We start from the raw sequence: 48,557 nt of genomic DNA on the forward strand, positions 1-48,557 counted from the left end.
GCGGCCGGGGCCGCCTTCGGCTCGCACGGGTCCGGCATCCGCCCCTGCGACGTGCGGCGGCGTCGGGTCGACCGCCTATGATCGCAGGATGGTCGAGCATGCGTCCGAGGCCGTGAGCACCTTGCGATCGCTTCGGCTGCGCGCGATGCTGTCCCAGGAGGAACTCGCCTACAAGGCCGGCGTCAGTCCGCGCACCGTCCGGGGCATCGAGCTGGGGCAGGTGCGGCCCCAACCGGGCACGCTGCGACAGCTCGCCGAGGCGCTGGAACTGGGACCGGAGGCCCGGGCGCTCCTGTCGGAGGCCCCCTTCCGGCCCGCGGCCGCGCCACGCGAGCTCCCGAAGGTCCTGGCGGCGTTCGCCGGACGCGACGACCACCTGGACGAGGTCCACACCGCGGTGGAGGGCGGCGCCGCCGTCATCGCGGTCCACGGCATGGCGGGTGTGGGCAAGACCGCGTTCGCGGTGCGGGTCGCCCGGGACCTCGCCCCGCGCTGGCCCGACGGGCAGATGTTCATCGACCTCCACGGCTTCGCGGAGGCGGTGCCGACGCCCGACCCCGCCTCAGTGCTGACACGCGTGCTGCGCGGCCTCGGCGCGACCGACCGGTCCCTGCCTTCGGACATCGGCGAGCTCACCGCCCGCTACCGCAGCGTCCTCGCCGACCGCCGGGTGATCCTGGTCTTCGACAACGCGGTGGACGCCGCGCAGGTCGAGGCGCTGCTGCCGGGCACGCCGAGCAGCCTGGTCCTGGCGACGAGCCGACGCGACCTCTCGGCGCTGGCGGGCGCGTACGCCGTGCCGCTGGAGCCGCCGCAGGAGCGGGAGGCCGCGGCCATGCTGACCGCCGCCCTCGCCGGTCGGATCACCGAGGACGAGGCCGTGGCGCTCGCGGACCGGTGCGGGCGGCTTCCGCTGGCGATGGGGCTCGCGGCGGCGCGCCTGCGCAGCCGCCCGCAATGGCGCGTCCAGGATCTGCTGGCGCGGTTCACCGACGACGAGCGGCGGCTCGACGTGTTCGAGATGGGCCACCGCGGCGTCGCGGCGGCGCTGCGGTCCTCCTACCTCGAACTCGACACCGAGCAGCGGCGCCTGCTGCGCCGGCTCGCCCTCGTCCCCGGCGACGACGTCGACGTCCACGCGGCCGCCGCGTTGTGCGAAGCGGACGAGCACCGGGCGTCGGTCCTACTTGAGTCTCTTGTGGACGTCCATTTGGTGGAGACCAGGACGCCGGGCCGGTACCGGCTGCACGACCTGGTGCGGCTGTTCGCGTCCGGGCTGGCGAACGGCGAGGACACCGCGCGCGACCGCGATGACGCCCTGGCGCGCCTGTTCGACGTGTACCTCCACTTCGGCTACCACGCGGCGGCGCGGGCGGTGCGGGACGCCCCGCGCTTCGCCTCCGGCGCGGCGGCGCACGACCTCGGCCTGCCCGGCTTCGCCGACCGCGACGGCGCGCTGGCGTGGTTCCGGGCCGAACGCGCCAATCTGGAGTCCGCCGCGGCGGCGGCCGCGCGCGCCGGCCTCCACGAGCGGGCCTGGCACCTGGCCACGGCCTTCGGCGCCTTCTTCATGTACCACCGCGACCCCGCCGCCCACGCGGCCGCCAACGACATCGCCCTCGCCAGCGCCCGTGAACTCCAGGACACCTGGAAACTGGCGTACGCCCTCGGCGACGCCGGACGCCGGCTGGGCATCGAAGGCCGGCTCCGGGACGGGATCGGCCACCTCGAAGAGGCCGTCGTCCTCAAGCGGGGCTTGGGCGAGCGCGGCGACGCGGCGCTGACGCTCGTCAACATCGGCGTCCTGCACCGCCGTTCGGGCCGCTTCGCCGAGGCGCTGGCGGTGTACGAGGAGGCGCTCGAGCTGGCGGCGACCACCGATGACGCGATGGTCGCGGCGATCGTCGGCATGAACATGGTCGCTCCGCTGATCCGCCTCGGCCGCCTCGACGAGGCCGAACGCCGGCTGGCGGAGGCCGAGGAGCGGATCGACCCCGAAGACGACCACAACCGCAACCGCGTCCAGGTCTTCCGCGGCGCGCTGCTCCGCGAGCGGGGGGACGCGGGCGGGGCCGCCACGGTGCACAGGGCCTGCCTGGACGCCTGCCTGCGCGAGGGCGTCCAGGCCGGGATCACCGCGACGCTGATCGAACTCGGCGAGGACCTCAGCAGCCTGGGCCGCCACGCCGAGGCCGTGGAGCGGTTCGAGCAGGCCGCGGCGTGGTCGGAGGACATCGCCGACAGCTCGTACGAACGCGCGGCCCGCAACGGACTCGGTCGCGCCCTCACCGCGGCGGGCCGCGCGGCGGAGGCGATCGGCCACCACGAGCGGGCCGCGGCCCTGGCCGAGTCCCAAGAGGACGCCTACGAACTCGCGCAGGCCCGCCGGGGCCTGGCCGAGGCCCGCGGGCGCGAGGGCTCGGCCGGGTAGCCCGGACGGGCTCGGCGGCGGGCCGAAACGTCGATATCGGACGATCCGGCCCGCCTGGGCGGCGGGCCGAGGCGGTGCCGGCGCCCCGTCCGTCGGGTCAGCCGTTCTCGATGTGCTTGTAGCGACGCGGGACGTAGCCCTGGTTCTGGAGGATGTTGGCGTCGATGCGCTTGTGGCGCATGTCCAGCGCCGGGGTCGCCAGGTCGTAGTACCACATGTAGCCGCTGTCGATGCTCCACGAGTCGAACAGCATCACGTGGTTGTCGTAGGCGTTGACGATGTCGCCGGCCTTGAGCTCCCTCCAGAGGATCTGGCGGGAGATGTTCGGGAGGGTGCGCGTGCTGTGCCCGGGGGCGGGGCTGTGCCAGCACATCGACACGAAGCCCGAGCAGTCGGTGCGGTAGCGGTGGCAGCCGTGGACCGCGTCGGCGACGGTGGCCCCCATGTCGTACTGCACGTTCCGCTCGAACCACTCGTGCGCGCGGTTCATCACCTGCGAACGCTTGATCGGTCCGTTGTAGTCGGCGTGCGCCGCTCCGGCGAAGCCGAGGGCGCCGACCGCCGCCGCGGCCGGGAGGAGCACCGCGGTCGTCAGCAGGCGCCGCCGCGACGGGTTCGCTCGTTCGGTGTCGGTCATGGGGGTTCTCCTTCGAGGGGGAATGGTCCGCGGTGCCGGGCGGCACGCTCCACTCAGTCAAGCAATGCGGCGACACCTGATCGAGGCAAGCGAGCGGCAACCTACGGGCGGTTCTCAGGGCGCGCGACCGGGAACGCGGACCGGCGCCTCACCAGTAGATCGCGCAGGCGGTGGCCATGGAGTCGCTGACGTCCCCGTACTCGGCCAGTGAGTGCGCCGTCGCCTTGACCGCCCACCACAGGCGGGGGCTGTCCGCCCAGTGCTCGCGGACCGTCGCATACGCCGAGGGGTCGGCGGCGAGCGTCTCCGCGTCTCCCAGGAACGCCTCCTCGCCGGCGTCGCAGCGCTGCTCGTCCGCGGTCGCGATCTCGGGGACGTCCCCAGTGGAGGTGAGCACGTAGTCGACGTCCGATCCGCTGGACGCCTCGACGCCGAACACGCCCCGCAGAGTCGAGAGGGCGTCCTGCTCCCCGGCGTCGCCGATCGCCAGGGCCGCTTCGGGAACGTTGAGGACCAGGAAATTGTCGTGCCCTCCGTCGAAGAAGAACCAGAGGTTGACGCTCCCCGCCGCGCCGTCGACCGGGGCGGTGGTCTCGACGATCTCCTCCTCGATGTACAAGGTGAGGTCGAGGGCGGCACTGCCGGTGTCCAGCAGCTCGACGAGTTCGGCCGTGGCGGGGTCGGTCGCGCGGAACAGACCCATCGATTCGCGGAAGACCTCGGGTTCCGGCTCCGTGGTCGGCTCCTGCGCCGGGGCGGCGTCGGCGGTGTCCGTCGCCGCATCGGGCTCGGGATCGCCACCGGTGCAGCCGGTGAGCGCCAGGACCGCAGCGGCTGCTGCGGCGAGGGGGGTGATGGAACGCATGGGCGATCGCCTCCGTAGTGCGTGGCTTTGACCGTTCACAACGATACGGACACCGGGCAAGGGCGCTCGCCGATGAAGTCCTCCTGCGAGGGGATGGTCCGGTTCTCACCCCAGGGTGCCGATGAACCCCATGGCCGCCAGCAGGAATACGAACAGCGCGAGCCGCGCGATGAGGACCCGCGGGCGCGGGGCCGGCCCGTCGCGGAGGACTCGGACGCCCATCGGCACGAGGGCGACCGCGAGGCCGCAGGCGGCGACCACGGACAGCGGCGTGGTGCCCTTGAGGACGCCCAGCGGCAGCAGCGCCATGGAGGCCAGTGCGGCGGCCCGCGCGGTGCCGAGCAGGCCGGACCCGAACGCTTCGGAGCGGAACGCGCCGATGGCGAGCACGATCCATCCGGCCATGATCGCGACCGAGAACGCGCTCATGAGGTGCCAGGCCCCGTAGGCGTCGGCGACCGCGCCGGTGGCCGCCTCCGGCCCCTGGTCCGCGGCCAGCTGGAACGCGAGGTGGTCGGCGCCGGCGTGGAACGTCCGGGCGAACAGGCCGAAGAGGGCCATCGCGCCGCCCCACAGCGCCCAGTGGGGGCGGGTGCGGCCGATGCGCGCGGTGAGGACGGCGACGGCCGGCCACAGCAGCATGTTCCCGGCGAGGAAGCAGGTGTAGGAGGCGGTCATGAGCGCCGGGTGGGCGGCGAAGGCGCGCAGCTGCTCGGGGAAGAAGAAGTCGTGTCCGCTGCGGAGCAGGACGCCGGTCAGGAGCAGCATGGGCGCGGCGACGAGGGCGGTGCCGCCGAGCCAGCGGCCGGGGAAGGTCGTTTCGGTCATGCCGCAACGATCGGCGGGCGGGGCCGCGGCCGCGTCAGAGCAGGGGCTGGGATCGGGGGTCGGCCCGAGGTATGACGACGCCGGGGCGGGCGGGCGCTACCGTTTGGCCGTGTCCTCTCGCCGGAGCCTGCTCGCACTCGACGCCGCCGCGGCGGCCGCGGTGTGCGCGGCGTATCTCGTGTTCGCCTCGTTCGACGGCTCGGACGGCGCGCCGGTCTTCACCGGACCGGCCTGGCTCGCATGGGTCACCGCCGCCGCGGTCGGCGCGCCGATCGCGGTGCGCCGGATATGGCCCCTGCCGTGCGCGGCGGTCGTCGTCGCGGGCTGCGCCGCCGCCGCGCTGCTCGACCTCACGCGCGAGCCGTTCGTTCCGGCCGCCCTCGCCCTGTACGCGGTGGGCGCCTCGACCGGTCTCCGGCGGTCGGTGCCCGCGCTGCTCGCCGCGCTCGCCGTGCTCGGCGCCGGTCTGTTCGCGGGCCTGTACGTCGTCACGCCCTCTGAGGGCCTCTCCGGCGCCCTCGGGTTGACCGGCGCGGTCGGGGTCGTGGCCGGCGGCGGCTGGGCCGCGGGCGCCGCGGTCCGGCGCCGACGCGAGGACGACCGCCGGACCCGCGCCGGCGAGCAGGTCCGCCTGGTGTCCGAGGAGCGGATGCGCATCGCCCGGGAGCTCCACGACATCGTCTCCCACAACCTGAGCCTCATCGCCGTCCAGGCCGGCGTCGCCGGCCACGTCGCCGACGCCCGGCCCGACCGGGCCCGGGAGGCCTTGCGCTCCATCGAGTCCACCAGCAGGGAGGCCCTGACCGAGATGCGGAGCGTGCTCACCGTGCTGCGATCGGACGCCGCGGCCGGCGACCTCGGGCCGGTGCCGGGCCTGGACGGCCTGGAGGCGCTCTTCGAGCGCGCCCGCGCCGCGGGCGTGCGCGTCAGCTCGGAGGTCGACGTCCCCGCGCGGCTGCCGGCGGGCGTCGCCTTGGCGGTGTACCGGGTCGTGCAGGAGTCGCTGACCAATGTGACCAGGCATTCGCGAGGAGGGCACTGCTCCGTGAGCGTGCGGCACGACCGCGGCGCCGTCACCGCGGAGGTCGTGGACGACGGCCCGCCCCAGTCCGGCGGGGAGCCCGGGCACGGCCTCATCGGCATGCGCGAGCGCGTCCTCGTGTACGGCGGCTCCTTCGCGGCCGGGCCCGCGCCCGGCGGCGGGTTCGCCGTCAGGGCGGTCCTGCCCTATGGGAAGGACGCGACCCGATGACGGTACGGGTGCTCATCGCCGACGACCAGGCGCTGGTGCGCGGCAGCTTCCGGCTCCTGGTCGACTCCGCGCCCGACCTCGAGGCGGTCGGAGAGGCCGGTTCGGGAGGCGAGGCGGTCGCGCTCGCGGGCGCGACCCGGCCCGACGTCGTCGTCATGGACGTCCGCATGCCGGGCATGGACGGCATCGAGGCCACGCGGCGCATCGGCGCCGACCCCGCGCTGTCCGAGGTGCGCGTGCTGGTGCTGACCACGTTCGACCTCGACGAGTACGTGCACGCCGCCCTGCGGGCGGGCGCGAGCGGCTTCCTGCTCAAGGACGCTCCCCCGGCGTCGCTGCTGGCCGGCATCAGGACGGTCGCGGCAGGCGAGGGCGTCCTCGCCCCCACCGCGACCCGACGCCTCATCGAGGAGTACGGCCTCCGGCCCGAGGCCGGGTCGGCGGCCGGCCGGCGCCTCGAGGCGCTCACCGAGCGGGAGCGGGAGGTGCTCGTCCTCATCGCCGCGGGCCTGAGCAACACCGAGCTGGCCGCCCGGCTCTTCATCAGCATGGCGACGGTGAAGACCCACATCAGCCGCCTCCTCGCCAAGCTCCGGGCCAGGGACCGGGCGCAGCTCGTGATCGCCGCCTACGAGTCCGGGCTCGTCAGTCCCGGGACGGGCCCCGACCGATCGACGGACCGGCGCCGGGTCTGAGACCAGGGGTCCGGGCCGACGCCGCATCGGACCGGTCCGGACCGGGGGCGTCGGCGCTGGGGCGGACCGCTGCGGCCCGGCAGAGGCTCGCCGTCGCGCTGTCAACGAGAGCGCAAGGCGCGCAACGGGTCACGGTTCCGCGCCCGTCTCCGGTCAGGGGCGTCTTCCGGGCTCCGCGCCGACGATGAGCGATTCGACGACCTCGCGGACGGCCGAGACGTCGGGCGTCGCGCCGAGCTCCCCGGCGAACAGCAGGTGGCCGGTGCCGATCAGGGTCATGGCGAGCGTGCGCGGATCGGTGCGCGGGTCGATACGCCCGAGGCGGCGTTCGGCGTCCAGGTAGGCCGCGAGGCGGGCGCCGGCCTCGGTGAGGATCGGGATGCCGCGCGGGGTCGTCTCCCGCAGCCGGGACCGCAGGCCGTCGCGGGAGATCACGGCGCTCGCCAGGCCCAGGTTCACCGGCGTGAAGACGCGAGTGAGGGCCTCGGTCAGGTTGGCGGCGAGGGTGGCCGAGCCCGCCGACGCGGTGAGCGCGCCGATGGCCGCCTCGACCCGGGCGATGCGGTCGCGGACGAGTTCGGCGAGGAAGTCGTCGAAGTCCGCGAAGTGGCGGTGCAGCACGCCCTTCGCGACCCCGGCCTCCTCGGTGACGGCGCGGCTGGTCAGGGCGCTGGCGCCGTCGCGCTCCAGGACCCGCTCGGCGGCGGCGAGGAGCCGCGCCCGGGCGTCGTGCAGGGCCACACCGGTCGGCAAGGGTCCTCCTTCGGGCGGGCGGCGGCGGTCGCGCCCGCATTGGTGGGCGCCCGCCCAGTCTACCGCCGCCGCTCAGCCCTACTCCCCGACCAGGTCGTGCAGGTAGTCGGACACGGACCGGTCGTCCCAGGCGCCGCCGGTGAGGGCGATGTGGCCGTCGGGCCGGATCAGGACGAGTCCGTCGCGGTCGACGCCGTAGAGCCGGTGCGCCTCCCCGGTCTCGTCGAAGAGCGCGCCTCCGCTGCCGTCGCGGGGAGGCCCTGCGAGGATGCGGTGGGTGCGGACGTCGCCGCTTCGGCTCCCGTCCGCTCGCGGCGCGGGCCGGGGGCCGAAGACGAGCAGCGTGAAGTGCGGGCCGCGGAACAGGTCGAACAGCCGCACGTCCGCTCCGGTCGCCGGATCGGCGCAGCGGGCGTCGGGGGCGCGGTCGCCCGCGCGGACGCCGAGCGCCTCGTCCAGGTCGCGGGCCAGGCCGGCGCCCCGGTAGGCGATGCTCAACTGGCTGACGTCGCTGAACGGGTCCTTGCCCTGGAAGGCGCCGGCCATGCGCTCGGAGACGCGCGCGGTGTCCGAGCCGCTCCAGTGCCGGCCCCTGGCGGTGGTCGAGGCGAGCACGTGCGCGGCGACCGGCAGGCGCTCCTCCTCGTAGGTGTCCAGCAGCGCGTCGGGGGCGCCGCGCAGGACGCCCGCGAGCTTCCAGCCGAGGTTGTAGGCGTCCTGGACGCCCGTGTTCATGCCCTGGCCGCCGGCGGGCGCGTGCACGTGGGCGGCGTCGCCCGCCAAGAGGACGCGGCCCTCCCGGTAGCGGTCGACCATGCGGATGTTGACCTGGTACACCGAGAGGTAGAGCGGGTCGGAGAAGCGCACCCCGGGAAGCCCGACGCGCTCCGCGAAGATCTCGGCGAAGGCCTCGACCGACGCCGAGGACGGGTCCTGGCCGCCGTCCTGGGGCAGGGGCGCGGTGAAGAACCACGTGTCGCTCTCGGGCATCGGCGCCAGGGTCAGCGCACCGCCGGGCTCCTGGATCCACAGGTGCGCGGCCGAGTCGTCCAGGCCGTCGACGCGGAGGTTGCCGAACAGCATCCGCTGGTGCTCCCACGTCTCGCCCAGGAAGCTGATCCCCGCCCGCCTGCGCACGGTGCTGCCGCCGCCGTCGCAGCCGACCAGGTACCGGGCCCGGAGGTGTTCGCGGCGGTCGCCGCTGCGGACGGTCGCCGTGACGCGGTCGCGGTCCTGGGCGAGGTCGACCAGTTCGCGGCCGAGCTCGACGCGGACCCCGAGGGAGGCGAGCCGTTCGCGCAGGACCGCTTCGGTGAACTGCTGCCCCACCATCAGGCTGCCGGGATGCGGCGCTCCGGGGACCGGGGGCGCGTCGTACATCATCACCTCGCGCACCACCTGCCCGTCGGGGCCGTAGAAGCGCGTGGGCAGGGGCGTCTCGGCGTGCTCGGCCAGGCGGTCGCGCACGCCGAGGTCGTCGAACACCTCCTGCGTCCGGGCGCGGACGCCCCGGGCCCGCGTGCCGACGGGGAAGGCGGCGGCGCGGTCGATGATCCGCACTGCGACGCCGCGTCGGGCGAGGTCGCACGCCAGTGTGAGTCCCACCGGTCCGGCGCCGACGATGAGGACGTCGGTCGTGGTCGAAGCCTCCATGGGCATCTGCTCCTTTCGCGGCGGCCTTATAGTGACCGCTTGCCCATTATTAGCGGGCAAGCGCCCACTTGTCAATTCGGGTCCAGCGGCGCACGTCGAACGGGACGAGGAGGCGGCGCGTGAGGTTCGGTCGCGGTCAGGGAGCGGCCGGGTCCGTCGCCTCGGCGAGGCGCGGACCGCCGATGGATTCCAGACCGGCGGCGGCACCGCGCCCGTTCGTCCCGGACCGGGCGGCGTGAGCGCGGCGGCGGCCGGGGTCAGCCCGCGTCGGCGTCCGGCCGGTTCCGGGCCAGGAGCGCGGCCTTGTACGCGGTCGCGACGCGCTCGCCGTCGAGCCATTTCTCGAGCCGCCGGGCCTCGGTCTCGATCGCGGCGCGCCCGGCGGGGCCGGGGTCGTGCGCGACGACCGTCTCGACCCGGCCGGACTCGTCCACGGCGTAGGCGCCGACGATCCGCCCGTCCCACCAGACGGTGGTGCCGCAGTTGCCGTTCGCGTCGAACAGGTCCGGCGCGAGGGCGGGGTCGAGGTACCAGTCGCGGTCCTTCCAGCCCATCGAGGTCGGGTCCAGTGCGGGCAGCAGCGCCGCCCAGGGTTCGACGGGCGGTTCGGGCTCGGTGTCGTCGGGCAGCACCCAGCCGGTCCGGTCGCGCTCCAGCCGCACCTGGACCGCGCCCAGGCCGCTGAGGGCCTGCCGCATCGCGGTCTTGGTCGCGCCGAACCACCACACCAGGTCCCGTTCGGTGACCGGGCCGAAGGTCCGCAGGTACGCCGCGGCGAGCCGCTCGTAGCCCGCTGCGGCGTCGAGGGGGTCGACCGGCGCGCCCAGCCACCGGTCCATCCGCGTCCACAGGTTCCGGTTGACCCGCCAGTGGCTGCCGTTGCGCCCGCGCACCAGGTCCCCGGCGGCGCCCATCCAGGTGACGACGCGCGGGGCGACGTGGGTGAGCCCGCCGTAGGACTTGTGCTCGTACATCGACAGCCGCCCGCTCAGTTCGGCGAGCTCTTCGCGCAGCTGCTTGGCGCTGAGCTCGGGGCCCTCGGCGAGCCGGTCCAGGATCGCCGCGCGGGCGGCCTCGATCCAGGACGCGGCGTCGTCGGCGACCTCGTTGCGTTCGAGGTCCTTGACCAGCGCGGCGTGCTCCTGCCGGGCGACCCGGGCGGCGGCGCTGCCGAGCGCGGCGGGCAGCAGTTCGCGGGGGAACGCGAACAGGGTGCGGCGCATCGCGAGCTGCTTGACCACCGACCGATCCTCGATCAGGGCGCGGTCCAGGTCGGGCCGTTCGAAGCCGTCGACGCGGGCGAAGAGCGACAGGTACGGGGTGGCCTGCTCGGTCGAGTGCAGGACCGTCATGGCCCGGACCGCCGCGAGCACGTCCCCGGCGCGGTGCCCGGCCGCGAGCGCGTGCCTCCGGGCCGCGCGCGCCCGGCGCTCGGCGTCGTCGATCAGTCGCATTCCGCTCCCCCGGTTCCCTCTGCCGCCGTCGGCAGCTCATCGTAGCCACCGCGCGGCCTCGGGCCGCCGAGCGCCCGCGCCGGAATGCGGACGCCGCCGGACCGGTGTCCCGGACGGATCGGGACATGCCCGGAAACCGGCGGTCCCGCATGGCGCGCATGGAGATGCGGTCGGTGTCGTCGCTGTTCACGCGGGTGCGGAAGGGGCCGGGACGGCAGGAGGCCGGGGCGGGACCGCCGCTTGCGCTCCGCCGGGGTCCGATGTGATCCTGGCAGTCGCAGGAGGAATCGAGCACCGCGATGCCCGTGCCGGTTCCCGTTCCCCCCGACCGGAAGGGATGCCGGTTTGCACCCTCGTATCCGAGCACTCGCCGCCGCCGCGTCGGCCGCGGCCGTGAGCGCCACGCTGCTGGCCGCCGCACCCGCCGCCGCGCATCCGCACGGCGTCGACTGGGGTCCGTGCGACGGCGCCGACCCGGCCGAGCCGGTCGAGTGCGCGACGATCGAAGTCCCCCTCGACTACGACCGCCCGCGCGGCGAGCAGATCGAGATCGGCCTCGCCCGCCGCCAGGCGGCGAACCCCGACGAGAGGCTCGGCACGATCGTCCTGGGCCCGGGCGGCCCCGGCGGCTCGGGCGTCCAGTGGGTGATCGACGGGAACACGCTGACCGGCGAGGCCGCCGAGCGGTTCGACCTCGTCGGCTTCGACCCGCTCGGCGTCAACACCTCCACGCGGGTGGTGTGCGACAAGGAGGCGGTGAACGCGGTCTCCTACCTGCCGCCGGAGGACGAGGCATCGTTCCAGGCGCTCGTGGACGCCAACGGCGCCCTCGCCGAGGACTGCCGCGAGCGCACCGGGGAGCTGTTCGACCACGTCTCCAACCTCGAGACCGTCGAGGACCTGGAACGCGTCCGCCGCGCCCTCGGCGAAGGCCGGCTCAACTACCTGGGCTACTCCTACGGGACGCTCATCGGCCAGCAGTACGCCGAGGCGTACCCGCACCGCATCCGCACCATGGTCCTGGACGGCAACCTGGACCACAGCACCGGTTCGGTCTGGGGGCACATGGCGCCCATGACCGCCGGGTTCGAGGAGAACTTCATCGCGTTCGCCGACTGGTGCGAGGCCGAACCGGAGTGCGCGCTCCACGGCGAGGACGTCGAGTCCGTGTACGCGGACCTGAAGGCGAAGTCCCGCAGCGGCGAGCTGATCGACCCGTACGACGGCTACCCGCTCGACTTCCAGTTCCTCACCAACCTGTACACGTTCACCGCGCACTTCCCGCAGGCCTGGCCCCGGCTCGCCGCCGACTTCGCCGCGATGCGCGACGGCGCGCGGTTCACCGGGGCCGCGGCCGTCCGGGAGGAACCGGTGCTGGTCGAGAACCCCGGCTTCCCGATGCGGTGCCAGGACTGGGACTGGGAGGTCGGGACGTACCAGGAGCTCGAGTCGATCATGGAGGGACTGGCCGAGGCCTACCCGAACGTGGAGTGGTCGCCGGCGAACTCGAATGCGCTGACCTGCATCGGCTCGGGCATCGAGCACGTCAACGAGCACCACGAGCTGGACGTCCCCCGCAGCGCGCCGCCGATCGTGTTCGTCGGCAGCCTGCACGACTACGTGACGGTGCACGAGTGGAGCAGGACCGCGGCCGAGCAGGCCGGCGGGCACCTCGTCACGTACGAGGGCTACTGGCACGGCGCGTACGGGTTCAAGACCGAGTGCGTCGACGACGCGGTGAACGCGTACTTCGTCCACCGCGCGGTGCCGGAGGCGGACCTGAGCTGCCCGAACGCGGACTTCCCGCGCTACGGCGCGTCGGAGTCCGCGCCGCCGGAGGCGGACCGGTACTGAGCGGCCCGCGCATCTCTACTCCTCAGTGGACGGCCGGGCGGGGCGCCGAGCCGCCCCGCTCCGGGACCGGCGCCCCGTGCGCCGCCGCGAGCACGCCCGACCGCCACAGCGCCGCCGTGGCGACGGCCGCGGGGGCGGCCAGGCCGAAGACGGGCACCAGGCCCGGCACCAGGTAGTAAGCGGCCAGCAGGACGCCGACGCCCGCGCCGGCGAGCGCCGCCGCGGCCGGGCGCCCCGCCGTCAGGACCAGGGCCCGGCGCAGGAGCGCGAGGGCGCCCTCGTCGAAGTGCGACTGGAGCGGCCAGACCAGGACCGTGAGGACCCCGAGCCAGACGCCGGCGACCGTGAGGCCCCCGGCGAGGACCGGCCCGAAGGCGCCCAGGTCGAGGTTCTCCACGACCCGCCGGTCCAGGACGAGGACCGCCCAGACCAGCAGGAGGAGGGCGCCGAGCCGGTTGGCGGGGGCGAACTCGCGGTGCCAGTGCCCGCCGAACCGGGCCCGCAGGCCGGCCAGCGCGGGCGGCTCGTCGGGGTCGGTGATCGCGCGGCGGGCGTCCTCGCGCAGCACGCCGTGCAAGGCGGCCGTGGCGGGGAAGGCGCCCAGGAGGACGCCGCCGCGCAGGGTCCACGCCAGCCAGAGCAGGTGCAGGCACAGCAGCCGCAGGCCGAGCCTGCCGAACCGCTGGTACCGGTCCAGGAAGGCCGTCATCCCTTCACCGCCCCGATCATGACGCCCTTCTCGAAGTAGCGCTGGAGGAAGGGGTAGAGGATGATGACCGGCAGGGTGGAGACGACGATGACGCCGTACTTGATCTGGTCGGCGTACTGCTGGGCGTAGCCGCCGGCCCCGGCCCCTCCCGCCCCGCCGGCGCCGCCCGAGAAGGCCTGGTTGGAGATGAGGATGTCGCGCAGCACGATCTGGAGCGGCTGGAGGTCGTAGTCGCGCACGAACACCAGGCCGGTGAAGAAGTCGTTCCAGTGCTGCACCAGGTAGTAGAGGCCGATCACGGAGAGGATCGGCATGGACAGCGGCAGGGCGATCTTCAGGAAGAACTGGAAGTAGTTCGCGCCGTCGATGGAGGCGGCCTCGTGCAGCTCCTCGGGCAGCGAGTGCTCGAAGAACGAGCGGGCGATGATGAGGTTGAAGACGTTCACCGCGGACGGCAGGACGAACACGAGCCAGTTGTCCAGCAGGGAGAGGTCCCGCAGCAGCAGGTACATCGGGATGAGCCCACCGCTGAAGAACATGGTGAACGCGAAGAAGAACATGAGGACCCGCCGCGGGCGGAACTCGCGGCGCGAGAGCGCGAAGGCGGCGGGCATGGTCACCAGCAGGTTCAGCGCGGTCCCGACCAGCGCGTAGACGAGCGTGTTCCGGTAGCCGTTCCAGATCCGCTCGTCGGCGAGGATCTGCTCGTACCCGAACCAGGAGAGGTCGCGCGGCACGAGCCAGACCTGCCCGGTCGACACCATGGCGGGGTCGCTGACGGACGCGATCACCACGAAGTAGATCGGGTACAGGGCCGTGAACAGCACCAGGGCGCAGCCGAGGCCCAGGAGGACCTTGAACGCGATGTCGCCGGGCGTGTCGCGGCGGAGGGCGGCGAAGGGTCTGGTCATCGTGCTCACCACAGACTCGTGTTGGAGACGCGTTTGGCGATCTGGTTGGCGACCACCAGGAAGGCGAAGTTGATGAGGGTGTTGAACAGCCCGATCGCGGTGGCGTAGCTGAACTGGTTGGAGAGGATGCCGATCTTGTAGACGTAGGTCGCGATCACTTCGGAGACTTCGAGGTTGAGGGGGTTCTGCATGAGGAAGATCTTCTCGAAGCCGGTGTTGAGCACCTGCCCCATGTTGAGGATCAGCAGCACGATCATGGTGGGCGCCAGGGCCGGGACGTCGATGTGCCGGATGATGCTGAACCGGCCGGCGCCGTCGATCCGGGCGGCCTCGTACAGCTGCGGGCTCACGCCCGCCAGCGCCGCCAGGTAGATGATGCTGTTCCACCCGGCGTGCTGCCACACGTCGGAGATGACGTAGACGGGCACGAACGCGGTCGCGCTGCCCAGGAAGTTCGCCCCCTCCACGCCGAAGAGGCCGACGAAGCGGGTGATCAGGCCCGAGCTCGGGGACAGGAACACCTGGAGCATGCCCACGATCACCACGACCGAGATGAAGTGCGGCAGGTAGGTGGCGGTCTGGAGGAACTGCTTGCGGCGCCTGCCGAGCACCTGGTTGACCAGGAGCGCCAGCGCGATCGGGGCGATGAAGCCGACCACGAGGGTGCTGACGCTGATAACCACGGTGTTGCGGATCAGCGTCCAGAACTGCGGACTCTCGAAGAACTGCCGGAAGTACTTGAGGCCGACCCAGTCGCCGCCGGCGAGCCCGGCGGCGAAGTCGAACTCCCGGAACGCCAGCTGGAGGCCGTACATGGGCACGTAGGCGAAGACCGCGACGAACGCGATCGCCGGGGCGACCATCACCCACAGCTGCCACTGCCTGCGGAAGTGCCGGGCCGGTCCGGCCCCGGCCCGCCGCCGGGCGCGCTCGGCGCCGGCGGCGGGCCTGAGATCAGTCGCGGCCGTCATTCCAGGCTCGCCCGGTATTCGTCGTAGTAGCGCTGGTGGATCTCGACGGCCTCGGTCAGGCCGAGGCCCTCCATCTCCTCCACGTAGGAGTCCCATTCGGACTCAACGCCGCCTTCGGTGATCCAGGTGGCCCACCGCTGCATGGCCTGCCCGAGGAGGTCGGTGTGGAGCAGGGAGAGGCGGCTGGAGTCCTCGGCGCCCATCTTGATGAGCTCGCCGGGCCAGATGTCGGTGGCGGGGTCGATGTTGGCGAGGGCGTCGGTGAGCGGCGCCTCGTCCTCGACCGCCTCCTGGATGTCGACCGGGAGCGTGACCTCGATGTCGTCGCGGATCCAGCCGGGGCTGTTGTCGGCGAGGGTGGTCGTCCACTTCCAGGAGGACGAGTCGAGGGTCTCGTCCGCGGGGGGCAGCACGGTGTACGCGCCGTTCCCGAGGTCCTCGATGTTCTGCCCGAACTCGCCCCACAGGGCCTGGAGGGAGAGGTCCTGGTCGTAGAAGGCGTCGATCACCTTCAGGGCGGCGTCCTTCTTCTCGCTCTGGGCGGACATGGTGATCGTGTTGAGGCCGTAGTTGAGCGAGTAGGAGTCGTACGTCCAGGCCAGGTCGGCGGCGCTCATGGAGGCGTCGGCCGCCAGCGGGGCGATGGGCGCGTACTGGTCGGCGATCTGCGGGCCGAACCGGTCCGACGCGGTCCAGCCCCAGGAGAACCCGACCTTGGCGGTGTCGCCGTCGCCGCGGCCCACTGACTGGTAGGTCGAGTAGTCCTGGGTCATGACCTCCTGGCTGACGAGGCCGTCGGCGTAGAGGTCGTGCAGGAAGGACACGAGCTCCATGTAGCGGGGGTCGGTGAGGAAGTTGCCGACCCGGCCGTCCTCGACGAAGTACCCGGAGCCGCCGCCGTTCGTGGTGGGCAGTCCGAGGCTCCCGAGGAACACGGTGGGCTGGAAGTAGCCGAAGCCGGTCTCGCCCGCCGGGGACCAGTCGACGGGGATCTCGTCGTCGGGGTCGCCGTTGCCGTTGGCGTCCTCGTCCTTGAAGGCGAGGAGGACCTCGTGCAGTTCGTCCCAGGTGGTCGGCTGCTCGAGGCCGAGGTTGTCGAGCCACTGCTGGTTGACGTACTGGCGGGTGGCGGTCTGCGGCCAGAAGCGCCGGTAGGAGGGGAGGGAGAAGACCTCGCCGTCGGGGCGGGTGGCCATGAGCTCGGTCTCGGGCACCGCCTCGAACATGGCCTGCACGTTCGGGAGGGCGTCCATGTCGTCGCTCAGGTCCTCGAAGAGGCCGGTGAAGGTGACCGCGTCGGCGTCGGTGACGGCGTTCGTGCCGACGATGAGGTCGGGGATGTCGCCCGCGGCGAGCATCGTGGACTTCTTCTGGTCCCAGTCGGCCGAGACCTCCTCCCATTCGACCGGGACGCCCGCGGCGTCCTCGATCGCGGCCACCCAGCCCATGTCCTCCATGGGCCCGGTGAGGGGGTGCTTGACGACGAGGATCTGGAGTGCGTCGGAGTCCCCGCCTCCGCCGCCGCACGCGCTCAGCAGCAGTGCCGCCGAGGCGAGGGTGGCGAGGGCGGCGGGCCCTCTGCGTTTCGGTGTGGTGAGCAAGGCTCCTCCTTGAGTCTTGGCGTGGGGGTTCGGGTTCGCGTCAGCCGGCGGGCAGCCACACCCGCATGGCGCTGCCGCCGCGGCCGCCCCAGTCGGCGAAGGGGATGGCGGTGACGGTCAGCCGCTCGGAGGGCGGGGGTTCGTCCCCGTCCCGCGGCGATCGGTACAGGTCTGATGAGGACGGCCGGACGGCGGCTCGCACGGCGAGCCGGGGCGCCCCGGCGTCCCCGCTCGCCTCGATCGGCGCCCCGGCGTCGACCACCAGGTCGTCCAGCGGCACGTCGCCGGGCAGGTCGACCTGCTCGACGCAGTACACGACGGGGCCGCGCTCGATCGCGACGCAGCCGCGGAGGGCGTCGGCGCGGTGGTGGGCCCGGGTCCAGCGCGGGGCGAGGTCGAACGCGAGGGTGCTCTCGGCGGTGAGCCGCAGCCGCAGGTACCCGTCGGCGTCGGGCGCGGCCTCGGCGCCGTCGAGGAGGACGCGGGGCGACCAGCTCGGGACGCGGACGGCGAGCGGCAGGTCGCCGGAACCGTTGCGGCTCAGGCGGATCTCGCCGTCGGCGGGGTAGGCGGTCGCGACGCGGAGGGTGCCGCCGCCGAGGTGGGGCGGCACGTCGATCTCGGCGTCGGCGTGGAGGTGCAGGGCGAGCTCGTCGCCGGTGTCCGTCGCGACGTAGGCGCCGAGCTGGGCGATGAGCCGGGCCAGGTTCGGCGGGCAGCACGCGCACCAGTACCAGGGCCGCCGCTCGCGCGGGGCCTGCTCCTCGGAGAGCCGGTCCGGTCGCAGCTGGAGCGGGTTGGCGTAGAAGAAGCGGGTGCCGGCGGCGTCCACGGCGGCGGCCACGGCGTTGTGCAGCTCGCGCTCGATGGTCTCGGCGTAGTCGGCCGCGGAGCGGTCGCCGGCGAGGAGCATCCGCCAGTTCCAGTGCACGTCGGCGATGGTCGCGCAGGTCTCGGCGTAGGCGCGGTCCGAGGGCAGCTCGTAGTCGGCGCCGAAGGCCTCGTCGCGGTGGCGCGAGCCGAACGCGCCGGTGAGGTACATCTTGCGGCGGTGGGCGCTGTCCCACTGGGCGTGCATCGCCTCCAGCAGCGTCCGGTCCCCGGTCTCGAGGTAAACGTCCGTCGCGCCCGCGTTGAGGTACAGCTGGCGCACGGCGTGCCCGGCGACGGCGCGCGCCTCGCGGACCGGCTCGTGGTCCTGGAAGTAGGAGGCGCCGAGGTGGCCGGCCTTGAGCAGGCCGCGGCCGCGCAGGTCGATCATGCGCGCCGCCAGGTCGAGGTAGCGGCGCTCGCCGGTGTGCCGGTAGAGCTCGACCAGGGCGGTCTCGACCTCCGGATGGCCGCAGACGCCCTCCTTGCCGCCGGGGCCGAACTCGCGGTCGACGAGGTCGGCGAAGGCGCGGGCGACGGTGAGCAGGTCGTCCCTGCCGGCCGCGCGGTCGAGGGCGACGGCGGCCTGGATCAGGTGCCCGAGCGCGTACATCTCGTGCGCCCCTTCGAGGTCGGCGAACCGCTCCTTGGCGGGGTCGGCCTGGACCCAGGTCACCACGTACCCCGAGGGCTCCTGGACGCGGGCGATGAGGCCGATCGTCTCGTCGAGCCAGGCGTCCCGGGAGGTGGTGCCGGTGCGGGCGATCTCCCAGGCGACGGCCTCGATGGTCTTGTACACGTCGGTGTCGGCGACGAACCCGGGGTAGGGGGCGTCGGACTCGCCGAGCACGCGCCGGAAGTAGTCCAGCGCGGGCCCGAGGCTGGCGATGCAGTGGTCGATGGTGGCGGCGGCGTTGCGCTCCTGCATCGCGCCGAGCGGTCCGGCCGGGTTCAGGCGCACGGCGCGCACGTCCAGCGGGCGGTGCCGGGCGGCGCCCCCGGGGGCCGCGGGGGTGCGGCTCGGGGTCGTCGCGGTGGCCGGGACCAGGGGTTCGGGCACGTCTGCTCCTTCGGGTGTGGCGAGATTTCAATGAATATAGACAGCTACTTCAGCGTTGTCAATGACGAGACACGAATGAATGTGAACGTGAACCTCCGCGACGCGGCGAGCGCCGGTGAGCGCAGGGTGGTTCAGTGGAGGCCGGTGCGGCCGGCGGTCAGCGCGGCACGCCCGAGGAGGCCCGCGGGATCAGGTGCGCGCCGGTGCGGTGCACCCGGGGCGGTCCGGCCTCGCCGCCGAGGCGCTCGACCAGCATCCGCACGGCCGCGTCGACCATCGCCTCGTGCTCCGGGCTCACCGTCGTCAGCGGGGGCACGGTGAACTCGGCCTCGTCGGTGTCGTCGAAGCCGGTCAGGGCGACGTCGTCGGGGACGCGCACGCCGCCGGCGCGCAGGGCCCGCAACGCGCCGACCGCCACCGAGTCGTTGATGCACAGCACGCCGTCGAACTCGGCCCCCGAGGCGAGCAGGCCGGTCATGGCCTCGAAGCCGGGGGCGCGCCAGTCCCAGTCCGATCCGGCGACCATCAGCGCAGGGTCCGGCTCCAGGCCGTGCTCGGCGAGCGCCTCGACGAAGCCCTCGAAGCGGCGCCCGTCCGGCCGGCCGCTCGCGGTCGCGTTCCACACCAGGGCGAGCCGCCGCCGGCCGGTGTCCAGCAGGTGGCGGGTGACGGCGCCGAAGCCCTCGCGCTCCCCCATGACCACGGTGTCCAGCAGCCCGGTCGGCAGGCTGCCGAACTGCACCACGGGCCGGTCGGGGGCCTTGCCGCCCAGCAGCTCTGCGTTGACGAAGTGCGGGCAGACGATCACCCCGTCGGCGTCGGCGGTCGTCCCCCCGAACACCGCCTCGCGCTCGGACGCGGCGTCCGGGGCGATGCGCAGGGTGGTGGTGAGGCCCCGGTCCGCCAGCGCCAGGATCAGCCGCTCGGCGTTCTCGGCGTAGTAGGGCTGGTGGAGGTTCGGCACGACCACCGCGATGCGCCCGCTGCCGCCCCCGGCCAGCGCCCGGCCCGCGCGGTTCACCCGGTAGCCGACGGCGGCGACCGCCTGCCACACCCGCTCCTGCGTCGCCTTCGACGCGAGGGGGCGGCCGCGGAGCACGTTCGAGACGGTCTTCGGCGACACCCGCGCCACGGCGGCGACGTCCTCCAGGGTGGGCCGCCTCATCGCACGCCCGCCGCCGAGGTCGACTCCCGCTGCACCAGGGTGACCGGGACGGCCACCGCCGCGGGCTCCCGGTCGCTGCCGGCGAGGCGCGCGGTCATCAGGTCGACGGCGCCCCGCGCCAAGGAGACCGTGTCGGGATCGATGGTGCTCAGGGACGGCGTGCTGAACCGGCCGTCGTCCAGGTCGCCGTAGCCGATCACCGCGACCCGGCCGGGCACCTCGACGCCCGCGGCGTGCAGCCCCGCAAGCGCTCCCAAGGCGATCTCGTCGGTGCCGCACACGAGCGCGTCCACCCCCGGCCGGTCGACGAGGGCGCGCTGGGCCGCCCGGTACCCGGCGGCGCGGCCGACCTCGCCGGGGTCGACGCGGGCGATCCCGCGGTCCTCCTCCCCCTCGGCGAGCGGCCCGGGCCCGATCCGCACGGCGTGGTGGCGCCCCATCACCCGCATGTGGCGCAGCGCCAGCGCCACCGCCTGGTCGAGGTCCGCGTGCACCGCGTCGGCGCCGCCGGCCGCCGGGGGCCGCCGCGTGACGTCGACGCGGACCACCGGCCCGTCGGCGGCGGCGATCGCCGCGGCGGGGAGCGCGGGCGCGTCCACCGCCAGGAGGGCGTCGAAGGCGTGCCCGCGCTGCGCCATCACCGAGGCGAGGCGCGCGGGGTCGTCGTGCGTCGGCTCCACCGCGGCGTGCAGGCCGTGCCGGTCCAGCTCCATCACCAGCCGCTCCACGACGGCGGCGAGGAGGGGGCGGCGCAGTTCGGCGACGGCGATGCCGACCACCCCGGTGCGGCCGGTGCGCAGGGTCCGGGCCGAGGCGTTCGGCGTCCACCCCAGGTCGGCGATCGCCGCGCGCACCTGGGCCCGCGTCTCGGGTCGGATGTGCGGCTCCTCGTTGACCACGCGGGAGACCGTCTTGACCGAGACCCCGGCACGCTCGGCGACCTCCCGCATCGTCACACGCATGCGGACCAGACTAGCCCGGCCCGCCGCGGGGGCCCTGACACCGACACCGGCGGCTCAGCCCAGGGCCGCCGAGACGACCGCGGTGTCCCCGTTCAGCTCCAGCAGGTGGACCACGATCCCGCCGGCCTCGGGGGCCGGCGGCTCCGCCCCCGCCTCGGCGCACGAGAGGCCCCCGCCGCCGTCGGCGCGGATCGTCAAGGTGCAGCCGGGCTCGTAGAGCAGGCCGCCACCGCCGCCCATGCCGTTCGGGTCGGTCAGGTCCACGTCGACGCCGTCGTCGCCGACGGCGGCCGCCACCGTCCACTCCCCATCGGACCCGGTCAAGGGGAACTCGACCGAGCCGGAGAAGGACACGTCGCATTCGCCGTCGCCGCAGGACTCGTAGTCGGCGGGGTCCGCGCTCGGCGCCTCCGAGGCCTCCTCGGTGGGCGAAGGCGGAGCGGAGGAGGCGTCGGCGGTCGGCGAGGGGGAGGCGGACGCCGAGTCGTCGGCGTCCGGCTCCGCCTCGGCGCCGCATCCGGCCAGGGCCAAGACCAGGAGGAGCGCACCGGTCGCCATGCGCCGCTTGGGGAAAGCCTGCGAAATCGTCATGCGCCGATTCTAGGCGGCCGCCCGGACACCGCTCCTGGCAGCGGGCGGGGCTCGGCCTGAAGGTCATGTTCTGCTCGACCCGGATCAGGCTTCTCAACCCGCAGACGCCCCCATTTATCACAAGTGACGAACAGTGTCAAGGTCTTCTTGCCTGAAGAATTCAGCCGCACGTGGCGATGATCAAAGTGCCAGGCATCCACGGGCTGAATTCCTAGGTTCTTCGGCCCTCCTTCCGAACGGCAGGAGGCCGCCACGATGTCTCATACCAGCAAGAAGAATGCATCTACCGGCCCTGAACCGTCCAAGGGCCGTGAGGCTTTCGAGTCCGCATGGACGAGCCGACATGATCAAGCGAGGATTTTGAGCTTTGACGCGAATCGTGCCGCCGACCGGTTCCTGCGGAGAACGGCTCGCAATGAACCGCAAATCACTCGCGCCGTCAAAGCGGTCGCACTCCGAGTCGACGCCGCACTGACCGGGCTGGAGTTCCGCCTCAAAGAGGAGGAGGCGTTCAAGTCCAAGCTCGCCGACCGGCTCGACGCGTTCGACGGCGACATCGACGACACGCTCGCAGATATGCGGGACGCACTGCGGTACACCTTCATATGGCCGGCCTGCCGGTATACCGCAGGTGTCGAGCGGTCCAAGGCGACGATGCGGGGAGCGGACTACGACCTTGCCAGGTGGCGTGTCGCCTGGACGGGGCCGGGATATCGGGGCGTCAACTCGTTCTGGCACGACCGAGGCCTCGGACAGGCCTTCGAAGTGCAGTTCCATACGCCGGAGAGCTTCTCGGCGAAGATGCGGACGCATCCGATCTACGAACGGCTGCGGCTGCTCCCGCAAGGAGACCCGCGGCGGACCCGGCTCGACCGGGAACAGGAACGGATCTTCCGCCGCGTGCCGCGGCCGTCGGGGGCCGAATGCCTTTAAGATCAAATCGCTATGAGGGCGCCGCAGTATTTCTTCATCGTCAACGACTCCGAGTCGGATCGTAGGCCCAGAGGAGTGCTCCGGCGCCTTGAACTAGGCGGCACCGTCCTCGATGAACAGTACGATTTTCAACGCGGTAACTGGTACATGACCGATTTCTGGGTCCGGCACCGGATCGGCCGCAATGACCAGGACGGCATCGAAGCCACCGAGCAGGAGGCCGCGGATCTCATCGCGGTCGTCACCCGCAGGCGCGAGAAGAACCGAGGCGATGACGACGCATAGCGGTTGCAACCGATCCTGCTCGCTGAGCGTGTGCCTGTTGTAGGTCGCCGGCGGATTCCACCGCGATACGGTGCTCCCTCGAAAAATTCCGCTCCGCTGATGTCGGGGCGCGCATGCCCACAAGCCTCCTCGCCAGTGGTCAAGGCTATGTGGGATTTCAACACTCGGAGCGGTCCGGACATCTGACAAGCCGGCCAGCCGTTGTCGGGTTGCATGAGGTGCCGCTCGACGGCGCGCCACCGATGACAAACGCGACCGCCTCGACGAGTCGGCATGCCCGGTGACCGTGAATCGGCTCCGAAAACGACATCCCATCATGCCGATCCGACCTCGATCGAAGGAACCCCCTTGTCCTCAGCACCGGCGGCCGTCCCCGTCGCCTCATCCGGCCGCGCGCAAGGGCGCCAAGGCAGCCTGGAGCAGCAGTCGATCAGATGGCTGGTCAGCAGACTGGAAGGCGTCGCGCTGTTCGTGCAGAGCGCCTGGATCATCATCACCATCTCCACCGACAACCTCGAGACCGGCGGCAAGGTCTTCTTGTCGATCGTCGCGGCGTCGCATCTGGCGGCCGCCCTACTGGCGGCGACGCGAAGGGATGGCGGCCCTTCCGCGCGCGGGGGTCCGTGGTTGGTGGCATGGATCGGCGCGGCGCTGCTCACGCCGCTGGTGATGGCCACCTTGATCCCCTACGGCCAATACGGGGCGACGACCGCCTGCACCCAACTGTGCGGCTACCCAGTCCCCGTCATCGTGATGCTCGCGTTCTATCCCTGGATTCAAGCGGGATCGCCGCTCCTGGGACGTTGGGTGACCGGGTTCATCCTCGCCGGCATCGTCTTCATCCCGCTGGGAGTCATCGTCATCACCCACGAGCAGATGGCGGCGACGAACTGGTGGAGCTGGTTCAACACGATACTGAGTTATGCGGGGGCTTTCGGGCTCGGCATCGCGATCGCGATCATCTGCCGTCGCGCCGTACAGCAGGTAGGGGCTTCCTATCAACGCGCTTTCAGCAACTACGCGGATGTCATCCACAGTGATGTGGGATCCGCCCTCAGCGCTCTGTACCTACAGGGCGGCAACTGGTCGATCGAGTCCGTACGCGAGACCCTTCACGATCTGGATTACAACGTCCGCAGCAAGCAGCGAAGATTCGAACGTTCGCTGAACGAGTCGGTGTACCTGGCCGACCTGGTCCAGCAGGTGTACCTCTCCCACAGCCGCTGGATCAAGGGCTTGGCGCTGCCGCAGGTCGGCGACTGGTCGGTGCCCGGTCATATCGCACTCGACATCGAGCTGACACTCGCGAGCTTTTTGAAGAACGTCCTTAAACACGCTTCCGGATCGAAGGCCCGCATCACCTGCGCCTTCAACGAGGGAGAACTCCGCATCGGAGTGGAGGACCAAGGAGCAGGTTTCGATCCGGCCGTGTTCGACGTGCCCGACAACGACCTGCACAAGCGGCGCCAGGCGGCACGCGAGCTCGGCGGTGACGTCGAGGTCGGCTTCACCGATGGCCGCACCCACATCGAATTGGTCCTTCCCTTGCAGCAGGACGCGAACGGCGAGGAGAAACGGTCATGACAAGTGTGCTGCTCGTCGAGGACCAGGCCCTCGCCGGCTTCAGCGCGAGGGCATTGCTCGAGGGACACGGCATGTCGGTCGACTACACCGAGGACCCCAGCTCGGCAGTCGACATGCTGCGCGACGGCGCTTACGACGTGGTCGTCGTCGACATTCATCTGCGCACACCGGCGCAGACGTACGAACCGGTGAAACCGCTCGGAACCATGCAACGGATTCGCCATAACTTTCAGGTCTCGGGATTGAAGGTGCTCGCCGAGAGCGAGCGCCTCCGCAAGCGCCCCGGCCGAGTCGTGTGGTCGAGTGGCGAGGCCGATCGAAAACTCCAACTGGCCTTCGCCTACCAGGATCTTCGCGTGCGATGCTACTGCGACAAACATCCGAGACAGCATCATGTCAGCCGGCCGTCGCAATGGGAACTCGTCCACGCGATCGAAAACGCCGAGCAAGGGGCCCCGTTCCAGAGCGAACTGGCGTCGCTCTTCCTGCCACCGATGAATGAGCGGTCGTATTTCTCACGTCTTTTCGAGAAGCCCGCATGGCCGGAAATCTGGGAGGCGCTGGCATTGGGGTACCGCAAGAAAACTGAAATCGCCGCCGTCTTGGGATACGCGCCCCGATCGATCCGCAACGAAATCGATGAGATGCTCGACACCGTCCAGGAGATCAATCCGGGTTTCCATGCAGCGACATCAGCTCGGAGCAACGAGAGTGGCAGGCGAAATCAGGCCCGGTTCGGACCGGTGGCGGAATACGCGGCAAAGAATCAGGCGTACTTCCTCGACGAGACCGTCCAGATCCTGGCCCGAGAAAGGTTCAATCGATGATGCGCGATCACTTCTTGAGAGCACGCCGCCATGCCGCATCGGTCCTCGTCGGGCTGTGCGTCGTCGCCATCGGGGTCGTACTGCTCGTCAAGCTCATGACGACGACGCCGGTCGAGGTCAGTGGGACCGTGGCCTGCCAATCGGGAGCCGATGTCCAGGGACTCTGGATAGAGACCGCTCCTGGACGGGGAGAGATGCACTGGCCCGAAGAGACGGAGAAGGCTCCCGTCGTGAATTACCGTGCCGAGATCTACGCCAATAGTTACAAAGTCGACGTCGGGTGCGGCGGCACCCACGAACATTGGCTTACCGTGCCCAAGTCGGAGCACGTCTCGGGCGTCAGCAACGACTTCCTATGCTTCGACAATCCTGAAAATCCCAAATACGGCAGTTGCGAGTTGCTGCCGAGGTGAGGCAAGGATCTGATCCGAACGAATTCGTCATGGGTTGCAACCAAGCCTGCGAACATCCGGCTTTCCGCGTTACATTCCCCACCGTCGACGGTGACCTACCGCGTCGTCAGTTTGCGATAGCGTTGACGGGCGTGTCGCCGCACATCGTTCGAGGAGGTGCCGATGGCGTCTCGGCTTCGTCTGCCGCGCAATCTGTTCGAGCTCACCACCTCCAGCGATCACGCCGAGCTTCATGTCGCGGTGCTCCAGGTCTTCGGGGCCGCTTCCGAGAGACTGGAGACCGCCCTCACCCGACAGGCGGTTCGCGCCGCGCTGGTGGACGTGGGCTGGCTCGATCCCGTCTCGGACGAGGACCTCGCCGCCCGGTTGAAGCAGTTCGAGCGGTGGGGCCTGATCGACATCGTGCAGGACCATTCGCTCGCCTACCGGTCGGCGGCCGACTTCGAGCGGAACAACCTCCAGTACTCGCTGACCAAGCACGGCGAGGCTGCGCTGACCGGCATCGAGAAGGCCTGGGAGGTCCTCAACACCGCGGGCGCGCTCCAGACTTCAGTGCTCGACGCCATCGCGGACCGGCTCGACGACCTGCATCGCTGCCTGAACGATCCGGGCGCCGGTGACCGGGCCGTCTACACCGCCCTGTTCGAGTTGGAAGGGCACCTGGAGGCCCTCAAGGGCAATGTCTCCCAGTTCAACAACCGGCTCCAACAGCTGCTGGCGCCGCAGCGGCTCTCGCTGGACGCGTTCATCGACGTCAAGACCGCCACCATCGCCTATCTGGAGGAGTTCTGCGCCAACCTCCCTGTGCGCGCCGCGCGCATCCGCGAGGCGCTGGCGCGGGTCGAGGCGGACGGTGCCGAGTCGATGCACAAGCGGGCCCTCGCCGGAGCCGAGCTGCCGCCGAGTCTCGGGGAGGACCACCGCGACCACTGGCTGGAGCATCGGTCGCAGCGTTGGGAGGGCCTACGGGCGTGGTTCAGCGGGGAGGAGCCGCGGGTGCGGCTCCTCGGCGACATCGCCCGGCGGGCCATCAACACGCTGCTGTTGGTGCTCGAACGCATCGACGGCGAGCGGCGCCGGTCGGCCTCGGCCGTGCAGGACTTCCGGGTGCTGGCCCGGTGGTTCGCGGCCACCGACACTGAGGCTGAGTCGCACCTGCTGGCGGACGCCGCGTTCGGGCTCGGGTCGGCCCGCCACGCCCATCTGGAGTTGCCCGATCCCGAACTCGCCGGTGCACACCAGTCGTGGGCGGAGGCGAGCGTCGAGGTCGATCCGGTGCTGTACACGGCCGGGCGCTCGAGCACCGCAGGCAGGACGGGGAAGGTCCGGGACGTCGCCGAGCTGCGCCGCGCCCGCAGGAAGGCGGCACAGGAGGAGCGGGCGCAGCTGAGGGAGGCGTGGTCGCTGCTGCACACCGGCGGGCAGGTCAGGCTGTCGGACTTCGGGACACTCGACGCCGACCGGTTCTCCCGGCTCTTGGAGCTGCTCGGCGCCGCATGGCAGACCGAGCCGGGACCGGGCGGGGTGCGGAGGGCGCACTCGGCCGACGGGGGCACCGTCATCGAACTGGTTCCGGCGCAGGGCGAGTGCGTACTCAAGATCGCGCACGGCACGTTCACCGGCCCTGACTGCTCGGTGACGATCGCTCCGGCAAGGAGGTCGTAGTGGCGAACCCGAAGAACCTCGCCGCCGCCGAGGAGGCCCGCGACTTCGGTCGGGCCGTGCGCACTCTGCTGCGCCGGCCGCTCCTCACCGCGCGCGCCGACATGGACGCGTTCGCCCTGGTGCGCCGCCACCGCAGGCAGGCCGGAGACTGGTTCGCCTACTACTGCGGCTGGCGGCTGGAGGTGGACTCCCGTGCCGGATACGCCCGGCTGTTCAAGGCGGTCGAGCCGCGGCTCGACCGCCCACTGCGGCGGCCCCGCGGGTCGCTCGCGCCGTTCGACCGGCGCCGTTACGTCCTGATGTGCGTCATCGCCTCGGAGCTGCTGCACCATCCGGTGACGGTGATCGGGCGCCTGGCCGATGACGTCGCGCGCGCCTGCGCCGACGACGCGGGACTGCCGGACTTCGACAGCTCCGTACGCGCCGAGCGGTCGGCGTTCGTCGACGCCGTCTTGACGCTCGTCGGACTCGGCGCCGTCGAGGAGCTCGACGGGTCGGCCGACCGCTTCGCCGCCGACGCCGCCGAGAAGGTGCTGCTGCGCGTCCACCAGGCGGTGCTGCTAGGCCTGCTCGCCTCTCCCACCGCCCCGTCCCGGCTCGGCGGCCCTGATCTCGCCGAGCTCGTGCGGGACCGCCGCTTCGATGTCGAGGCTCCCGCCTCCGACGATGACCGGTCCCGGAGGCTGTTCACCGAGGTGCTGCGTCGCCGCCTGTGCAGGCGGCTCGCCGAGGAGCCGGTCGTCCACTTCGCCGACCTCTCGGCGGCCGAGATCGACTACGCGCGGTCGTTGACCGGGCGCGCCAATCTGGCCAAAGCGGCCGAACTCGTGGGCATGGTCTGCGAGGAACGGCGCGCCGGCCTAATGTGGATCGACAGGGAGAAGATCGCCACGGACCTGTCGTTCCCCGACGGCGGGACCGTCAAGCAGGCGGCCCTGTTCGTCCTCGAAGCGCTCCAGGGCGGTGTCACCGGGCGCGAGGCGCTGGTACGGACCATTGCGGAACGCTTGGAGGCGAACTCGAAATGGGCCAAGCAGTATCGCGTCGACGGCGGCGCGACCCGGTTGTGCGAGGAGGCCCTTGGCATCCTCGTGGACTGCGGTCTGGCGCGAAGCGATGGAGGCGCCGTGCGGCCGATGCCCGCCGCCTGGCGGTACCGGATCGGCGAGATCCAGACCAGAGGAGGCGCCCGTGACGAGTGAGACGACCGGCAGGTGGCGGCCGAACCGCGCGGGCATCCTCAACGTCTGGCGCTACTACGACGAGGTGTTCACGTTCCATCGCGGACGGCTCCTGTTGCGGGGCCCCAACGGCTCCGGCAAGTCCAAGGCACTCGAACTGCTCCTCCCGTACCTCCTCGATGCCGACCTCTCCCCGCGGCGACTGTCCACGTTCGGCAGCGGCACCTCGCGCACCATGTACTGGAACCTCATGGGCGAAGGCGTCGAAGGGTCCACCCGCTCCGGATACCTGTGGGTCGAGTTCGCCCACGACGACGGCACTCATTTCACCTGCGGTGTGCGGCTGTCCGCGTCGAAGAACGACGGCAACAAGCGTGCCAACCCGAAGTACTTCACCACCACCGCCCGCATCGGCGAGGATTTGACGCTGATCGACTCCCAGAAACAGGCGTTGTCCTTGAAGGAGCTCGAGAAGGCGCTCGTCGGCAACGGTCAGCTCCTCGATCGCGATTCCTACCGTGAGACGGTGCGCAAGCGCCTGTTCGCGAACCTCAGCCCGGAGCGGTACACCTCGCTCATCAACGCGCTGCTTCAACTGCGCACGCCGAAGCTCTCAGAGCTGCTCGACCCGGGGACGTTGTCGACCATGCTCTCCCAGGCACTCCCGCCTCTGGCCGAGGACGAGCTGGCCGAGATCGCCGAGGGCTTCGAACGGCTCGACCGCCGCACCGATCGGCTCGCGGAACTGACCGCCCAACGCGACGCCGCGCAGCGCCTGGACCGCTCGCAGCGGACCTTCGCCCAGCGGGTGGTCCGCACCGCCGCCGACGCGGCTACCGGCGCGGAATCACGCCGGGAGAGGGCCACGGCCACGGTCAAGCAGCACGCGGAGGGCCTGGAGGCGGTGAAAGCGGCCGTGGCGGCCCACGCCGCTGAAATCGAGACCGCCGAAGGCGAAGAGGTCCGGGCTCAAGCCGAGGTCGAGACGCTGACGCAGGATCCGGCGTACAACGCCGGAAAGCAGCTGGAGACGGAGGAGACGCAGGCCGCGCGTCTCCGCGACGAGGCCGGACGCCGACAGGCGGATCTCCTTCGCGAGCAGCGTCGGCTCGGTGAGTTCGCCGAGCGGTATCGAAGGGCCGCAGGACAGGCAAAGGAGGCCGATCGGGCCGTCGAGCGCGGCGTGGACGAGGCCCGGTCCCGATCCGAGGCCTCCGGCATGGGCGTGACCTGGTCGGCGCTGGTCGAAACGGTCCCCGAGGAGGCGAAGCGGCTCCTCGCCGCTGCCGTCAAGGCGGCGAAGCGGGACATCGAAGCGTGCAAGGAGGCGTCGAGGGCGTGGAGCGCCGCGAGCGACCGCCGCGACACCCTCGAGGATCGACGGGACGAGCTCCGAGAGCGGCACGACGACGCGATCGCCGCGCAGGAGCGAGCGGGCGTCGAGCTCGAGGACGCTCACACCGATCTCGCGGCGGCCATGGAGGATTGGGCGGCGGGGTGCGTCGAGCACGTCTTCGACGACGACGCCGTCACCGCTCTCGCGGAAGCGCGGAGTCGGGCCGAGGCCGGGGAGGTCGCCGGCGGTGTCTACGCCGCCGCCGCCGAACGCCTCGCCGGGGCGCGCAGCCGGGCGCAGGGCCGCCTGGACGAATGCGGCACGGCGCTCGCCGCGGAGAAGGCCGAACTCGAAAGGCTCGAGTCCGAGACGCAGCTGGCTCCGGACCGCCCGTCCACTCGCGGCAGCGACCGTACGGACAAGACCGGTGCCCCGCTCTGGCGGTCGGTGGACTTCACTGAAGGGCTCACCGAGTCCGAGCAGGCGGGAGTCGAAGCGGCGCTGGAGGCCTCGGGGCTGCTCGACGCCTGGATCAATCCCGACGGCTCGATCGAGACCGACGACGAGGACACCGTCGTCGGCATCGCCTCGCCTGTCTCCAGGCCGCTGTCGCGGCTGCTGCGGCCCGACACGACGGGAGAGCTCGAACCGGCGGTCGTCGCGTCGCTGCTGGACGGTATCGCCGTCGAACCCGACGCCGCGGCGACGGCGGTCATCACCGCCGACGGCTCTTGGCGGCTCGGCAACGCGGCCGGGCGCTGGTCCAAGACGCGCTCGAAGTTCATCGGCGCCACCGCGCGCGAACGCCACCGCGCCGAGCAGATCGCCCTCACCGCGGCCCGCGTCGCAGCCGCCGAGCAGTCTCTCAAGAACGCTCGGGTCGCCCTCACCGAGATCGAAATGCGTCGAACGCGGCTCGACGCCGAAGCAGCCGCGATCCCCGGGTTCGAGGCGGTCGAGTCGCGGCAGACGGCGCTCGCCGCCGCCGAGCAGCGGGTCTCCACCGCGTTCTCCCGGCTCACCGATGTCGAAGGCGAGATCGCCGAGAGCGAGCGAAAGGCGCGGGAAGCGCATCTGGCGCTCATCGAGTTTGCCTCCCGCCACAGGCTTCCCACCGCGATGGACGAGTTGGGCGAACGCGGCGAAGCCGTCGACTCGTTCAACGAGGCGGCACGCGAGTGGATCGACGCCCTCGCCGAGGCCTCCCGCCGGCGAGAGGCGCTCGCCGGCCTCGACGCAGACCGGGCCGAGCAGGAGGAGCGGACCGGCGAGGCGGCCGAGGCCGCGACCGAAGCCGCAGCTGAAGCCGAGGCCAAAGACCATGCGGTGCGAGCGCTCCGCGACAGCCTGGGCGACACCTACGACGAACTCCTCGAACGCATCGGCCGGGCCAAGCGCTGGCGCAAGGCGCTGCACGAGCGCCTCACAGAACTCCGCAAAGCACTGTCGAACGCCCAGATTCAGGCGACCCGGACAGAGAAGGACCTCGAAGCGGCCCAACAGCAACAGACCGAGGCCGCCCGAGTCCGCGACCGCGAGTTCGCCGCGTTCCGGTCGGTCCTCACCGGGCAGCTCGGCGCCGACGCCCGGCTCGAGACCGACCTCGCCGATGACGCCGGTGTCGGTCAGACCCTCGAAGCGGCGCGCCGCGCCGCCGAGGCGCTCGCGAGCGCCGAGACCGGCGAGGCACCGGTGAACCGGGCGATGCAGCGGCTCAACGAGGTGTTCCAGGAGCAGCGTCCCCGTCTCGCCTCGTTCGCGGAACTCGCCTTCCGCGAAACGGGAAGGCTCAGCATCCTGACCGCCGAGGTCGGCGGCGTCCGCATCGGGCCGCGCGCCCTCTACGACCGCCTGGCCGCAGCCCACCAGCAGGCCAAGGAGGAGTTGAGCGCCGACGAGCAGCAGCTGTTCACCGACATCCTCACCGGGCAGGCCCGCGACAACTTCGCCAGGCGCATCCGCGAGGCCAACCGGATCATCAAGCAGATGAACGAGCGGCTCTCCGGCGTCAAGACCGCCTCGCGGGTGTCGGTGAAGCTGCGCTGGCAGGTCCGCGAGGAGCTCGACGAGCTGGCCAAGGAGGCGAGGGATCTGTTCCTGCTCCCGCCGGAGAAGCTCACCGAGGCCCAGGAGGGCACGCTGCGGAGGTTCCTCGGCGGCCGCGTGGACGCGCTGCGGGACAGCGACGACCCGCAGCCGTGGAGCCTCCAGTTGCAGCAGGTGTTCGACTACACCGCCTGGCACGAGTTCAAGGTTCTCATCGACCGCGGCGAGGGCTGGAAGCCCTTGTCCAAGCGGCTCCACAGTGCGCTGTCTGGCGGTGAGAAGGCCATCGCGCTGCATCTGCCACTGTTCGCGGCCGTCGCCGCGCACTACGAGACGGCCCCGGCGGCGCCGAGGCTGATCCTGCTCGACGAGGTATTCGTCGGGGTGGACCGGGCGAACCGGGGCCAGATCTTCGGGCTCATGTCCTCGCTCGGCCTGGACATGGTGCTCACCTCCGACCACGAGTGGGGCGAGTACGCCGAACTCGACGGCATCGCCGTGCACCAGATCCTGCGCGGCGGCGAGGACGACGGCGACGCGGTGACCACGGTGCGGTACACCTGGGACGGCTTCGAGATGGTGCCCGACGAGGACGAGGACCTCGTGTGATCCCGCGGTACCTGCGCGACCCGAACCTCGAGGTCCTCTGGCGCGAGCTGCACCGGCGCATGTCGAGCGGCAGGCCGGTCGCCTCGATCCGGTTGCGGGGCCTCACCGAGCCGCAGCAGCACGCCATCGCCGAGGCGCTCGGGCTCGACGAGCTGCCTTCGGCGACGGCGAGTCTCGGCGTCGCGATGCTCGAGTCCCGGATCGGCGACCTCAGGGCGGTCGTCACCGAACTGGTCGGACCACTGGGCGACGCCGCCGGTGACCGCGCGAGAAAGGCGGCCGACCGCGAGGCGTTGTGGCAGTGGTTCGAAGGCCATGAACTCCTGGCCGCGCGCCCCGCGCTCAGGGAGTGGGCCGGCCAGGTCCGCGCCGCCGGGATCGTCGACTCGGTGGACCGTACGCGGTCGCTGCTCGAGGCGGCCCTGCGTGTTCTCGCAGTGCTGCCCGTGGACGGCGTCGCGCTGCCGGTGCTGGCAGACCGGTGCTTCGGCGACCCGCACCGCCTTGACAAGGGCCGCCTGCCGGGCATGGTCTTGAAGGCGATCGCGGTCGAGACGGGCGCGGCGGATCCGGTCGGCGCCGAGGACCGGCGCCGGTTGTGGGAGTCGGCCGGCGTGGTCCGCGACCAGTTGTCTTCGCAGGTGCTGGCGGCGGGGATCCGGCCTGGTGGCGACGGCGCCTTGGCGGTGGCGTTGCGGGCCTTGGCCGGTGCCGGGCACGCGGCGGCGGTGACGCTCGCGCAGGTGCGCGCGGTCGAGGTGCTGGCCGTCCGAGACGCGAGGACCGTCTCCGTGGTGGAGAACCCCTCGGTCGTGCAGGCCGCGCTCGCCGCGTTCGGGCCTTCGACGCCGCCGCTGGTGTGCGTCTCGGGCTGGCCGAGCGCCGCGGCGATCCGGCTGCTCGATCTTTTGGGCCGCAGCGGGTCCCCACTGCGGTACCACGGCGATTTCGACCCGGCGGGCATCCGCATCGCCGCGATGGTCATGGAGCGGTTCGGCGCGCGGCCGTGGCGGATGGGCGCCACGGACTACCTCGCCGCGCCGGTCGACGGGGTCGGATTCGCCGCCGAGGCCGTCTGCGAGACCCCATGGGATCCCGCTCTGGCCGTGGCGATGCGGCGGCGCCTGGCCGCGGTCAGCGAGGAGCAGCAGATCGAGGCGCTCCTGGCGGACCTGGCCTGAGGTCGGGCCTCGGCCTCGTCGGCCGCTTCTCGGGCGGTCTGCTCGGCGGACGGCAAGAGTCACTTACCGATCCGCACCGCGAACACGGCCCGGACCGCGATCGGGGAACGGGCGGTTCCTGGCGCCGCAGGCTACGGGATCAGCTTTCCGACGGTTTCCAGAGTCGGTCCATCGGTACGACGTAGAGGCGGTCGTCGTAGCGGTAGGCGCGCCGGCCGAGGTTCAGCAGCACGCCTGCGGTGAAATCCTCGCCCAACCGGTCCCGCAAGAGGCGCAAGCCGGTGAAGTCGGCGTCCTTGACCGTCGACGACGCCTTGACCTCCACACCCGCGACGGTGCCGTCCCGTGTCTCCGCCACGAGATCGACTTCCTTGTGGTCGCTGGTCCGGAAGTGGGAGAAGCTGACGGGAAGCTCCGACCATCCCGCCTGCTTCAAGATCTCGTTGACGGCGAACGTCTCCACGATGTGGCCGAACTCCGTCAATGTCGCGGGCTTGCGGAGTTCCAAGCGGCGCCGGTCGACGCCGAGAAGGCGGGCGGCGATGCCGCTGTCGATCAGATGCGTCTTGGGGGTCTTCGCAAGCCTGGCCCCGAGCATGCGGGCGAACGCGGGCAGTCGGTGTATCAGGAACACCGATTCGAGCAGCTTCACGTAATCGCTCAAGGTGCGCGCCTCGCTCCCGAGCTCGCCTGCGACCGAGGCGACGTTGAGCACTTGGCCGGTGTGCGCCGCGAGTCGGCGGGAGAGGCCTTGCAGGAGACCGCGCTGCCGCACCCGTCGTATGTCCAGGACGTCTCGGAGCACGATCATCTCGACGAGGTCGTCGAAGTACCGAAGCCGCGCGCTCTCAGTGGGGGCGGAGACCTCGATCGGCATGCCGCCCGTCAGGACCGCGTCGGTGGGCGCAGTCGCGCGACAGGGTGCTCTTGCCGACGGCGCGGATGCCGGTCAGCACGACCACCGGCGACTCCTCGAGGCGTCGGTCGAGCACGGGGGCGAGGTGCCGAGCGACGAGCGATGGGTCATGCGGCGGCATCGGCCCTCATTTCTCTGCGAATCAGCCATGGGGTGGCTGACATTCGGAAATAAATCACTGGGGCCTCGGGCTCGGCGCGCCGATGTCGCGGCGGCGCGGGTCGCCGGACCGGGCCCGGCGGACGACGCCCATCGCGTTGCCGTAGATGATCCGCGCCCAGGGGTCGATGGGGTGGATCCAGCCTTCGAGCCAGGACGACTCCGGAGGCGGGTAGAAGCGGCCGGCCCCTTCGATGGTGAGGATGCGGTAGGGCGCCTGCACGCCGTCGTCGAGGACCACGCGCACGGTGTTCGGACGGCGCGGGTCGTCGCCGTAGACGGTGAAGGCCATGGTGCCCGCGAATCGGAACTCGCCGAGGCGGTGCGGGGTCTCCGCGGTTTCGGGGCCCGCAGTGTCTCGGTCGCTCATGACGACCGTCCCCCTGCCGTGTGGGCACGGAAGCCCGACCGGTACCAGAGGGCGCCGACGCGTTCGAGGACGAGCAGGCGGCCTTCGAGGTCGATCAGACCGGCGTGCTCGGGTTCGACCATCAGGCGCGGGTCGGTGTCGAGCGCGACGACGACGCCGTAGCGCACGGTCGAGCCGGTGAAGTCGATGCCGACCGCGTCGCCGAGGCCCGGCCAGGTGACCGTGGCCGGCAGTCCGGCTATGTCGATCTCGCCGAGCACGTCGACGAGCGGTGTAGTCCGGGTTGGGTGCTGCGGCATGGCCGCCTCCGTTCGAGACCGGATTGGAAGCGGCGAGAGGAGGCCCCACCAGCGGCAGCGCCGAGCCGCCTCCTCTCGCCCGCCGATGAACCCCACCGCTCACCGACAGATCGAACTTAAGGGAGAGCGGCGGCGATTCCTAGCCTCTGACCTGGGGTTTAATTCAACATGGCTGGGCACTGTGAACTGAGGGGTTCCGGCTTGCAGTGGTCATGAGCGGTTGCGCTGAGAAGTGTCGATGATCGACACCGAATATGAGGACTGAGCGCGGAACCCCGTCTCGACATGGGCGGGCCGGGCCCGCTCTCGCGGACCCGGCTCGGTGTCGATCGGTTTGTTTTGTGTTGGCGCTCTGTACGTCTGCCGCTGGTCGCCTGGCCTTGCGGCACCTGGTCGGGTGTGTCAGCACCGGAAGGTGTCGGCCGGGAGGTGCTTGCGCCGTTCAGCGCTGAGCGGACTCCAGCAGGGCGGTGAAGTCGCCCTGGGTAAGCCCGAGGACCGGGGAGTCCTCGGACAGCTTGGAGTCGCGGACCTCGAACCCTGCCCCAGCGGCGCGAGCCTCTACGCAGTTGCTTCCAGCATCTCCGTTGCCGGAACGGCTGGACTTGCGCCACTTCGATGTCGTCATAACAAGTAGAAATCCTTCATCGGTATCGCCTTCTTGACGGACTCGTCGACCGCAGTCTGGAAGGAAGTGACCGTCTCCGGCACCTCCAGGTAGCGAGCCCCTTCAAACGATTCTACGTAGACCGTCTTCGGGAACTCTCCTCCCTCGAACTCGAAAATCACGAACGCGCTTCCGGCACAACGGAATGAGCCGACCTCAAAAGGCACCACGAGGAATTTGAAGAGTGAGTAGTCCCGATCGAGCTGCTTGAGGTGCTCGACCTGGGCGGACATGACCTCCGGCCCACCGATCTGCCGCCGCAGCGCGGCCTCCGAGGTCAAGTAAACCACTTCCGGAAGCCAGTCCCGCTCCATGAAGTTACTCTGCCGATCTTGTCTGAATCCGGCCGCTCCGGCAGGGCCCTTCCGATCAGGTGCATCGTCATCCCTGATCGCGGCGTTGTAGTCGGGGGTCTGGAACAGACCCGTGACCAGCTCCGTCTCGCAGATCATGATCTTGGATGCTGTGAGCTCCATTTGAAGGAAGGTGAAGAACACCGAGGGGATCTTGAAGGAGTGGAAGAGGTCCGGGGTCTCGGAGGACTCCGCAAGACGAACGAGGTTCTCCTGCTCCTCCGGACTGAGCCCGTAGACGCGACCGAAGGCGAGCATGTCGGCCCACTTCACCTGCGGCGAACGGGCGTGTTCAAGGTCCCTGACCTTCGAGACGCTCATCTGGACTCGATCTGCGACCGCCTTATGGGTGAGCCCTGCACGCTTGCGGTACTGCACGAGCAGCCGTGCGATTTGGATGATGGTGAGGAATGCCTTCGCGCTCATGTGACCCAGGGTCGCAAAGAGACAACCGAAAGCACAACCTCGACATCGCCTGCATGACGCCGACCTTTCTCGTAAGCGCCTGCGTAACCCGGTGAGCGTCGGATATCCGACAGCACAGGCAAAGCCCGCGGTGCGACGTGCGACTACCGATCGCCTTCGGAGTCGGTGAGGTCGAGCCGGGCCAGCGCCTCGGCGATCTCCAAGGCCATCTCGCTCTCAGGTCCGTCCACGATGCACAGATCCGCGTGAAGCGGTTCGAGCACTTGGCGCGCTGCGCCGACACGCCCGATCGAGGAGAGCAGCATGCCGATGTCCTGGCGGAGGCCGATCGCCTCGTCGCTGACGTCCCCCTGCTTCGTCCGCACCTGGCGGAGCAGCGACTCGAACTCCTGCAAGGCGGCGGTCGCCTGCCCGATGCTGACGCGGCAGTGCGCCGCCTGGTAGCGGCAGGCCCGCACCGTGTCTCCGGCCGGGCCCTCGATGCGGCTATACGCCTCTGCGAGCGCGTCGAACTCGGGCAGCGCCCGCCGCTGGTCGCCCCCGAGGGACAGCACGGCGGCACGGTCCTTGCGAAGCTTCAGGACCAGGCTGTGGTCCGCGCCCAGCGCCTCCTCCGCTTGGCCGATGATCGCATCGAGGACTTCGGCGGCCTGGGCGAATCGCTCGTCTTCGAGCAGCGCGCGCGACCGTCCGCGCGCCTGCCTGATCGCCTGCCGCAGCCCGTCGGGCACGGGCGTCTCCGGTCGGGCCCGCAGCTCCGCCTCCGCGGGTTCGGGTTCGACGGGGTCGGCCTCGGGCCTCGGACGCGGGGCGTAGGGCATCCGGTAGACGCCCGTGGGGTCGGGGGCCCCGGCCGGGCCGTGCTCCCCCGGCTCCGACCGGCGGCCGGGCGCAGGGAGCAGGGGCAGCAGCCGCTCGTACACCTCCTGCGCGTCGGCCGGTCGCGATTCGGGGCGCTTGCGCAGCAGATGGAGAACAAGAGCTTCGACCGCTTCGGGGACGTCCTCTCGCAGTTCGCGCAGCGGGATCGGCGCCGCTTCGACGTGCTGTCGCATGAGTTGCAGCGCATCGCCTTCGAAGAGCGGCGTCCCGGAGACCAGTTCGTGGAGGATGCAGCCCAGCGCGTACAGGTCGCTCTGCGGCGTGATGCCGTGCCCGGCCTGGCACTGCTCGGGCGACATGTACTGGCTGGTGCCGAGCAGGCTGCCCGTCCCGGTGAGCTGGGTGGCGTCGGTGCGGAGGACGGCGGCGATGCCGAAGTCGAGGACCTTCACCGTGCCGTCGCGCGAGACCATGATGTTCCCGGGCTTGAGGTCGCGGTGGACGGCGGGCAGCTCGTGCGCGTGGGAGAGCACCGTCGCCACTTGAGCCGTGACGGCGACGGCCCATGAGACCGGCAGCGGCCGTACCGGATCGATGTAGTCGGTCAGGGAGACGCCCTCGACGAGTTCCATGACGAGGTAGAGCCGGTCGTACGACTCGTCGAGCACCGCGTCGTAGATCTGGGGCACGCCCGGGTGCTGGAGCCGGGCGGTGATGCGGGCTTCGCGCTGGAAGCGCTTGGTGAGCTCCTGCGCGCCGGTGGCCGAGAGGGCCGCGTCGGCCTTCACGAGCTTCACGGCGACGGGCCGGTCGAGCACCTGGTCGAAGGCGCGCCAGACCTCGCCCATGCCTCCCGCGAAGGGGGCGCCCAGGAGTTCGTAGCGTTCGGCGACCACTTGGCGGGACACGTGCTCTCCTTCTCTCCCATCGGTTCTCGGTGACGGGATCTCGCTGCGGGCGCTTCGGGGCGACCGCAGTGGCGGCTCGGCCTTCAGCGGCTACCGCTCACCGTCTCACACCGGTCAGGCCGCATCGTCGATGACGCCTTCCTCATCGCGGATCATCCGCCAGGCCGCCCGGCGGGCGCTGCGGTTGAGCCGGCTCTTGAAGCTCTTGTCGGGACCGAAGTACTGGCGGCCGATCTCGGCGATCGTGTCGATGTGGTCGGCCATCTTCTCCTCGAAGACGCGGTCGAAGACGATGCCGAAGTTCTCCTCGTCGTCGTTGCTGACCGCGGCCAGGCGGACGTTCGTCTCCGCCATGGCCTCCGCGTGAGGCACCAGCAGGTCCTCCTCGCGGAGCGAGGCGCCGTACTTCTCGTTGAAGTACTCGATAAGCTCGGCCAGCAGCGACTTCTCGTCCTCTCTCGCGCCGCCCGCGCCGTCGCCGAACCCGGGGACGATCGCGGGGCCCTCGCTGGACAGGCCCAGGTCGTGCTCCCCCGTCTGCTCGACCCTCATGTGGCTCAGGTCGACCTCGCCGATGTCGACGCCGCCGTCCGACCGCCGGGGCAGCCGGTTGAGGAGGTGGCGCCCGTAGAGGTGCAGGCGCTCGAGTTCGGGGTCGGTGTACGGGATGATCTGGGCGAGGAAGCCGTACTTGCGCACGTAGTCGGCGAGGTCGGCGCGGAAGTCCTCCGCGACCTTCACATCGTCCTCGTCCTCGCCGTCGACCAGCTCGGTGAACCGCTCGACCGCGGGGCTGAGCAGCCGGTACAGGTCGGCGTGCAGGCGCTCCCATCTGGCCTGCGACCCGGCCGCCTGCTCCTCGGCGGCGAGGTAGGCCGCGGCGAACTCCTGCATCTCCGCGCCGACGAGGATCGGCGCCGACATGACCCGGCTCTGCGCGGTGTAGAGCAGGTTCGGGTCGGTCGGAAGCGTCATCGCCTCCTCGTAGTAGGGGCGGAAGGACTCCTGGACGTCCTCGGCGTCGTTCGAGAAGTCCAGGACGGCGAGGTCGGCCTGGTTCTTGCGCTCGTGGGTGCGGTTGAGCCGCGAGAGCGTCTGGACGGCCGAGATGCCGGTCAGCTTCTTGTTGACGTACATGGTCGTCAGCAGCGGCTGGTCGAATCCGGTCTGGTACTTCTCGGCGACCACGAGGATCCGGTACTCGGGGTTGGCGCCGGAGCGGGTCGCCTTGTCGTCGGCTCGGGTGTACGCGAAGGCCTTCGGAAGTGCGGACTCGGAGAGGCCGCCGTTCTCCTTGGACTCGGTGATCTCCTCGTCCTCGTAGGTGAGGGTGCCCGAGAAGGCGACGAGGACGCCGATGTCGCCGTATTTGCGCTTGTCGTCCTCGAAGCGGTCGCCGATGTAGGACTTGATCGCGCGGGCCATCTGGACCGCGCTGCTGCGGGACGCGGTCACGACCATCGCCTTGGCGCGACCGCCGAGGCGGCCCTTGGTGTGGGTGGTGAAGTGCTCCACGATGATCTGCGCGTGCTGGGAGACGGTGGACTCGTGGGTGAGCGCGAACCGCGCGAGGAGCGGGTTGGCCTTCTTCCGGTCGACTTCGACGTCGTCGGGGTTCTGGTTGACCAGGCGCCAGTAGGTCTCGTAGGTGACGTAGTTGCGCAGCGGGTCGAGAATGAAGCCCTCTTCGATGGCCTGGCGCATGGAGTAGGTGTGGAAGGGGCGGTAGAGGGTCTTGCCGGAGGAGGGGTCGGTGCCGTCGGGGGTGCCGAAGAGTTCGAGGGTCTTCGACTTCGGGGTGGCGGTGAACGCGAAGTAGGACAGGTTGGCGGCTTTGCTGCGCTGGAGCGCCTTCTTGCGGAGCTTTTCGTCCGTGCTGTCGGCCTCGGCGGTGACGGCTCCGGCGTCCTCGGAGTCGGAGTCGAGCCCGAGTTCGCGGAGGGACGCGCGGACGGCGGTCGCGGCATCGCCGGACTGGGAGGAGTGGGCCTCGTCGACGACGATCGCGAAGGTGCGGCCCTGGATCTCGGTGGGGTTGCGCTGCAAGTAGTCGATGAGGGCCGGGAACGTCTGGAGGGTGGCGGTGACGATCTTGCCGGTCTCGCGAGAGAGGGCCTTGGCGAGCTGCTCGGACTTCGAACCGGCGCGGTCGTCGACCTTGACGACGAGCCCGGCGGTCTGCTCGAAGGAGCCGACGGTCTCACGGAGCTGGGAGTCGAGGTTCCGGCGGTCGGTGATGATGATGACCTTGTCGAAGACGGGCGTGCCGGGCTTGAGGCCCTTGGCGACGGCTTCGGCGTCGAGGAGGTTCAGGTCGGTGAGGGTGTGGAGCGAGCTGAGGCGGTGGGCGAGCCACCCGATGGTGTTGGACTTGCCGGACCCGGCCGAGGCCATGATCAGGTAGTTGTGCCCGGCGCCGTGGGTGGAGGCGTGGGCGGTGAGCTTCTTGACGACGTCCCACTGGTGGTAGCGGGGGAAGATGACCGACTTGGTGGTGGAGCCGGTCGAGGTTTTCTCCTTGTGGAGGTGGACGAACCGCTCGAGGAGGTCGAGCCAGTTGTCGGGCCGCCAGATCTGCTCCCAGAGGTAGGAGGTGGCGTAGGTGCCCGGGATGGAGGGGGGCGGATTCCCTGCGCCGCCGGGGCGGCCGGGACCTTCGGAGCCGGTATTGAAGGGGAGGAAGCGGGTCTTCTTGCCGCGGAGTTGAGTGGTGACGAAGACGAGGTCGGGGTCGATGGCGAAGTTGGCGATGACGCGGCGGGAGAAGATCAGCTCGGAGGGGTCGCGGAATGAGCGGTATTGCTCCTTGGCGTGCTCGACGCCTTGGCCGGTGAGCGGGTTCTTGAGCTCGGCGGTGGCGATGGGGATGCCGTTGAGGAGGAGGGTGAGGTCGAGGCGGTGGCCTTGGTCGGCTTGCTTGGTGGCGTAGGCGAGCTCGCGGACGACGGTGAGCCGGTTCGCGTTGTAGTTCTTGAGAACTGAGTCGGAGAGGACGAGGCTCGGCTTGAAGTAGGCGACGAAGATGCGAACGCCGCGGTCCTTGACGCCGTTGCGCAGCACTTCGAGTAGGCCTTCGGAGGAGATGGCCTGGTCGAGTCGCTGCTCGAATCCGGATTGAGCGGCGGTGGGGTCGTTGCCGTAGAGCGCAAGGAGTTCGTTCCACTCGGAGGGTTGGGTAGCCCCGATGAACGTGAACAGCTCGGCAGGATCGAGCCCGAGTTCGGGGCGGTAGTTCTGAGGTCGACCCTCGCGCCAGCCGAGCTCGACCATCGAGGAGACGATGGCTTCGCCGAAGGTGTGTTCGTCATAGATGGGGCTCATGGCTTCCTACTCCGTAACGCCTCGCCCAGAGGCAGTGGAAACATCGAATTGGCCGGTTACTGCGGCAGTAATCAACGCCTGCCATCTCTCTGTGATTAGGCGAATAGATCGCTCAATCGCACCCTGCAATTTCGAATTGATACCTGCACCTGCATCCAGCTTGGATGCAATTTCAACTTGCAGCTTCAAAGGAACCTTCGGTACCAAGCAGTCTTTGACGACACCTGCAGGCAGATTGTTTGCCATCCCCTCTGCCCCAGAAATTCCGATCTTTATATGCTCACGATTCCAATGAGTTCGAAGCATGTGTGCAACGAATTCCGTATGCGCGCTCATCTTTTCGAGAGATATACGATATATCTTGTCACAAAGCAGCAAATTGTCCTCGGTAGACCCAACAATACCGACACTGCCAATCAGATCCACCGAACCACTCGCTCGAGACATCAGCAAGTCGCCTTGCCTCAGCAGATATTCGCGGCGAGGCACAATTTCAGAAGGAAGCGCTTTATGCTTGGAGGGATCGAAGACTCCGCCGTTTACCGCCCCGGCCTTGAGCACTCCCCATTCACCTTTTTCCACTGGCCGATCTTCGCATTGCGGCGACCAGCCCTGCTCGATTCTATTCATGAGATGACGAAGCCTAATGACACCGAACTGATCGCTAAGCCGAGCACTTGTCTCGGACAACTCACTAATCCATTGAGATTGAAGCAAGTTGACTTGTTTCTTGCGCTCCACGATCAAGCGATCGAGACGCGACATCTCTACATCAAGGAATTCAGAAATCTTCCGCTGTTCCGCCACGGAAGGAACGGGAAGTTGAATTTCCTTCGCAACCTCCAAATTGATTCGAGCTCGAGTTGAACCGCGAGTCAAGGTAAGCACTAGTTCAGACACGACTGAAGAACTCAGCGCCCAAGCAGCAAACCGATGTGTAAGACGGTCTTCATCCAAACGCGCCCGGAAGCAATCCGCCTTGACGATTGCAGGACCAAGATCGTCTGGTGCTATACACGCCCGCCCAACAGGATGATTGCCATCCCCCAGACCAGCAATTATTAGATCACCGGGCTTTACTTCATGCTGTCGAAGAAGACTAAAATAGTCCATCGGTATATAGGCGGAATCATCGTCTTTGAAATTAGCGGCTCCGATATTTCCCAAGCGAATCACGCGCGCGCCATTATCTGAGTAATGACTACTAGTGAGGGAACTACCAAAGGGGCCATCGGTGAGCTCATTCACGAAGCGACGCAATGGGTACGTCGGAAAAGAGCTTTCAATCGCAGCGGTCATTCGGTGACCTCGCTCAGCAAGACTTGAATCTCGACTTCGAGCTGTCTGAGCTCTGCATCGATCTCAGCCAACGGCCTCGGAGGCTTGTAGACATAGAAGTGCCTTGTGAAGGGGATTTCGTAGCCGATCTTCGTCTTGGAGTGATCGATCCAGGCGTCGGGAACATGCGGCAGAACCTCGCGCTTGAGGTACTCCTCTACGTCCTCGTCCAGCGGGACGTTCTCGTAGTCTCTCAGGTCTGCATCCGGCTCGGGGCCGCCCTTAATCTTCTGCTCTTCGCCTTCCGGGGCCCGGATGCCGATCGCATCCCGAAGCGCCTTGTTGAAGGGCGTTCCCGCCGGCCAGGTCAGACCGGCGGCGACCACCGCATCCTTGAGAGCAGTCCAAGCCTCCGCCTTCGTCTCCCAACGCTCGCCCAGCAACGGCCGCAGCGCCTCCATGAACGGCTTCATTTCTTCCCAGACCAAAGCGCCAAGGCGACCCTCGTCTTCCTCGGAGAGCTTCGCTCGACCCGCGACCTTCTTCGCCAGCTCGGGCTCCCAACGCAGCGCCTTCTCTTCCCAGAGTCTCTGTAGAGCTTTGGCCTCCAACAGCGCACTGAACGTCTCGTTATTCAGTTCGAACCGCAGCTTCAGCGGCCGCTCGACCGTGATCCTTCGATACCCGAAGTCCTCGTTCTTGAAAACCTTCACCTTGCCGTGCAGTGGATGCTCCGGGTCTCCCGCGACCTCGATCGCGTCCCCGTACAGCTTGGTGATCTCCTTGATCTGGTCCGCCGTCAGGTGTTTCCGCTTGTCCCCCAGTGACTTCCGCATCTTCTGCCAGTACTCCCGCGCGTCCAGCAGCACGACCTTGCCCTTGTGCTCAGGCTTCTTGCGGTTCGTCAAGATCCAGAAGTAGGTCGAAATGCCGGTGTTGTAGAACAACTGGTCCGGTAGGGCCACGACCGCCTCCAGCCAGTCGTTCTCCAGGATCCACTGGCGGATCTTCGACTCCCCCGACTCCGCCGCGCCCGTGAACAGCGGCGAGCCGTTGAAGACGATCGCGATCCGGCTGCCACCGGTGCTCACCGGCTTCATCTTCGAGATCATGTGCTGCAGGAACAGCAGCGACCCGTCGTTGATGCGTGGCAGGCCCGCGCCGAAGCGTCCGCTCTCGCCCTCGTTCTTGTGCTCGTACTCGACCTCGTCCTTGACCTTCTTCCACTCCACGCCGAACGGCGGGTTGGCGAGCATGTAGTCGAACTTCTCGCGCTTGTGGCCGTCGTCGGAGAAGGAGTTCCCGAAGGCGATGTGCTCCGGATTCTGGCCCTTGATCATCAGGTCCGACCGGCAGATCGCCCAGGACTCGGGGTTGAGCTCCTGGCCGAACACCTCGACCGTCGCGTCCTTGTTATGCGCCCTGATGTGCTCGTCCGCAGCGCTCAGCATCCCTCCGGTGCCGCACGCCGGATCCAGAATCCGACGGCCCACGCCGGGCACGGCCAGCGCGTCGCCGTCGGGCTCGATCAAGAGGTTCACCATCAGCTCGATGACCTCGCGCGGCGTGAAGTGCTCGCCGGCGGTCTCGTTGGACTGCTCGGAGAAACGCCTGATCAGCTCCTCGAAGACGTAGCCCATCTGGTGGTTCGAGACCATCTCGGGCCGCACGTCGAGGTCCGCGAACTTGGCCACCACCTGATACAGCAGGTTCGCCTCGTCGAGGCGCTTGACCTGCGCCGCGAAGTCGTACTTCTCCATGACCTCGCGGGCGTCCTTCGAGAACGCCGCCACGTACTCGTTGAGGTGCGCGGCGGCGTGGGTCGCGTCGTTCAGGATCTTCTTGAGCGTGTAGTCGCTCGCGTTGTAGAACTGGTGCCCTGCAGCCCGCTTCAGGAAGTAGTTGTCGTCGAGGTCCTGCGTGTCGAGCCCCTCGGCCTTCGCGTTGACCTGGTCGCGGGTTGGCTCCAGCACGCACTCCAGGCGTCGCAGCACCGTGAACGGCAGGATCACCTTGCCGTAGTCGGACTGCTTGTAGTCGCCGCGCAGCAGGTCGGCGACCGACCAGGCGTGGTTGGCGAGTTCGGTGTGCTTGCTGGTGTTCAAGGTGTTCCTTCCGGGATCCGGGGAGACGAGGGAGGGCGCGCCGGGGCGTTCAGTCTATGTTGTCCGGTCGGGGGCGAGGGTCGTCCGGGCCGTGCGGGGTCATCCAGCCGTCCACCAGCCCCCTGCTCAGGGCCTGTACGAAGCGGTCGGTGAACTCCCGGGCGCTCCGGCCCAGCTTCTGCACCGCGTACAGTTCGCGGAACATCCGTCCGTACCGTCGCTGCTCGTCGAGCGGGAAGATCGGCACGCGGAGCTGCCGGATGTCGACTCGGACCGAGCTCCGGGGCCGCGCCCGCTCATAGCCGACGTACTCGGTGCCGAGGAAGCCCGCGAGGAACCACGAGTCGAATCGCGCCGGGTCCGGCCGCAGCACCACATGCCAGGACATCGCCTCGCGTCCCAGGTCCTCCTGCTCGACCACCCAGCAGGGGAAGCGGCGGAGCCTGGAGGGTTCGGGGAGCATCACGTCGCCCTCTTCGAGGGGCAGGCGCTCCTTCGAGTCCCGGGCCTCCCCCGCCACCTCGCCGCCGCGCGGCGTGGGCTTCGCGGTCGCCGACCGCACGATCCGAACCGCCTCGCCGCGTTCCAGGTCGCCTATGCGGACCGAACGCCAGGTGCGCGGGTCGCCCTCGGTGACGTCCAGATCCAGGGACCTGCTCAATTCGATGAGCCGGTTGGCGCCGTCGACCAGGTGCGTTCGCAGATCCGTCGACAGCTTCATGTAGTCGACGGCGCTCGTCGCGGGAGGCCTGGGTCTGACGTGCCGGTTCGGCGCGAAGTCGACGTCGTCGGCGAGCAGATCGATCGCCCGTACCCGCTTGATGCGGGCGGGCGAGGAGGCCTCGTCGGCGTGCAGCTGGTCCCAGAGTCTCAACACCTCGTCGCGCAGCGCGGGCGGGTCCAGGGATCGACGGCCGCGCTCTCGGCCGCTGCCTCGGCTCTCAGCGGGTTCGGCGCAGTCGAGGAACAGGACCGGTCCGGCCTCCGCGTCCGGCTCGGGCCGGCGCAGCACCCACAGATGCGGCTGGAGTCCTGAGTAGACCCCGGGGAAGGACGGCAGCGCGATCACCGCCCGGACCGCTCCCGACGTCACCATCGCGGCTCTGATGCGCCGCGCCTGCGGGCGCCAGGCGAGCGCCGGGGGCATGAGCAGTGCCGCGAGGCCGCCGGGCCGCAGATGCGCGAGGCAGTGCTGCGCCCACGCCAGCGCGCCGTCCTTCCGGTCGGGCACGCCGTAGGTCCACCGCGGGTCGCCGACGAGTTCGTCATGGTTCCAGTCGGGGTCGACCGCGAGGAGGTTGCAGACCACGGCGTCGACTCGAAGGTCGGGGTCAGGGTCTTCCTTGAGGCTGTGCGCGACTCGCGCGCCTATACGCGTGTCGGCCTTGACCGTCCTGATGCGGGAGCAGGACTGCACGAGGAGGTTGCGCCGGTCGGATTGCAGATGGATGGTCTTGACCTCGACCTTGGCGGCGGCCTGCACCAGTTGGCCGCTGCTGGAAGCGGGGTTGAGGAGCGAGCCCGGTGGGGTTCTGCGGTCGCGGAACGTCAGCCGGACCATGAGTTCGGCGATCGGCAGGGGCATGGTGAACGCGGCTCTCGCGGCGCCGGACTCCGCCTCGACCAGGAAATCGAGCGTCCTGGTCGATCCGTGCTCGACGATGCTGTCGAGAAGGTCCCGGACCAGCGGGAGGTCGCCGGAGTCGATCTGCGGTGAGACGACGTCCGGGTCCGACATGGTGGCGTCGGCTTCGTTCAAGGCGGAGACGGCGGCGCCCAGCTTCTCATCGGATTTGAGCGCCAACTGGGCGAGTTCGGCGCCGGGTCTCCCTGCGACACCGCCGAGGACGGTCATGAGCCGTTCGGTGATGGACGGGTCGGCCAGCGACGCGGAGCGCACCCGCTCGCGGAGGAGATCGGCGGCCGTGGGCTCGGGCAGCTTCCCGTTCTCGGTCAACCAGACGTGGACCGCTTCCCAGTCGTAGCCGGGACTCGACGTGGTGCCGCCGGCCGGTTCGGGGAAGTCGGGGTGTCTCCTGCGCCAGTTGCTCACCGTCGCTCGCGTCACCGCGGCCCTGCGGGCGATCTCAGCCGCCGTCACGAACTCGGTCGGCGATGGCTCGGACATTGAAACTCCAGGTCAGCAACAAGAACAGGGTGGCGGATACCACTATACCCGAATACCGACCAAGATCAAGTTTGACGGTGCTTTCAATCGTGCTATGGTTCCAAAACGTTCATGACCTCGCGTCAGGTTCGACGCGTCACGGCATCCGCCGGCGCAAGTCCGACCACCCGGCACCCGCCTCTCCGAAAGGACACCTCCCTTGTTCCAGATGCCGAGCACCGCACCCGAGGGCATCCGCCTCACCGTCATCCCCAACCGCTCGCACGCCGCCGTGGGTGTCATGGGCGTCACTACCCTGCTGCAACTGGTCCCTTCGCCGAAGAAGGAGGAGAGCGCCCAGGCGCTCAAGCACGCCGATGTCTTCATGCAGCGCCACGCCATCATCAGGGCCGAAGTGCAGCGCGTCCTCAAGGGATCGAAGGGCAAGAACGTCGAGCCCTATGCGCGGTACCTCGCCGAAGCGCTCAACGGCGAGTACGGCGAGGCCTACTCGACGCCGCCGATCACCCTGTGGCTGGCCGGCGACGCCCAGTCCGTCAGCGGGGAGATCGTCCCCGACACCGGCATCTGCAACGTCATCGTCAACCCGAGCTCCCCGGTGGTGGCGATCGACGGCGAGACGCAGGTGACGGCCTGGCACGAGCTCTCGACGAATCCCGAGAAGTACGGCATCACGTTCGAGCAGATCCAGTCCGCGCGCGTGCCGTTCGAGATCTACTTCGACATCACGGTCGACGACGCCCGGCAGATCTTCCACGACCGCAACGTGAAGGGCGTCGCGGTGTCCAAGAACCTCTCGATGTCGATGGACCAGCGGGATCTCGCGACCCAGATCGCCCGGCGCCTGGTGGACACGGTCAAGGTCGAACAGGACGGGAAGTACCGCCCGCTGCGGGAGCTCGTCGAGTTCCGCGAGCGTCAGCTGACCAGGTCGACGGGCGCGATCGTGACCCTTTCCGCCCTGCGCGACCTGGTCCTGAGCAGCATCCACGGCCGCAAGGGCATCGGCATGTCCGCCACCGACACCGCGGGCGAAGCCCTCCCCGGCGGCGTGTCGTCGAACCAGATGAAGGAGGAACTCCTGCCGATCCTCACGGTCCTGCTCGACCGCCTCTACCCGCACCTGACCGGGGAGACGGTGGTCAGCTCACCTGCCGTCCTGGCAGGACTCGGGGTGGCAGTGCACCGCTCGGTCAGCTGGTCGACCGAAGGCCCGGCGTTGACACGGCAGGACCTGATCGACCTTGTTGACTCCGTCCAGTGGGCGCGCGACGTTCGATTCTGGGACGGCATCGCGGGCAACGTGTCGAAGACGGGCGCCCTCAGCTTCGGCGGCGGCACGAAGATCCATGGCAGCCGCGTCGCCGACGCCCTGCTCGACCCCGACTCGGCGAACGGCCGCAAGATCCGGGGCTGGAACTGACCGGAGTCCTAGCGAAGAACACGGGCGTGGGGGGGGGGGGGGGGGGGGGGGGGGGGGGGG

At 69.9% G+C, this 48,557-nt stretch carries 38 protein-coding genes; 14 read left to right on the forward strand and 24 right to left on the reverse strand.

The features are described 5' to 3' along the window. The first annotated feature begins 88 nt into the window (after nucleotides 1-88). Entirely contained in the window at nucleotides 89-2,431 is a 2,343-nt protein-coding gene (locus LO763_RS25765) for an ATP-binding protein (RefSeq protein ID WP_230790736.1), read from the forward strand. A gap of 97 nt (nucleotides 2,432-2,528) precedes the next feature. Here the strand turns inward: LO763_RS25765 and LO763_RS25770 are convergent, their stop codons facing one another. The 3 genes from LO763_RS25770 to LO763_RS25780 all read right to left on the reverse strand — a co-directional run bounded on the left by LO763_RS25770 (nucleotide 2,529) and on the right by LO763_RS25780 (nucleotide 4,761). Continuing rightward, a complete protein-coding gene (locus LO763_RS25770; RefSeq protein WP_230790737.1) occupies nucleotides 2,529-3,068 on the reverse strand; it encodes an NlpC/P60 family protein in 540 nt (179 codons plus the stop codon). 148 nt (nucleotides 3,069-3,216) lie between these two features. After that, complete coding sequence (locus tag LO763_RS25775; protein ID WP_230790738.1) at nucleotides 3,217-3,933, reverse strand: hypothetical protein; 717 nt, start codon at nucleotides 3,931-3,933, stop codon at nucleotides 3,217-3,219. A gap of 105 nt (nucleotides 3,934-4,038) precedes the next feature. After that, nucleotides 4,039-4,761: a hypothetical protein gene (locus LO763_RS25780; RefSeq protein ID WP_230790739.1), complete on the reverse strand. Its 723-nt coding sequence runs from the start codon at nucleotides 4,759-4,761 to the stop codon at nucleotides 4,039-4,041. A 109-nt stretch (nucleotides 4,762-4,870) separates the two neighbouring features. Between LO763_RS25780 and LO763_RS30160 the strand changes: the two genes are divergently transcribed. Next, nucleotides 4,871-6,013, forward strand: a complete 1,143-nt coding sequence (locus LO763_RS30160) for a sensor histidine kinase (RefSeq protein WP_230790740.1) — start codon at nucleotides 4,871-4,873, stop codon at nucleotides 6,011-6,013. Next, nucleotides 6,010-6,708 carry a response regulator gene (locus tag LO763_RS25790; protein ID WP_230790741.1) on the forward strand — a complete coding sequence of 233 codons (699 nt, stop codon included), beginning with the start codon at nucleotides 6,010-6,012 and terminating at the stop codon, nucleotides 6,706-6,708. The genes LO763_RS30160 and LO763_RS25790 overlap by 4 nt, the downstream gene beginning before the upstream one ends. A gap of 153 nt (nucleotides 6,709-6,861) precedes the next feature. Here the strand turns inward: LO763_RS25790 and LO763_RS25795 are convergent, their stop codons facing one another. The 3 genes from LO763_RS25795 to LO763_RS25805 all read right to left on the reverse strand — a co-directional run bounded on the left by LO763_RS25795 (nucleotide 6,862) and on the right by LO763_RS25805 (nucleotide 10,568). Further along, nucleotides 6,862-7,461: a TetR/AcrR family transcriptional regulator gene (locus LO763_RS25795; protein ID WP_230790743.1), complete on the reverse strand. Its 600-nt coding sequence runs from the start codon at nucleotides 7,459-7,461 to the stop codon at nucleotides 6,862-6,864. A 78-nt stretch (nucleotides 7,462-7,539) separates the two neighbouring features. Continuing rightward, complete coding sequence (locus tag LO763_RS25800; RefSeq protein WP_230790745.1) at nucleotides 7,540-9,114, reverse strand: FAD-dependent monooxygenase; 1,575 nt, start codon at nucleotides 9,112-9,114, stop codon at nucleotides 7,540-7,542. A gap of 257 nt (nucleotides 9,115-9,371) precedes the next feature. Further along, on the reverse strand, nucleotides 9,372-10,568 hold the full coding sequence (locus LO763_RS25805) for a winged helix DNA-binding domain-containing protein (protein ID WP_230790747.1): 1,197 nt from the start codon (nucleotides 10,566-10,568) through the stop codon (nucleotides 9,372-9,374). A 345-nt stretch (nucleotides 10,569-10,913) separates the two neighbouring features. On the opposite strand from LO763_RS25805, the gene LO763_RS25810 reads away from it, so the two are divergent. After that, nucleotides 10,914-12,422, forward strand: coding sequence for an alpha/beta fold hydrolase (locus LO763_RS25810; RefSeq protein WP_230790750.1), 1,509 nt, complete (start codon nucleotides 10,914-10,916; stop codon nucleotides 12,420-12,422). Nucleotides 12,423-12,444: 22 nt separating this feature from the next. On the opposite strand, the gene LO763_RS25815 is transcribed toward LO763_RS25810, so the two are convergent. From LO763_RS25815 to LO763_RS25850, 8 genes are all read right to left on the reverse strand, one after another. Next, nucleotides 12,445-13,131 (reverse strand): DUF624 domain-containing protein, encoded by a 687-nt coding sequence (locus tag LO763_RS25815; RefSeq protein WP_230790756.1) that lies wholly within the window; start codon nucleotides 13,129-13,131, stop codon nucleotides 12,445-12,447. Next, on the reverse strand, nucleotides 13,128-14,042 hold the full coding sequence (locus LO763_RS25820; protein WP_230790762.1) for a carbohydrate ABC transporter permease: 915 nt from the start codon (nucleotides 14,040-14,042) through the stop codon (nucleotides 13,128-13,130). The genes LO763_RS25815 and LO763_RS25820 overlap by 4 nt, the downstream gene beginning before the upstream one ends. A 5-nt stretch (nucleotides 14,043-14,047) precedes the next feature. Then, nucleotides 14,048-15,013, reverse strand: coding sequence for an ABC transporter permease (locus tag LO763_RS25825; RefSeq protein WP_230790764.1), 966 nt, complete (start codon nucleotides 15,011-15,013; stop codon nucleotides 14,048-14,050). After that, complete coding sequence (locus tag LO763_RS25830; RefSeq protein ID WP_230790766.1) at nucleotides 15,010-16,614, reverse strand: type 2 periplasmic-binding domain-containing protein; 1,605 nt, start codon at nucleotides 16,612-16,614, stop codon at nucleotides 15,010-15,012. The genes LO763_RS25825 and LO763_RS25830 overlap by 4 nt, the downstream gene beginning before the upstream one ends. Before the next feature lie 40 nt (nucleotides 16,615-16,654). Further along, on the reverse strand, nucleotides 16,655-18,544 hold the full coding sequence (locus tag LO763_RS25835; RefSeq protein ID WP_230790768.1) for a glycoside hydrolase family 127 protein: 1,890 nt from the start codon (nucleotides 18,542-18,544) through the stop codon (nucleotides 16,655-16,657). A gap of 157 nt (nucleotides 18,545-18,701) precedes the next feature. Further along, nucleotides 18,702-19,709, reverse strand: coding sequence for a LacI family DNA-binding transcriptional regulator (locus tag LO763_RS25840; protein ID WP_230790770.1), 1,008 nt, complete (start codon nucleotides 19,707-19,709; stop codon nucleotides 18,702-18,704). After that, complete coding sequence (locus LO763_RS25845) at nucleotides 19,706-20,671, reverse strand: LacI family DNA-binding transcriptional regulator (protein ID WP_230790772.1); 966 nt, start codon at nucleotides 20,669-20,671, stop codon at nucleotides 19,706-19,708. Before LO763_RS25845 ends, LO763_RS25840 begins: the two co-directional genes overlap by 4 nt. A gap of 54 nt (nucleotides 20,672-20,725) precedes the next feature. Continuing rightward, a complete protein-coding gene (locus LO763_RS25850) occupies nucleotides 20,726-21,262 on the reverse strand; it encodes a hypothetical protein (RefSeq protein WP_230790774.1) in 537 nt (178 codons plus the stop codon). Nucleotides 21,263-21,517: 255 nt separating this feature from the next. Here LO763_RS25850 and LO763_RS25855 point away from each other — a divergent pair, with 255 nt between their 5' ends. From LO763_RS25855 to LO763_RS25895, 9 genes are all read left to right on the forward strand, one after another. Then, nucleotides 21,518-22,195 carry a hypothetical protein gene (locus LO763_RS25855; RefSeq protein ID WP_230790776.1) on the forward strand — a complete coding sequence of 226 codons (678 nt, stop codon included), beginning with the start codon at nucleotides 21,518-21,520 and terminating at the stop codon, nucleotides 22,193-22,195. Between the two features lie 12 nt (nucleotides 22,196-22,207). Further along, nucleotides 22,208-22,480, forward strand: a complete 273-nt coding sequence (locus LO763_RS25860) for a hypothetical protein (protein WP_230790778.1) — start codon at nucleotides 22,208-22,210, stop codon at nucleotides 22,478-22,480. A 273-nt stretch (nucleotides 22,481-22,753) separates the two neighbouring features. After that, nucleotides 22,754-24,064 carry a sensor histidine kinase gene (locus LO763_RS25865; protein ID WP_230790780.1) on the forward strand — a complete coding sequence of 437 codons (1,311 nt, stop codon included), beginning with the start codon at nucleotides 22,754-22,756 and terminating at the stop codon, nucleotides 24,062-24,064. Continuing rightward, nucleotides 24,061-24,891, forward strand: coding sequence for a response regulator (locus LO763_RS25870; protein ID WP_230790781.1), 831 nt, complete (start codon nucleotides 24,061-24,063; stop codon nucleotides 24,889-24,891). The genes LO763_RS25865 and LO763_RS25870 overlap by 4 nt, the downstream gene beginning before the upstream one ends. Then, nucleotides 24,888-25,304, forward strand: coding sequence for a hypothetical protein (locus LO763_RS25875; protein WP_230790783.1), 417 nt, complete (start codon nucleotides 24,888-24,890; stop codon nucleotides 25,302-25,304). Before LO763_RS25870 ends, LO763_RS25875 begins: the two co-directional genes overlap by 4 nt. A gap of 162 nt (nucleotides 25,305-25,466) precedes the next feature. After that, a complete protein-coding gene (locus tag LO763_RS25880; RefSeq protein ID WP_230790785.1) occupies nucleotides 25,467-26,969 on the forward strand; it encodes a TIGR02677 family protein in 1,503 nt (500 codons plus the stop codon). After that, nucleotides 26,969-28,171, forward strand: coding sequence for a TIGR02678 family protein (locus LO763_RS25885; protein WP_230790787.1), 1,203 nt, complete (start codon nucleotides 26,969-26,971; stop codon nucleotides 28,169-28,171). Before LO763_RS25880 ends, LO763_RS25885 begins: the two co-directional genes overlap by 1 nt. Further along, nucleotides 28,161-32,141: a TIGR02680 family protein gene (locus LO763_RS25890; protein ID WP_230790791.1), complete on the forward strand. Its 3,981-nt coding sequence runs from the start codon at nucleotides 28,161-28,163 to the stop codon at nucleotides 32,139-32,141. The genes LO763_RS25885 and LO763_RS25890 overlap by 11 nt, the downstream gene beginning before the upstream one ends. Further along, nucleotides 32,138-33,322, forward strand: coding sequence for a TIGR02679 family protein (locus tag LO763_RS25895; RefSeq protein WP_230790793.1), 1,185 nt, complete (start codon nucleotides 32,138-32,140; stop codon nucleotides 33,320-33,322). Before LO763_RS25890 ends, LO763_RS25895 begins: the two co-directional genes overlap by 4 nt. 139 nt (nucleotides 33,323-33,461) lie before the next feature. Here LO763_RS25895 and LO763_RS25900 read toward each other — a convergent pair whose 3' ends face one another. The 10 genes from LO763_RS25900 to LO763_RS25945 form a co-directional block, all read right to left on the reverse strand. Continuing rightward, nucleotides 33,462-34,211 (reverse strand): ATP-binding protein, encoded by a 750-nt coding sequence (locus tag LO763_RS25900; RefSeq protein WP_500812229.1) that lies wholly within the window; start codon nucleotides 34,209-34,211, stop codon nucleotides 33,462-33,464. A gap of 202 nt (nucleotides 34,212-34,413) precedes the next feature. Continuing rightward, a complete protein-coding gene (locus tag LO763_RS25905; protein WP_230790802.1) occupies nucleotides 34,414-34,767 on the reverse strand; it encodes a hypothetical protein in 354 nt (117 codons plus the stop codon). After that, complete coding sequence (locus LO763_RS25910) at nucleotides 34,764-35,066, reverse strand: hypothetical protein (RefSeq protein ID WP_230790803.1); 303 nt, start codon at nucleotides 35,064-35,066, stop codon at nucleotides 34,764-34,766. The genes LO763_RS25905 and LO763_RS25910 overlap by 4 nt, the downstream gene beginning before the upstream one ends. Nucleotides 35,067-35,508: 442 nt before the next feature. Further along, on the reverse strand, nucleotides 35,509-35,694 hold the full coding sequence (locus LO763_RS25915; RefSeq protein WP_230790804.1) for a DUF397 domain-containing protein: 186 nt from the start codon (nucleotides 35,692-35,694) through the stop codon (nucleotides 35,509-35,511). Beyond that, nucleotides 35,691-36,512 (reverse strand): helix-turn-helix domain-containing protein, encoded by an 822-nt coding sequence (locus LO763_RS25920; protein WP_230790806.1) that lies wholly within the window; start codon nucleotides 36,510-36,512, stop codon nucleotides 35,691-35,693. The genes LO763_RS25915 and LO763_RS25920 overlap by 4 nt, the downstream gene beginning before the upstream one ends. 143 nt (nucleotides 36,513-36,655) lie before the next feature. Continuing rightward, nucleotides 36,656-38,242 (reverse strand): serine/threonine-protein kinase, encoded by a 1,587-nt coding sequence (locus LO763_RS25925; protein WP_230790812.1) that lies wholly within the window; start codon nucleotides 38,240-38,242, stop codon nucleotides 36,656-36,658. Nucleotides 38,243-38,356: 114 nt separating this feature from the next. Next, nucleotides 38,357-41,563, reverse strand: a complete 3,207-nt coding sequence (locus tag LO763_RS25930; protein WP_230790814.1) for a type I restriction endonuclease subunit R — start codon at nucleotides 41,561-41,563, stop codon at nucleotides 38,357-38,359. A 6-nt stretch (nucleotides 41,564-41,569) separates the two neighbouring features. Next, nucleotides 41,570-42,862, reverse strand: coding sequence for a restriction endonuclease subunit S (locus LO763_RS25935; RefSeq protein ID WP_230790816.1), 1,293 nt, complete (start codon nucleotides 42,860-42,862; stop codon nucleotides 41,570-41,572). After that, complete coding sequence (locus tag LO763_RS25940) at nucleotides 42,859-44,946, reverse strand: type I restriction-modification system subunit M (protein ID WP_230790818.1); 2,088 nt, start codon at nucleotides 44,944-44,946, stop codon at nucleotides 42,859-42,861. The genes LO763_RS25935 and LO763_RS25940 overlap by 4 nt, the downstream gene beginning before the upstream one ends. A 49-nt stretch (nucleotides 44,947-44,995) precedes the next feature. Beyond that, on the reverse strand, nucleotides 44,996-47,074 hold the full coding sequence (locus LO763_RS25945; RefSeq protein WP_230790826.1) for an N-6 DNA methylase: 2,079 nt from the start codon (nucleotides 47,072-47,074) through the stop codon (nucleotides 44,996-44,998). 208 nt (nucleotides 47,075-47,282) lie between these two features. Between LO763_RS25945 and LO763_RS25950 the strand changes: the two genes are divergently transcribed. Next, nucleotides 47,283-48,497, forward strand: coding sequence for a DNA sulfur modification protein DndB (locus tag LO763_RS25950; protein WP_230790827.1), 1,215 nt, complete (start codon nucleotides 47,283-47,285; stop codon nucleotides 48,495-48,497). Nucleotides 48,498-48,557 lie beyond the last annotated feature (60 nt).

This window comes from Glycomyces amatae (assembly GCF_020991375.1).
Lineage (GTDB): Bacteria > Actinomycetota > Actinomycetes > Mycobacteriales > Micromonosporaceae > Glycomyces > Glycomyces amatae.

What these genes read in the sequence shown, in the direction of transcription:
- LO763_RS25765 (WP_230790736.1), top strand. Translation starts at nt 89, where the DNA reads ATGGTCGAGCATGCGTCCGAGGCCGTGAGCACCTTGCGATCGCTTCGG.
- LO763_RS25770 (WP_230790737.1), bottom strand. Translation starts at nt 3,068, where the DNA reads ATGACCGACACCGAACGAGCGAACCCGTCGCGGCGGCGCCTGCTGACG.
- LO763_RS25775 (WP_230790738.1), bottom strand. Translation starts at nt 3,933, where the DNA reads ATGCGTTCCATCACCCCCCTCGCCGCAGCAGCCGCTGCGGTCCTGGCG.
- LO763_RS25780 (WP_230790739.1), bottom strand. Translation starts at nt 4,761, where the DNA reads ATGACCGAAACGACCTTCCCCGGCCGCTGGCTCGGCGGCACCGCCCTC.
- LO763_RS25790 (WP_230790741.1), top strand. Translation starts at nt 6,010, where the DNA reads ATGACGGTACGGGTGCTCATCGCCGACGACCAGGCGCTGGTGCGCGGC.
- LO763_RS25800 (WP_230790745.1), bottom strand. Translation starts at nt 9,114, where the DNA reads ATGGAGGCTTCGACCACGACCGACGTCCTCATCGTCGGCGCCGGACCG.
- LO763_RS25805 (WP_230790747.1), bottom strand. Translation starts at nt 10,568, where the DNA reads ATGCGACTGATCGACGACGCCGAGCGCCGGGCGCGCGCGGCCCGGAGG.
- LO763_RS25815 (WP_230790756.1), bottom strand. Translation starts at nt 13,131, where the DNA reads ATGACGGCCTTCCTGGACCGGTACCAGCGGTTCGGCAGGCTCGGCCTG.
- LO763_RS25820 (WP_230790762.1), bottom strand. Translation starts at nt 14,042, where the DNA reads ATGACCAGACCCTTCGCCGCCCTCCGCCGCGACACGCCCGGCGACATC.
- LO763_RS25825 (WP_230790764.1), bottom strand. Translation starts at nt 15,013, where the DNA reads ATGACGGCCGCGACTGATCTCAGGCCCGCCGCCGGCGCCGAGCGCGCC.
- LO763_RS25840 (WP_230790770.1), bottom strand. Translation starts at nt 19,709, where the DNA reads ATGAGGCGGCCCACCCTGGAGGACGTCGCCGCCGTGGCGCGGGTGTCG.
- LO763_RS25845 (WP_230790772.1), bottom strand. Translation starts at nt 20,671, where the DNA reads ATGCGTGTGACGATGCGGGAGGTCGCCGAGCGTGCCGGGGTCTCGGTC.
- LO763_RS25850 (WP_230790774.1), bottom strand. Translation starts at nt 21,262, where the DNA reads ATGACGATTTCGCAGGCTTTCCCCAAGCGGCGCATGGCGACCGGTGCG.
- LO763_RS25855 (WP_230790776.1), top strand. Translation starts at nt 21,518, where the DNA reads ATGTCTCATACCAGCAAGAAGAATGCATCTACCGGCCCTGAACCGTCC.
- LO763_RS25860 (WP_230790778.1), top strand. Translation starts at nt 22,208, where the DNA reads ATGAGGGCGCCGCAGTATTTCTTCATCGTCAACGACTCCGAGTCGGAT.
- LO763_RS25865 (WP_230790780.1), top strand. Translation starts at nt 22,754, where the DNA reads ATGCCCGGTGACCGTGAATCGGCTCCGAAAACGACATCCCATCATGCC.
- LO763_RS25870 (WP_230790781.1), top strand. Translation starts at nt 24,061, where the DNA reads ATGACAAGTGTGCTGCTCGTCGAGGACCAGGCCCTCGCCGGCTTCAGC.
- LO763_RS25875 (WP_230790783.1), top strand. Translation starts at nt 24,888, where the DNA reads ATGATGCGCGATCACTTCTTGAGAGCACGCCGCCATGCCGCATCGGTC.
- LO763_RS25880 (WP_230790785.1), top strand. Translation starts at nt 25,467, where the DNA reads ATGGCGTCTCGGCTTCGTCTGCCGCGCAATCTGTTCGAGCTCACCACC.
- LO763_RS25905 (WP_230790802.1), bottom strand. Translation starts at nt 34,767, where the DNA reads ATGAGCGACCGAGACACTGCGGGCCCCGAAACCGCGGAGACCCCGCAC.
- LO763_RS25910 (WP_230790803.1), bottom strand. Translation starts at nt 35,066, where the DNA reads ATGCCGCAGCACCCAACCCGGACTACACCGCTCGTCGACGTGCTCGGC.
- LO763_RS25915 (WP_230790804.1), bottom strand. Translation starts at nt 35,694, where the DNA reads ATGACGACATCGAAGTGGCGCAAGTCCAGCCGTTCCGGCAACGGAGAT.
- LO763_RS25920 (WP_230790806.1), bottom strand. Translation starts at nt 36,512, where the DNA reads ATGAGCGCGAAGGCATTCCTCACCATCATCCAAATCGCACGGCTGCTC.
- LO763_RS25930 (WP_230790814.1), bottom strand. Translation starts at nt 41,563, where the DNA reads ATGAGCCCCATCTATGACGAACACACCTTCGGCGAAGCCATCGTCTCC.
- LO763_RS25935 (WP_230790816.1), bottom strand. Translation starts at nt 42,862, where the DNA reads ATGACCGCTGCGATTGAAAGCTCTTTTCCGACGTACCCATTGCGTCGC.
- LO763_RS25945 (WP_230790826.1), bottom strand. Translation starts at nt 47,074, where the DNA reads ATGTCCGAGCCATCGCCGACCGAGTTCGTGACGGCGGCTGAGATCGCC.
- LO763_RS25950 (WP_230790827.1), top strand. Translation starts at nt 47,283, where the DNA reads ATGCCGAGCACCGCACCCGAGGGCATCCGCCTCACCGTCATCCCCAAC.